The organism is Streptomyces sp. NPDC001700 (assembly GCF_053596435.1).
Map to the genome: position 1 here is coordinate 224250 of NZ_JBSFGE010000002.1, position 55995 is coordinate 280244.

The 55995-nt window shown below is 72.1% G+C and carries 53 protein-coding genes, 2 tRNA genes and 1 pseudogene (2 of these 56 running past the window's edge); 11 read left to right on the forward strand and 45 right to left on the reverse strand.

The features are described from left to right. The 4 genes from ACWC5C_RS04475 to ACWC5C_RS04490 form a co-directional block, all read right to left on the reverse strand. A protein-coding gene (locus ACWC5C_RS04475) for a M20 metallopeptidase family protein (protein ID WP_450873617.1) crosses the window boundary here: on the reverse strand, positions 1 to 155 show its start. Its footprint begins 1171 nt before the window's first position; only the first 155 of its 1326 coding nucleotides appear in the window; it begins with the start codon at positions 153 to 155; the stop codon falls past the left edge of the window. 85 nt (positions 156 to 240) lie between these two features. Then, a complete protein-coding gene (locus tag ACWC5C_RS04480; protein ID WP_450873619.1) occupies positions 241 to 756 on the reverse strand; it encodes a GNAT family N-acetyltransferase in 516 nt (171 codons plus the stop codon). Positions 757 to 815: 59 nt separating this feature from the next. After that, positions 816 to 1379: a Clp protease N-terminal domain-containing protein gene (locus ACWC5C_RS04485; protein WP_385436048.1), complete on the reverse strand. Its 564-nt coding sequence runs from the start codon at positions 1377 to 1379 to the stop codon at positions 816 to 818. After that, a complete protein-coding gene (locus ACWC5C_RS04490) occupies positions 1379 to 1588 on the reverse strand; it encodes a helix-turn-helix domain-containing protein (RefSeq protein ID WP_009718008.1) in 210 nt (69 codons plus the stop codon). The genes ACWC5C_RS04485 and ACWC5C_RS04490 overlap by 1 nt, the downstream gene beginning before the upstream one ends. Before the next feature lie 188 nt (positions 1589 to 1776). On the opposite strand from ACWC5C_RS04490, the gene ACWC5C_RS04495 reads away from it, so the two are divergent. After that, positions 1777 to 1968, forward strand: coding sequence for a YegP family protein (locus tag ACWC5C_RS04495; protein WP_385436050.1), 192 nt, complete (start codon positions 1777 to 1779; stop codon positions 1966 to 1968). An 83-nt stretch (positions 1969 to 2051) separates the two neighbouring features. Then, positions 2052 to 3158 (forward strand): hypothetical protein, encoded by a 1107-nt coding sequence (locus ACWC5C_RS04500; RefSeq protein WP_450873622.1) that lies wholly within the window; start codon positions 2052 to 2054, stop codon positions 3156 to 3158. A gap of 9 nt (positions 3159 to 3167) precedes the next feature. Here ACWC5C_RS04500 and ACWC5C_RS04505 read toward each other — a convergent pair whose 3' ends face one another. After that, on the reverse strand, positions 3168 to 3635 hold the full coding sequence (locus ACWC5C_RS04505) for a MarR family winged helix-turn-helix transcriptional regulator (RefSeq protein WP_450873623.1): 468 nt from the start codon (positions 3633 to 3635) through the stop codon (positions 3168 to 3170). An 86-nt stretch (positions 3636 to 3721) separates the two neighbouring features. Between ACWC5C_RS04505 and ACWC5C_RS04510 the strand changes: the two genes are divergently transcribed. Next, entirely contained in the window at positions 3722 to 4276 is a 555-nt protein-coding gene (locus tag ACWC5C_RS04510; protein ID WP_450873625.1) for a carboxymuconolactone decarboxylase family protein, read from the forward strand. On the opposite strand, the gene ACWC5C_RS04515 is transcribed toward ACWC5C_RS04510, so the two are convergent. Further along, positions 4273 to 4986: a TerB family tellurite resistance protein gene (locus tag ACWC5C_RS04515; RefSeq protein ID WP_450873627.1), complete on the reverse strand. Its 714-nt coding sequence runs from the start codon at positions 4984 to 4986 to the stop codon at positions 4273 to 4275. The two genes, ACWC5C_RS04510 and ACWC5C_RS04515, sit on opposite strands and share 4 nt — an antisense overlap. A gap of 166 nt (positions 4987 to 5152) precedes the next feature. Beyond that, positions 5153 to 6931: a 2-isopropylmalate synthase gene (gene leuA, locus ACWC5C_RS04520; RefSeq protein ID WP_450873629.1), complete on the reverse strand. Its 1779-nt coding sequence runs from the start codon at positions 6929 to 6931 to the stop codon at positions 5153 to 5155. A gap of 337 nt (positions 6932 to 7268) precedes the next feature. Between leuA and ACWC5C_RS04525 the strand changes: the two genes are divergently transcribed. Together ACWC5C_RS04525 and ACWC5C_RS04530 are read left to right on the forward strand one after the other, a co-directional pair. Further along, the gene (locus ACWC5C_RS04525; protein WP_450873631.1) at positions 7269 to 8351 is read left to right on the forward strand and encodes a M4 family metallopeptidase; all 1083 of its coding nucleotides are present in this window, start codon (positions 7269 to 7271) and stop codon (positions 8349 to 8351) included. A 27-nt stretch (positions 8352 to 8378) separates the two neighbouring features. After that, a complete protein-coding gene (locus ACWC5C_RS04530; RefSeq protein ID WP_385436055.1) occupies positions 8379 to 8645 on the forward strand; it encodes a protealysin inhibitor emfourin in 267 nt (88 codons plus the stop codon). A 5-nt stretch (positions 8646 to 8650) separates the two neighbouring features. Here ACWC5C_RS04530 and era read toward each other — a convergent pair whose 3' ends face one another. From era to hrcA, 14 genes are all read right to left on the reverse strand, one after another. After that, complete coding sequence (gene era / locus ACWC5C_RS04535; protein ID WP_450873633.1) at positions 8651 to 9607, reverse strand: GTPase Era; 957 nt, start codon at positions 9605 to 9607, stop codon at positions 8651 to 8653. Positions 9608 to 9686: 79 nt separating this feature from the next. Beyond that, positions 9687 to 10049 (reverse strand): cytidine deaminase, encoded by a 363-nt coding sequence (locus ACWC5C_RS04540; protein ID WP_385436057.1) that lies wholly within the window; start codon positions 10047 to 10049, stop codon positions 9687 to 9689. A 124-nt stretch (positions 10050 to 10173) separates the two neighbouring features. Continuing rightward, on the reverse strand, positions 10174 to 13140 hold the full coding sequence (locus ACWC5C_RS04545; RefSeq protein ID WP_450873635.1) for a beta strand repeat-containing protein: 2967 nt from the start codon (positions 13138 to 13140) through the stop codon (positions 10174 to 10176). 341 nt (positions 13141 to 13481) lie between these two features. After that, positions 13482 to 14789, reverse strand: a complete 1308-nt coding sequence (locus ACWC5C_RS04550) for a hemolysin family protein (protein WP_450873637.1) — start codon at positions 14787 to 14789, stop codon at positions 13482 to 13484. After that, the gene (gene ybeY / locus ACWC5C_RS04555; RefSeq protein WP_385436060.1) at positions 14786 to 15283 is read right to left on the reverse strand and encodes an rRNA maturation RNase YbeY; all 498 of its coding nucleotides are present in this window, start codon (positions 15281 to 15283) and stop codon (positions 14786 to 14788) included. Before ybeY ends, ACWC5C_RS04550 begins: the two co-directional genes overlap by 4 nt. Positions 15284 to 15321: 38 nt before the next feature. Continuing rightward, the gene (locus ACWC5C_RS04560) at positions 15322 to 16326 is read right to left on the reverse strand and encodes a PhoH family protein (RefSeq protein ID WP_385436061.1); all 1005 of its coding nucleotides are present in this window, start codon (positions 16324 to 16326) and stop codon (positions 15322 to 15324) included. Between the two features lie 108 nt (positions 16327 to 16434). Next, positions 16435 to 17547: a PfkB family carbohydrate kinase gene (locus ACWC5C_RS04565; RefSeq protein ID WP_450873638.1), complete on the reverse strand. Its 1113-nt coding sequence runs from the start codon at positions 17545 to 17547 to the stop codon at positions 16435 to 16437. Between the two features lie 95 nt (positions 17548 to 17642). Beyond that, positions 17643 to 18563 (reverse strand): ribonuclease Z, encoded by a 921-nt coding sequence (locus ACWC5C_RS04570; protein WP_450873639.1) that lies wholly within the window; start codon positions 18561 to 18563, stop codon positions 17643 to 17645. Positions 18564 to 18568: 5 nt separating this feature from the next. After that, a complete protein-coding gene (locus tag ACWC5C_RS04575) occupies positions 18569 to 18928 on the reverse strand; it encodes a histidine triad nucleotide-binding protein (RefSeq protein WP_450873996.1) in 360 nt (119 codons plus the stop codon). 135 nt (positions 18929 to 19063) lie between these two features. After that, positions 19064 to 19612 (reverse strand): hypothetical protein, encoded by a 549-nt coding sequence (locus ACWC5C_RS04580; protein WP_450873641.1) that lies wholly within the window; start codon positions 19610 to 19612, stop codon positions 19064 to 19066. 68 nt (positions 19613 to 19680) lie between these two features. Beyond that, entirely contained in the window at positions 19681 to 20424 is a 744-nt protein-coding gene (locus tag ACWC5C_RS04585; RefSeq protein WP_450873642.1) for a 16S rRNA (uracil(1498)-N(3))-methyltransferase, read from the reverse strand. Next, a complete protein-coding gene (locus ACWC5C_RS04590) occupies positions 20421 to 21509 on the reverse strand; it encodes a nitronate monooxygenase (RefSeq protein WP_450873644.1) in 1089 nt (362 codons plus the stop codon). Before ACWC5C_RS04590 ends, ACWC5C_RS04585 begins: the two co-directional genes overlap by 4 nt. 177 nt (positions 21510 to 21686) lie before the next feature. Next, complete coding sequence (gene dnaJ / locus ACWC5C_RS04595) at positions 21687 to 22820, reverse strand: molecular chaperone DnaJ (protein WP_450873646.1); 1134 nt, start codon at positions 22818 to 22820, stop codon at positions 21687 to 21689. After that, positions 22821 to 23834: a heat-inducible transcriptional repressor HrcA gene (gene hrcA, locus ACWC5C_RS04600; protein ID WP_450873648.1), complete on the reverse strand. Its 1014-nt coding sequence runs from the start codon at positions 23832 to 23834 to the stop codon at positions 22821 to 22823. A 177-nt stretch (positions 23835 to 24011) separates the two neighbouring features. On the opposite strand from hrcA, the gene ACWC5C_RS04605 reads away from it, so the two are divergent. Beyond that, a complete protein-coding gene (locus tag ACWC5C_RS04605) occupies positions 24012 to 24761 on the forward strand; it encodes an MBL fold metallo-hydrolase (protein WP_450873650.1) in 750 nt (249 codons plus the stop codon). 46 nt (positions 24762 to 24807) lie between these two features. After that, complete coding sequence (locus tag ACWC5C_RS04610) at positions 24808 to 25638, forward strand: DUF3097 domain-containing protein (protein ID WP_450873652.1); 831 nt, start codon at positions 24808 to 24810, stop codon at positions 25636 to 25638. On the opposite strand, the gene hemW is transcribed toward ACWC5C_RS04610, so the two are convergent. The 4 genes from hemW to lepA all read right to left on the reverse strand — a co-directional run bounded on the left by hemW (position 25635) and on the right by lepA (position 33020). Then, entirely contained in the window at positions 25635 to 26867 is a 1233-nt protein-coding gene (hemW, locus tag ACWC5C_RS04615; RefSeq protein ID WP_450873653.1) for a radical SAM family heme chaperone HemW, read from the reverse strand. The two genes, ACWC5C_RS04610 and hemW, sit on opposite strands and share 4 nt — an antisense overlap. An 87-nt stretch (positions 26868 to 26954) precedes the next feature. Further along, the gene (locus tag ACWC5C_RS04620) at positions 26955 to 28904 is read right to left on the reverse strand and encodes a SpoIIE family protein phosphatase (protein WP_450873655.1); all 1950 of its coding nucleotides are present in this window, start codon (positions 28902 to 28904) and stop codon (positions 26955 to 26957) included. A gap of 144 nt (positions 28905 to 29048) precedes the next feature. After that, entirely contained in the window at positions 29049 to 30938 is a 1890-nt protein-coding gene (locus tag ACWC5C_RS04625; protein ID WP_450873657.1) for an AMP-dependent synthetase/ligase, read from the reverse strand. Between the two features lie 198 nt (positions 30939 to 31136). Then, the gene (lepA, locus tag ACWC5C_RS04630; RefSeq protein WP_450873659.1) at positions 31137 to 33020 is read right to left on the reverse strand and encodes a translation elongation factor 4; all 1884 of its coding nucleotides are present in this window, start codon (positions 33018 to 33020) and stop codon (positions 31137 to 31139) included. A gap of 194 nt (positions 33021 to 33214) precedes the next feature. Here lepA and rpsT point away from each other — a divergent pair, with 194 nt between their 5' ends. Next, positions 33215 to 33481: a 30S ribosomal protein S20 gene (rpsT, locus tag ACWC5C_RS04635; RefSeq protein WP_385436075.1), complete on the forward strand. Its 267-nt coding sequence runs from the start codon at positions 33215 to 33217 to the stop codon at positions 33479 to 33481. A 247-nt stretch (positions 33482 to 33728) separates the two neighbouring features. Beyond that, entirely contained in the window at positions 33729 to 34640 is a 912-nt protein-coding gene (locus tag ACWC5C_RS04640) for a hypothetical protein (protein WP_450873661.1), read from the forward strand. 21 nt (positions 34641 to 34661) lie between these two features. Here the strand turns inward: ACWC5C_RS04640 and holA are convergent, their stop codons facing one another. Next, complete coding sequence (gene holA / locus ACWC5C_RS04645; RefSeq protein WP_450873663.1) at positions 34662 to 35651, reverse strand: DNA polymerase III subunit delta; 990 nt, start codon at positions 35649 to 35651, stop codon at positions 34662 to 34664. Between the two features lie 85 nt (positions 35652 to 35736). Between holA and ACWC5C_RS04650 the strand changes: the two genes are divergently transcribed. After that, positions 35737 to 35982 carry a hypothetical protein gene (locus tag ACWC5C_RS04650; protein WP_385436129.1) on the forward strand — a complete coding sequence of 82 codons (246 nt, stop codon included), beginning with the start codon at positions 35737 to 35739 and terminating at the stop codon, positions 35980 to 35982. Between the two features lie 61 nt (positions 35983 to 36043). Here the strand turns inward: ACWC5C_RS04650 and ACWC5C_RS04655 are convergent, their stop codons facing one another. From ACWC5C_RS04655 to ACWC5C_RS04730, 16 genes and pseudogenes are all read right to left on the reverse strand, one after another. After that, a complete protein-coding gene (locus ACWC5C_RS04655; protein ID WP_450873998.1) occupies positions 36044 to 36712 on the reverse strand; it encodes an O-methyltransferase in 669 nt (222 codons plus the stop codon). Between the two features lie 332 nt (positions 36713 to 37044). Next, positions 37045 to 39309 (reverse strand): annotated as a pseudogene (locus tag ACWC5C_RS04660) (ComEC/Rec2 family competence protein); the annotation flags it as partial. After that, on the reverse strand, positions 39306 to 40124 hold the full coding sequence (locus ACWC5C_RS04665; RefSeq protein ID WP_450873665.1) for a helix-hairpin-helix domain-containing protein: 819 nt from the start codon (positions 40122 to 40124) through the stop codon (positions 39306 to 39308). The pseudogene ACWC5C_RS04660 and the gene ACWC5C_RS04665, both read right to left, overlap by 4 nt. A 1201-nt stretch (positions 40125 to 41325) precedes the next feature. Then, the gene (locus tag ACWC5C_RS04670) at positions 41326 to 42171 is read right to left on the reverse strand and encodes a DegV family protein (protein ID WP_450873667.1); all 846 of its coding nucleotides are present in this window, start codon (positions 42169 to 42171) and stop codon (positions 41326 to 41328) included. An 81-nt stretch (positions 42172 to 42252) separates the two neighbouring features. Next, entirely contained in the window at positions 42253 to 42957 is a 705-nt protein-coding gene (locus ACWC5C_RS04675; protein ID WP_450873669.1) for a hypothetical protein, read from the reverse strand. A 127-nt stretch (positions 42958 to 43084) separates the two neighbouring features. Beyond that, a complete protein-coding gene (gene leuS / locus ACWC5C_RS04680; RefSeq protein WP_450873671.1) occupies positions 43085 to 45961 on the reverse strand; it encodes a leucine--tRNA ligase in 2877 nt (958 codons plus the stop codon). Positions 45962 to 46240: 279 nt separating this feature from the next. Continuing rightward, positions 46241 to 46313: transfer RNA gene (locus ACWC5C_RS04685), tRNA-Ala, on the reverse strand. 118 nt (positions 46314 to 46431) lie between these two features. Then, a complete protein-coding gene (locus ACWC5C_RS04690; RefSeq protein ID WP_009717962.1) occupies positions 46432 to 46665 on the reverse strand; it encodes a hypothetical protein in 234 nt (77 codons plus the stop codon). A 5-nt stretch (positions 46666 to 46670) separates the two neighbouring features. Continuing rightward, on the reverse strand, positions 46671 to 46829 hold the full coding sequence (locus tag ACWC5C_RS04695; RefSeq protein WP_385436083.1) for a hypothetical protein: 159 nt from the start codon (positions 46827 to 46829) through the stop codon (positions 46671 to 46673). Between the two features lie 340 nt (positions 46830 to 47169). Further along, positions 47170 to 47242, reverse strand: a tRNA-Ala gene (locus ACWC5C_RS04700). A gap of 108 nt (positions 47243 to 47350) precedes the next feature. Next, positions 47351 to 48004 (reverse strand): histidine phosphatase family protein, encoded by a 654-nt coding sequence (locus tag ACWC5C_RS04705; protein WP_450874000.1) that lies wholly within the window; start codon positions 48002 to 48004, stop codon positions 47351 to 47353. Then, entirely contained in the window at positions 48001 to 48441 is a 441-nt protein-coding gene (gene rsfS / locus ACWC5C_RS04710) for a ribosome silencing factor (protein WP_385436084.1), read from the reverse strand. Before rsfS ends, ACWC5C_RS04705 begins: the two co-directional genes overlap by 4 nt. A 139-nt stretch (positions 48442 to 48580) precedes the next feature. Next, a complete protein-coding gene (locus tag ACWC5C_RS04715) occupies positions 48581 to 50413 on the reverse strand; it encodes an LCP family protein (protein ID WP_450873674.1) in 1833 nt (610 codons plus the stop codon). Between the two features lie 10 nt (positions 50414 to 50423). Beyond that, positions 50424 to 51035, reverse strand: a complete 612-nt coding sequence (gene nadD, locus ACWC5C_RS04720; RefSeq protein WP_009717958.1) for a nicotinate-nucleotide adenylyltransferase — start codon at positions 51033 to 51035, stop codon at positions 50424 to 50426. Positions 51036 to 51094: 59 nt separating this feature from the next. Further along, positions 51095 to 51262 carry a hypothetical protein gene (locus ACWC5C_RS04725; RefSeq protein WP_450873676.1) on the reverse strand — a complete coding sequence of 56 codons (168 nt, stop codon included), beginning with the start codon at positions 51260 to 51262 and terminating at the stop codon, positions 51095 to 51097. A 101-nt stretch (positions 51263 to 51363) separates the two neighbouring features. Next, on the reverse strand, positions 51364 to 51513 hold the full coding sequence (locus ACWC5C_RS04730; RefSeq protein WP_385436134.1) for a hypothetical protein: 150 nt from the start codon (positions 51511 to 51513) through the stop codon (positions 51364 to 51366). A 103-nt stretch (positions 51514 to 51616) separates the two neighbouring features. Here ACWC5C_RS04730 and ACWC5C_RS04735 point away from each other — a divergent pair, with 103 nt between their 5' ends. Next, positions 51617 to 52816: a M48 family metallopeptidase gene (locus ACWC5C_RS04735; protein WP_450873678.1), complete on the forward strand. Its 1200-nt coding sequence runs from the start codon at positions 51617 to 51619 to the stop codon at positions 52814 to 52816. Between the two features lie 12 nt (positions 52817 to 52828). Here the strand turns inward: ACWC5C_RS04735 and ACWC5C_RS04740 are convergent, their stop codons facing one another. From ACWC5C_RS04740 to ACWC5C_RS04750, 3 genes are all read right to left on the reverse strand, one after another. Next, positions 52829 to 53899: an SCO2583 family membrane protein gene (locus ACWC5C_RS04740; RefSeq protein WP_450873680.1), complete on the reverse strand. Its 1071-nt coding sequence runs from the start codon at positions 53897 to 53899 to the stop codon at positions 52829 to 52831. A gap of 133 nt (positions 53900 to 54032) precedes the next feature. Continuing rightward, on the reverse strand, positions 54033 to 54659 hold the full coding sequence (locus ACWC5C_RS04745; protein ID WP_450873682.1) for an SCO2584 family spore wall biosynthesis protein: 627 nt from the start codon (positions 54657 to 54659) through the stop codon (positions 54033 to 54035). A 105-nt stretch (positions 54660 to 54764) separates the two neighbouring features. Next, positions 54765 to 55995 carry the 3' portion of a glutamate-5-semialdehyde dehydrogenase gene (locus ACWC5C_RS04750; protein WP_450873684.1) on the reverse strand. Its footprint extends 74 nt past the window's final position, so the window shows 1231 of its 1305 coding nt (coding positions 75–1305); the start codon falls outside the window, past its right edge — the gene reads right to left on this strand; it ends in the stop codon at positions 54765 to 54767.

A 55995-nucleotide genomic window follows, 5' to 3' on the forward strand; every position in this document is an offset into this window, starting at 1 on the left:
GCCGCTCCCCGTGCCCCTCCGACCGCGACCGCGCTCCCCGCGCTCCCCCACGCCACCCCCGCACCGGCGGCCGCCGCCCCGGCGAGCAGCGTACGGCGGGCGGGAGCGCGCCCCTGGAGAGATCTGGCCGTTCGTTCCTCGTGGTGTGTTGTCATGCCGCAACGATCGCCGCACGCACACGCCGTGGCCCATCCGGCGGGCCACCGCCCCGGGGTGGGGGCAGCCGGTGGGGCAGCCCCCTCAGACGCGGTCGAACGGCTCGGCGTAGGCGAACGGGCCCTTGAGGGTGGGTTGATACGCGGTCAGGGGCCGGACCTGGAAGTAGTCGCCCCAGGCCGGGTCGGGGGCCGTGATGCCGTACGCGGACGCGGGGCGGAAGCCGAAGCGGCCGTAGTACGCGGGGCTGCCGAGGAGCGCGACCAGGGATTCGCCGAACGCGTCCGCCGCGCCCAGGATCGCGTGCATCAGCGCCAGTCCCACGCCCCGGCGCTGGTGGGCGGGGTGGACGCTGAGGGGGCCGAGCCCGAGGGCGAGGTCGGGGCCGACATGGCCCCGGGTGCACACCACATGGCCGATCACATCACCTCGGTCACCGGCCGCGACGAACGACAGGGCGGGCAACCAGGCGTCGCAGGTCCGGAGTTCACCGAGGAGGGTGACCTCGACCGGGACCGCGGCCTCCGACTTGCCGAACGCTGCCGCCGTGACGTCGCGCACACCGGCGATGTCGGAGGGGGTTTCTCGTCGGATCAGCATCGGCACAGGATGCGCGGCGGATCATGCTCGGGGCAACCCATTTGTGCCGTACGGAGCCACTACGCGGAGCGCGCGCGGGTGGCGAGGGCCTGTTCGGCCCGGACGTACGTCACGTCGTGATCGGCGAGGACGTTCGCGGCGACGCCGGGGCGGGCGAGGAGGGCGAGCAGGAGGTGTTCGTCGCCGATGGTCTTGTCGCCCCGGCCGATCGCGATCCGCAGCGACCGCTCCAGGACCGACTTGGCCTCGGGCTCGAAGCGGGCCCGGGAGCGACGGCGGCGGCGCGGGGTGGCCAGGGCTCCGGCGCCGTGCGCCTCCTCCACGCGGGAGACGATCGCGTCCACGTCGATGCCGAGCCCGGCCAGCGCCTCCGCGTCCGCGTTGGAGATGCCGCCACGGCGGCGGACGTCGGCCAGGGCGCGTTCGATCGAGGCGCGCCGGGCGGTGGCGCCCAGGGTGGTCAGGACGTGGGCGGCGGGGGTGTTCGTACGGCCGCCGTCCGCGCGGTCCAGGAGCGCGAGCAGCAGCTCGGGCTCGCCGACGGTCGCGTCGCCCGCCTCGTCCGCCTGCCGGACGGCTCCGCGGACGACCTCGCGGGCACTGGTGGTGAACCTCTCGAACATCAACGCCTCCCGTGCTTCTTGTGAACGGCCTGACGGCTGACGCCCAGTTCGGCCGCGATCTCCTGCCACGACCAGCCCTTGGCGCGGGCGCTGCGCACCTGTACGGCCTCCAGCTGCTCCAGCAGGCGGCGCAGCGCGGCGACGGCGCGCAGTCCGACGCGGGGGTCCCGGTCGCCGGCGCGCTCGGCGAGATCCGTTGCTTCGGTCATGCCGTCAATCTACGTTGACGCACCCCGAGCGTCAACCCTGATTGACATCCACCCGCCCGCGCTCATGGGCTCGACGCGCCCGAGCCTTGCCGGGAGATGTTCGGAGCGTCCCTGAGCTGATGCGAGGGCGCGGGGCCCGATTTACGGTGGTTCGAGGGGGCCGCGACGACCCGTGGAGGTGGCACCACATGGCGGGCAAGTTCGAGATCTACGAGGACAAGCGCGGCAAGCACCGCTTCCGCCTGAAAGCGGGCAACGGCGAGATCATCGCGGTCGGCGAATCGTACGACTCCAAGACCGCGGCCCAGAAAGGCGTGGAGTCGGTCAAGAAGAACGCGCCCACGGCCGAGGTCAAGGAGATCCCGACCGAGAAGTCGTAGGACGGGGACCGGGGGTCCAGGAACCACGGTAGCCGCGCCGTACGGCCGACGGTGTCCGTACGGCGCTCGCTACCCTCCCGTTCGTGACCACACCTCCGATATCCCGGACCCTGGCCGCCGCCCGCACGCGGCTGCGCCGGGCCCGCGCCAGAGCCGTCCGCCTCTGGACGCACCCCCGGCTGCGGTGGCCCAAGCGCGTCGTGGCCGCCCTCGCGGGGTGCCTGGTGCTGTCCCTGCTGGCCGCCGGGATCGCCCTGCGGCTCCAGTACGCGGGCGACCCCGAGCCCGGCACCCAGACCCGGGGCCGGGACGCGGTATGGCTCGGCCACGCCTGGGTGGACGGCCGCAACGGCGACGCCGAACTGGCCACCCTGGCCCGGCGCGTACGCGGCACCGGCATCCGCGACCTGTACGTCCACGCGGGCCCGCTGGAGCACGACGGCACCCTGAACGCGAAGCGCTACCCGCGCGCCGGGTGGCTCCTGAAGGCCGTCCACCGCGAGCTGCCCGGCGTACGCGTACAGGCCTGGCTCGGCGACGTCCTGGCCACCGAGGGCCCCACCGGGCTCCGGCTCACCGACCCGCGCAGCCGCGCCCACGTGGTGCGCTCCGCCCGCCAGGTGCTGGACGCGGGCTTCGACGGCATCCACTTCGACCTGGAGCCGCTGCACTCCGGCGACCGCGACTACCTCACCCTCCTCGACGGCCTGCACGCCCTCACCCGCGACCGCCGCGTCCCGCTCTCGGTCGCCGCCCACCAGATCGACCCGCTGCCCGCACTGCACTCGGTGGCGGGCTTTCTCTTCAACCACCCCAAGTGGTGGTCACAGGCGTTCTTCGGCCAGGTGGCGCGGCGGGTCGACCAGATCGCGGTCATGTCGTACGACACGTCGATGCCCCTGGAGAGCCTGTACGGCGGCTACGTGGCCCAGCAGACCCAACTCGCCCTGGAGGCCACCCCACCGGGCACGGACCTCCTGATGGGCCTGCCCGGCTACCACACCAACAACTGGGGCCGCCACGCCTGGGCCGAGACCGTCCCCGCCGCCATCCGCGGCACCCGCCTCGGCCTCGGCCGCAAGGACCGCGACCGGAAACGCTTCGGAGTGGCCCTCTACGTGGACTTCGCCGCGACGGACGCGGACTGGGCGGCCTACCGCGAGGATTGGGGCGCGCCAGATCCAGGCTGAGCCGCGCCCTCACACCCCGAACCACCCCGGCACATCGAGGGGAAAGCCGCCCCCGGGCACCACGGCTTGCAGATCCGCCTCCAGGGCCCGCAGCCGGTCCGCCCCGAGGGCGGCCGCCCACTGGGCGCGCAGCTCCTCGAAAATGGCCGCCGAACGCGCCAGCGCGTCGAGCCCGTGCGGGGTGAGCCGGACGACCTTACGGCGGGCATCGGCGGGATCGTCGGCCCGCACCGCGTACCCCAGGGCCACCAGCCGGTCGACGGTCTTGCCCGCGGCCTGCTTGGAGACGCCGAGGCGACGGCCGAGCTCACTGGCGGTGCTGCCGCCCCGCCCGATGGCCTGCAGGGCGAAGCCGTACGCCGGACGGACATCCGGATGCCCCTGCCGGGCCAGCTCGGCGTGGAGCTGGTCGATGAGGGCACGGAAGCCCGAGAAGAGCAGCAGGGGCAGTTCGAAGCCGGGGGTCTCGTCAGCCATGGCGACCACACCTCTTGCCCAGATAGACAACCTGGTTTACTTTTTCGACAACCACATTGTCGATAGTAGACCTGGGGGGATTCACCATGCCTGTCGACCAGTTCACCGATCACACACCGGAATCCGCACCACCCGCCGCGCGGCGGGCCATGGAGGCGACGGTTCAGCGGCTCGGCTACCTTCCGGCGCCCGTGGGGCGGCTGGCCGAGTCGCCGGAGCTGCTGGACGGATTCCTCAGGCTCAGCGGGCTGTTCGAGGCGGCCACGCTGGACCCGCTGGCCCGCGAGGTGGTCATCATGACCATCGCGACCCGCACCGGGTGCCATGTGTGCGTCGCCATGCACACCGGAAAGCTCACCGCGCTGAGCGCCGACGGCGAACTCATCGCCGCACTGAGGGAGCAGCGCGCGCTGCCCGATGAACAGCTGAACGCCATCAGGGAGTTCACGCTCGCCGTCATGGACGACGCCGGGGCCGTGCCGGACGAGACACTCGACACCTTCCTCGGGCAGGGGTTCACCCGGCGCAACGCGCTGGAGGTCGTGCTCGGCGTCGGCGCGTACACCCTGTCCACGTACGCCAACCGCATGACCCGGGCACCCCTGGACGCGCCCCTCGCGCCGTTCGCCTGGAGCGCCTAGAACGCGGCTCGTGTGGCGGCCAGGAGGCGGGCTGTGTCGTCGGGGCAGATCATGAGGGCTCGGCCGACCGTTTCGAGGACCGCGCGTTCGGCCGGGCGGTAGGGGCCGTCGGCGACGGCGATACGGGCGCCCTGGAGGAGGATCGCCTCGCGGCCGGTGGGGGCGAGGTGGGGGGCCAGGGGTTCCAGGGCCTCGTGCAGTTCGATGGCGAGCGCCGTACCGCACGGGTCGAGGCCGTCGCGCTCGCCGGTGGCGGCGCCGGGGAGGCGGCCGGTGTCGGCGGCGAGCGCCTCGATGAGCGCGAGGAGCTGGCCTTCGTCGCAGTCGGCGAACCCGGCGGCGCGCACCGCGCCGACCGCGACCTGCCGCACCGCCGTGGCCTCGGTGCCGCCCGCGGCGAGGACCGCGAGGGCGACCGTGTGCACGGCGTCGCGCAGCATCGCGGAGAAGCGCGTGGTGGTGGGGTGATCCAGGGCCTCGGTGCCGAACTGGGTCGCGCAGGCGGCGCATTCGACGACTGGCGCGACCGGCCCGCGGGGCAGCAGCGGCAGGCCGAGCACCACGATGCGTCGGCGGCCGGTGCGGCGGCGATAGTTGCGGTCGCCCCCGCAGTCGGGGCAGAAGAACTCACCATCGCCGACGGTCCGCCACAGAGTTCGGACGCCTACCACACACAGGTCCCGGTCACGGCGGGCTCGCGCGTGCACCACGTCACACCTCCATAACGCTTCGGCCACGTTGCCGCGTTGACGTGATGCTAGCCACATCCATGATGTGCCGTCAGTACCCCGAACGGAGACAACAGGCCAAACCCGAGGCCCCGCCCACCTCACGCGGTGAACGGGGCCCCTTGTGGGTGACAAGCCCGGCGGGCGTTTACCGCCGTGCGCGGTTGACCGCCGAGACGACGGCCTTCAGGGAGGCGCGCACGATGTTGGCGTCGACGCCGACGCCCCACAGCACCTTCCCGTCGATCGCGCATTCGATGTACGCGGCGGCCTGTGCGGCCGCGCCCTCGCTCAGGGTGTGCTCGGAGTAGTCCAGCAGCCGTACGTCGATGTCGATGGCGCCCAGGGCGTCGAAGAAGGCCGCCAGCGGGCCGTTGCCGGAGCCGGTCAGGACGGTCTCGGTGCCGTCCACGACGGCCTCGACGGTGAGCGCGTCGGTGCCCTCGCTGCTGGTGGACGTCTGGGCGGTGCGCAGCGCGATCCGGCCCCACTGGTTGTCGTCCGTCGGCAGGTACTCGTCCTGGAAGGTCGCCCAGATCTGGGCCGGGGTGACCTCGCCGCCGTCGGCGTCGGTCTTGGCCTGAATCGTCTTGGAGAACTCGATCTGCATGCGGCGCGGCAGATCCAGGTTGTGGTCGTTCCGCAGGACATAGGCGATACCGCCCTTGCCGGACTGCGAGTTGACCCGGATGACGGCCTCGTAGGAGCGGCCGACGTCCTTGGGGTCGATCGGCAGGTACGGGACGGCCCACTCGATGTCGTCGACCGTCTTGCCCTGCTCGGCCGCACCGGCCTCCATCGCCTCGAACCCCTTCTTGATGGCGTCCTGGTGGGAGCCGGAGAAGGCGGTGTAGACCAGATCGCCCGCGTAGGGGTGGCGCGGGTGGATCTGCATCTGGTTGCAGTACTCGGCGGTGCGGCGGATCTCGTCGATCTGCGAGAAGTCGATCTTCGGGTCGACACCCTGGGAGAACAGGTTCATGCCCAGCGTCACCAGGTCGACGTTGCCGGTGCGCTCGCCCTGCCCGAACAGACAGCCCTCGATACGGTCCGCCCCGGCCATGATCGCCAGCTCGGCGGCGGCGACGGCCGTGCCGCGGTCGTTGTGCGGGTGGACCGACAGGCAGATGTGCTCGCGGCGGGACAGGTTCCGCGACATCCACTCGAACCGGTCCGCGTGGGTCGAGGGCGTCGAGCGCTCGACCGTCGCGGGCAGGTTGAGGATGATCTCGCGGCCGGCCTCGGGCTGCCAGACGTCCATGACGCCCTCGCAGACCTCCAGCGCGAAGTCCAGCTCGGTGTCGGTGAAGATCTCGGGGCTGTACTGGTAGCCGAAGACCGTGTCGTCGCCCAGGATCTTGTCGGCGTACTCGACGACCAGCCGGGTGCCGTCCACCGCGATCTGCTTGACCTGCTCACGGGTGCCGCGGAAGACGACGCGGCGGAAGGTGGGCGCGGTGGCGTTGTACAGGTGCACGGTGGCCTTGTGCGCGCCGCGCAGCGACTCGACGGTGCGCTCGATCAGCTCTTCGCGGGCCTGGGTGAGGACGGAGATCGTCACGTCCTCGGGGATCGCGTCCTCCTCGATGATCGACCGTACGAAGTCGAAGTCGGTCGAGCCGGAGGACGGGAAGCCGACCTCGATCTCCTTGTATCCCATGCGGACCAGCAGGTCGAACATCTCGCGCTTGCGCACCGGGGACATCGGGTCGATCAGCGCCTGGTTGCCGTCCCGCAGGTCGGTGGACAGCCAGCGCGGCGCGGCGGTGATCCGGTTGTTCGGCCAGGTGCGGTCGGGGATGTCGACCGCCTCGTACGGGCCGTACTTGTGGATCGGCATGCCCGAGGGCTTCTGGGTGACGGTCGCGGCGGTGATGGGGGTGGGGCGGCCTACGGCGCGCTGACCGGGATTGTCGGACGTGCTCATGATGCGTGGGCTCCTCTTGGATCCGCTCGTGGTGTCCGCTGGGACTCCGCTGGGACGAAAGTCCATGGGGCGGCCGACGGGGCGTAATCACCGCAACACCGAACTCCGCGGGGAGGGGGTCGGCCTACGACTACAGGCCCTCGCCGCGGCAGCTAAGAAGAAGCAGCCCGAAACGCATGATGCCGAGCAGCCTAACGGAAGAGGTGCGCCGCACGAGACCCCGTATCACTATGCGGACCACGGCATCTCGCGCGGAGGAATAAGCATGAACCACTCGATTTCATCAATCATGACCGCAAGGCGTGACAAGCGGTAGACGCGGTGCGACATTGCCTGGATGGATGTCAACGCGAACTCCCGCCGCCGTGGTGTCTTCTGCACGATCGTGCCGCCGCATGTCCTCGACAAGGTCTCCCAGCACGAGGACTCCGCGCTCGCCGATCCCGCCCGCCGCACCCTGGAGCGGGACGCCCTGGAGCGCACCCGCCGCCGGATCACCACCGTCCGCGGGATCGCCGCCCCCACCCTGGAGGGCGCGCCCTCCGACCGGCCGAAGCGGACGATCTACGACTCCCAGCACCAGTCCGCGCTGCCGGGCAAGAAGGTGCGCGGCGAGGGCGACACGGCGACCTCGGACGAGTCCGTGACCCGGGCGTACAACGGGCTGGGCGCGACCTTCGAGCTGTTCCTCAAGGTCTACGGCCGCCACTCGATCGACGACGCGGGCCTGGCGCTGGACGCCAGCGTCCACTACAGCCAGGACTACAACAACGCCTTCTGGAACGGCGAGCAGATGGTCTTCGGCGACGGTGACAACGAGATCTTCCTCGACTTCACCATCCCCATCGACGTCATGGCCCACGAACTGACCCACGGCGTCACCCAGTACACCGCCAACCTGGAGTACTTCGGCCAGTCCGGGGCGCTCAACGAGTCGATGTCCGATGTCTTCGGCTCGCTCGTCAAGCAGCACGCGCTGGGCCAGAGCGCCGACGAGGCCGACTGGCTGATCGGGGCCGGGCTGCTGGCGGAGCGGGTCACCGGCGTGGCCCTGCGCTCCCTGAAGGCCCCCGGCACGGCGTACGACGACGACGTCCTCGGCAAGGACCCGCAGCCCGGCACGATGGACGACTACGTGCGCACCTCGCGGGACAACGGCGGCGTCCACATCAACTCCGGCATCCCCAACCACGCCTTCTACCTGGCCGCCACGGCGATCGGCGGCAACGCGTGGGAGAAGGCCGGGCGGATCTGGTACGACGTGCTGACCGGTGGCGAGCTGTCCTCGGAGGCGCAGTTCGACGACTTCGCCCGGCTCACGGTCGCCGCGGCGCAGGCCCGCTACGGCGAGGGCGAGGAGCGGGACGCGGTGCGGGGCGCCTGGGAGGGCGTGGGGATCACCGATCTGGACGCGCGGTAAGGCTCACCCTCGGGTACTGATGGACCTATGCGTATCTCCGTGACCCGCTCCGGCGGATTCGCCGGAATCGAGCGCCGGGCCGATCTGGACACCTCCGGACGGCCCGACGCCACCCATCTGGCCGCCCTGGCCCACCAGGCCGTCGAATCCGGCGCCCCGGCGGCCACCCGCGGCGTCCCGGACGGCTTCCACTACGAGATCACGGTGGAAGGCCGCACGGTCCACGCCGCGGACCCGCACCTCAGCGACGCCCAGCGCGAGCTGGTGCGGACGGTGCTCAAGGAGGGCACGTAAGGGGCTCAGAAGCCAAGCCGACGGAGTTGCTTGGGGTCGCGCTGCCAGTCCTTGGCGACCTTGACATGCAGGTCAAGATAAACCGGCGTACCGAGCAGCGCTTCGATGTGCTTGCGGGACTTGGAGCCGACGTCCTTCAGGCGGCGGCCCTTCGGGCCGATGACGATGCCCTTCTGGCTGGGGCGCTCGATGTAGAGGTTCGCGTGGATGTCCAGCAGCGGCTTGTCCGCCGGGCGGTCCTCGCGCGGCAGCATCTCCTCCACGACCACCGCGATGGAGTGCGGCAGCTCGTCCCGTACGCCCTCCAGCGCCGCCTCGCGGATCAGCTCGGCGACCATCACCTGCTCCGGCTCGTCGGTGAGGTCGCCCTCGGGGTAGAGGGTCGGGCCCTCGGGGAGCAGCGGGACGAGCAGATCGGCCAACAGGCCGACTTGCTGGTCGCCCACGGCCGAGACCGGGACGATCTCGGCCCACTCGATGCCCAGTTCCTTGCCGAGCCGGTCGATGGCCAGGAGCTGCTGGGCGAGTTGCTCGGATTCGACCAGGTCGGTCTTGGTGACGATCGCGACCTTGGGCGTCTTCTTGATCCCGGCCAGCTCACCCGCGATGAAGCGGTCACCGGGGCCCAGCTTCTGGTCGGCGGGCAGGCAGAAGCCGATGACGTCGACCTCGGCCCAGGTGGTCCGTACGACGTCGTTCAGCCGCTCGCCGAGCAGGGTGCGCGGCTTGTGCAGACCGGGGGTGTCGACCAGCACCAGCTGTGCGTCGGGGCGGTGCACGATGCCGCGCACGGTGTGCCGAGTGGTCTGCGGGCGGTTTGAGGTGATCGCGACCTTCGTCCCCACCAGCGCGTTGGTCAGGGTCGACTTGCCCGCGTTCGGGCGACCGACGAAGCAGGCGAAACCCGAGCGGTGCGGGGTCTCCCGCTGCTCGGTCGGGGACGAGGGGATACCGGCAGTCATGGCCACCATTCTCCCCGATGCCCCGGCCCGCTCCTACCAGCCGCCCATCACCCGCCCCCGCACCCCCTTCCCGGCCGCGTCAGACGGGCAGCGTGGCGCGCAGAGTGCCGTCCGTGGCCGCCAGCAGGATCGGGGTCCCGGCGCCCCCCAGGTCCCGTACGGCCGCGCGGTCCTCGTCGGTGGCGGTCTCGGCGTCGGTCACCACGGCCACGGCCTCCAGCGACTTCGCGCCGCTGGCGACGGCCATCGCGACGGCGGTGCGCACCGCGCTGAGCTGGAGCGAGTCGAGGGCGACGGTACCGGCGACATACGTACGCCCCGTCTCGTCCCGTACGGCGGCGCCCTCCGCGACGCCGTTGCGGGCCCGCGCGGAGCGGGCCAGCGTGATGATCTTGCGGTCTTCGGGGTCCAGCTGCGCTGCTTCGCTCATACGGATGAGCATAGGACGGGCCGCTGACAGGCCGCTGACCGGGCGTGACACCGGTTGCGGGCAGGGGCCCGCCGGTACGCGTGGGCCCGCGCCGGGCCGCAGTGGCAACGGCCCGGCGCGGGCGGTACGGAAGCCGCTACGGGAGCAGCGGCAGCGGCTGGAACGTCAGCGTGGCCGACGCCGTGGCCGGGCTGAGGCCCGGGGCACCCGCGAAGGTGGCGGTGTAGGTGGCGGCGGTCAGTACGGTGGCCGGGACGGTGACGTTGGTCAGCGTCGCCGTGCCGGACGCGTTGGTGACCGCGCTGCCCAGGGCGATCGGGCCCACCGCGGAGTTGGCCGTGAAGACGATCGTCTGGCCGGGGACGGGGTTGTTGGACTGGTCCTTGAGGGTGGCGCTGAGGGTCGGGATGATGAGCTGGCCGTTGAGCCGCAGCCGGATGACGGCCGGGGTAGCGGTCATCGTGGTGCTCGCCGAGCCGGCGACGGTCTGGGTGAGCGACGCGGTCGACGGGCCGTAGCAGGTGTCGCCGCTGTAGGTGGCGGTGACCGTGTGGGAGCCGGTGGTGAGCGCGTTGGTGCTCACGGTGGTCTGTCCGGCCGCGTTGAGCGTTCCGGTCAGGGTCGGACCGCCGCTGATCACGAACGTGACGGTGCCGGTCGGGGTGCCGGTCGAGGGGGCCACCGGGGCCACGGTGGCGGTGAAGGTCACCGTCTGGCCGGGGGCGGAGGGGTTGGGGGCGGAGGTGAGCGTGGTGGTGGTGCTGGCCGTGTTCACCGTGGCGGTGGCGGTGCCCGTCGATCCCGCGACGCCCGTGCTGCCGCCGTAGGTGGCCGTGACGGTGTGCGAGCCGACGCCCAGCGCACTGGTGGTGACGCAGGCCTGACCGCTGGCATTGAGCGTTCCGGTCAGGGTCGGACCGCCGCTGATCACAAAGGTGACCGTGCCGGTCGGGGTGCAGGTGCCCGGAGCCGTGGCCGTCACCTGGGCGCAGATCGTCACCGGCTGGCCGCAGACGGACGGGGTCGGCGAGACCGTCACCGCCGTGGTGGAGCTGGCCTGGTTGACGGTGACCGAGCCGCTGCCCGTGGAGGGAGCGACGCCGCCGCCTCCCCCGAAGGTCGCCGTCACGGTGTGGGTGCCGTTCGGGATGGCGGTGGTGGAGACACAGGCCTGACCGGTGGCGTCCACCGTGGCCGTGAGCGTCGGGCCGCCGCCGGAGACCGTGAAGGTCACCGTGCCGGTCGGGACGCAGGTGCCGGGCGGCACCGTGGTCACCTGGGCGCACAGCAGGACGGTCTCGCCGCAGACCGACGGGTCGGGCGTGGCGCTGACCGTGGTGGTGGACGAGGCCGGGTTCACCGTGAGCGAGGTGGTGCCCGTCGAGCCCCCGACGCCGGAGTCGCCCGCGTAGGTGCCGGTGATCGTGGACGTGCCGACCGGTACCGCCGTGGTGGTCACACACGCCTGGCCGGTGGCGTCCAGCGTCGCCGTGAGCGTCGGACCGCCCGAGATCACGAACGTCACCGTGCCGGTCGGGACGCAGGTGCTGGGCGGGTCCACCGTCACCTGGGCGCAGATGGTGACCGTCTCACCGCAGACGGACGGGCTCGGCGTCGCCGCGACCGTCAGCGTGGACGTGCCCTGGCTGACCGTGACCGTCCCGGTGCCCGTGGAGCCCGCGACGCCGGTGTCACCGGAGTAGGTGGCGGTCACGGCATGGGTGCCGACGGGGATGGCGCTGGTGGTCACGCACGCCTGCCCGGTGCCGTCCACCGTGGCCGTGAGCGTCGGACCGCCGGTGACCACGAAGGTCACCGTGCCGGTCGGGGGGCAGGTGCCGGGCGGCACGGTCGTCACCTGGGCGCACAACAGGACCGACTCGCCGCAGGCGCCGGGGTCGGGGGAGGTGACGGTGGTGGTCGAGGCCGCCTGATTCACCGTCACGCTCGCGGTGGCCGTGGAGCCCGCGACCCCGGCGTTGCCCGCGTAGGTGGCGGTCACGGTCTGGGTGCCCACGGGGATGGCGGTGGTGGTCACGCACGCCTCGCCCGTGGCGTCGAGGGTCGCCGTCAGCGTCGGACCGCCGGTGATCACGAACGTCACGTCACCGGTGGCCACGCAGGTGCTGGGCGCTCCCACCGACACCTGCGCGCAGATGGTCACCGCCTCGCCGCAGACGGACGGGCTCGGCGTCACCGACAGGGAGACCGCGGACGTGGCCTGGTTGACGGTGGCCGTCGTGGTGCCCGAGGAGCCCGCGACGCCGGTGTCACCGGAGTAGGTGGCGGTCACCGTGCTGGTGCCGCCGGGCAGTTCGTCGCTGGTCACACAGGCCTGGCCGGTCGCGTCGAGGGGCGCGGTGAGCGTCGGGCCTCCGGTGACGGTGAAGGTCACCGTCCCGGTGGGCGTACAGGTCCCCGGCGCGTCCACGGTCACCGTCGCGCACAGCGTCACCGACTGGCCGCACACGGACGGGTCGGGGTCGGCGGTGACGACGGTGGTCGAGGACGCCTGGGCGATCGTGAGCGGGACCAGGGGCGAGTTGGACGCGGAGAACTCGGTGTCGCCGCCGTAGAAGGCCGCCGCCAGATGAACGCCGATGTCCAGGTCGGTGACCGTGACGGAGGCCTGCCCGGTGGCGTCGAGGGGTGCGGTGAGGGCCGGTCCGTCGGCGCTGATGATGAACGTCACCGTGCCGGTCGGGACCCCCGCGGCGGGCGGGGCGGCCACCACGGACGCGGTCAGGGTCACCGCTTCGCCGCAGACGGCGGGGTTGGGCGAGACGGTCAGGGAGGTGGTCGTCGCCCCCTGGTTGACCTGCTGGATGCTGGTGCCCGTCGAGGGTTCCAGGTTGGCGTCGCCGCTGTAGGTGGCCGTCACCGTGTGGGAGCCCACCGCGAGGGTGCTGTCGGTGAAGACGGCCTGCCCGCTGGCGTCGACCGGGACGGTCACCGGCGCACCGGCGTCCAGGGTGAAGGTGACCGTACCGGTCGGGGTGAACGCGCCCGGCGGAACGGAGGCGACGGTCGCGGTATAGGTGACGGTCTGACCGGGGACGGACGGGTTCGGGGTGGAGGTGACCGTGGTGGTCGAGGAAGCCATGGGAGCGGCCCCTTCCCGGGGTGCGGTGTGGGGAGGGGTGGACCGCCCGGGTCTCCGCGCGGAGTGCCGCGGAGACCCTGTTCGCCCTGCGTGGGGGTGCCCATACGGCCGACCTGCCTACGTCAGAACGACAGGCCGACTGTCCCCCGCCAGGGGGATGGGCGGCCCACCGGTCGGTATCTGCAAGTAAGCCGTTGCCTACGCCAGATGGGCCAGACCGCAGAGGGTGAATGCATCCGTATGGCGCAGCGCGACCCCGCGCGTCCGTGCGCCTCCCCGCGCGGGCGTGATACGGGGCGCCCCCGCGCCCCCCATCACTTCCCACTCGTCCCGGCGGGGCCTTACGACTCGGCCGCCGCCGTCTCCCGTACCGGCTCCACCAGCACCGTCACGATGCGGTTGCGCCGCCCCGCCGGGGATTCGGCGGTCAGCCGCAGCGCCTTCAGGGCCGGGTCGGTGCCGCCCTCGGGGACGTCGACCTCGGCCGTGGCGCCCGCGATCGGCACCCGGCCCAGCGACTTGGCGAGCAGCCCGCCCACCGTCTCGACGTCCTCGTCCTCCAGGGCCGTGCCGTACAGCTCGCCCAGGTCGCCGAGGCCGAGCCGGGCGGTGACCCGGTGGGTGCCGTCGCCGAGGTCCTCGACGGGCGGCAGTTCGCGGTCGTACTCGTCGGTGATCTCGCCGACGATCTCCTCAAGGATGTCCTCGATGGTGACGATCCCGGCCGTGCCGCCGTACTCGTCGATGACCACGGCGACGTGGTTGCGCTCCTGCTGCATCTCGCGCAGCAGGTCGCCCGCGTTCTTGGTGTCAGGGACGAACGCGGCGGGCCGCATCGCGGTGGAGACCAGCTCGGACTCGGACTCGCGGTTGATGTGCGTCTTGCGGACCAGGTCCTTGAGGTAGACGATCCCGACGATGTCGTCCTCGTTCTCGCCGGTGACCGGGATCCTGGAGAAGCCGGAGCGCAGCGCGAGGGTGAGGGCCTGCCGGATGGTCTTGAAGCGCTCGATGGCCACCAGATCGGTGCGCGGCACCATCACCTCGCGCACCAGGGTGTCGCCCAGTTCGAAGACGGAGTGCACCATGCGCCGCTCGTCGTCCTCGATCAGCGACTCCTGCTCGGCGAGGTCGACCAGCGCGCGCAGCTCGGCCTCGGAGGCGAACGGGCCCTTCCGGAAGCCCTTTCCGGGGGTGAGCGCGTTACCGAGGAGGATCAGCAGCGGCGGGATCGGGCCCATGATCCGGGCGAGCGGGAGCAGCACATAGGCGGCGACCGTCGCGGTGTTGAGCGGATGCTGGGCGCCGATGGTGCGCGGCGAGACGCCGACGGCCACGTACGACACGAGGACCATCACGCCGATCGCGACGGTCAGCGCCTTCCAGGTCTCCGGGAACGCGTGCAGACAGCCGTACGTGACGACAGCCCCGGCCGCCACCTCGCACGCGACGCGCACCAGCAGCGCCACGTTGAGATAGCGGGTGGGGTCCTCGGCGACCAGCATCAGCTTGGCGCTGCCCCGCCGCCCGTTCCGCACCGCTTCCTCGGCGCGGAACCGGGTGGTGCGGGCGAGGCCCGCCTCGGCGCAGGCCGCCAGCCAGGCGACCACCACCAGGAGGACGGCCGCCGTGAGGAGCTGCCCGTTCATCGCGTGGTGGGGGCCGGGGAGGGCCCGGTCAGTCCGTACTCGGCCCGCCAGCCGTCGATGATCGCCGCCTGGAGGCCGAACATCTCGGCGCGCTCGTCCGCCTCCTCGTGGTCGTAGCCGAGGAGGTGGAGGACGCCGTGGACGGTGAGCAGCTGCAGCTCCTCGTCCATGGAGTGCCCGGTCGGAGCCTCCTCGCCCTGCTTCTTGGCCACGTCGGGGCAGAGCACGATGTCGCCGAGGAGGCCCTGCGGGGGCTCCTCGTCGTCCTTGACGGGCGGCCGCAGCTCGTCCATCGGGAAGGACATGACATCGGTCGGCCCCGGCAGGTCCATCCACTGGATGTGGAGCTGCTCCATGGCGTCGGCGTCGACGACGATCAGCGACAGCTCGGAGAGCGGGTGGATACGCATCCGGGCCAGCGCGTAGCGGGCGACGTCCAGGATCGCTCGCTCGTCGATGTCCGTGCCGGATTCGTTGTTGACGTCGATCGCCATGGGGTGGTTCGTCTTTTCTCGGGTCTGTTCGGGGACGGTCACTTGCCGTTGCGCTCGTCGTACTGCTCGTACGCGTCGACGATACGGCCGACGAGCTTGTGCCGGACGACGTCCTTACTGGTGAGCATGGAGAAGTGGACGTCGTCCACGCCGTCCAGGATCTCCCGCACCTGGCGCAGACCGCTCTTGGTCCCGCCCGGGAGGTCGACCTGGGTGATGTCACCCGTGATCACGATCTTGGATTCGAAGCCGAGCCGGGTGAGGAACATCTTCATCTGCTCGGGGTTCGTGTTCTGCGCCTCGTCGAGGATGATGAACGCGTCGTTGAGCGTCCGGCCGCGCATGTACGCCAGCGGGGCGACCTCGATCGTGCCCGCGGCCATCAGGCGCGGGATGGAGTCGGGGTCGAGCATGTCGTGCAGCGCGTCGTACAGGGGCCGCAGATACGGGTCGATCTTCTCGTAGAGCGTGCCGGGCAGGAAGCCGAGCCGCTCCCCCGCCTCGACCGCGGGCCGGGTCAGGATGATCCGGTTGACCTGCTTGGACTGCAGGGCCTGGACCGCCTTGGCCATCGCGAGATAGGTCTTGCCGGTACCGGCCGGGCCGATGCCGAAGACGACGGTGTGCTTGTCTATCGCGTCGACATAGCGCTTCTGGTTGAGCGTCTTGGGGCGGATGGTGCGGCCGCGGTTGGACAGGATGTTCTGAGTGAGCACCTCGGCGGGCGTCTCGGCCGCCTCGCCCTCGCCGTTCTCCGCTGCGCGCAGCATGGAGATGGAGCGCTCCACCGCGTCCTCCGTCATCGGTTGACCGGTGCGGAGCACCAGCATCATCTCATCGAACAGACGCTGGACCAGGGCTACTTCCTCAGGGTCCCCGGTCGCGCTGACTTCATTGCCCCGGACATGGATATCGGTCTTCGGGAACGCCTTTTCGATCACGCGGAGCAACGAATCCCCGGACCCCAGGACCATGACCATCGGGTGCTTGGTCGGGACCGTGAACTGTGCGTGCGCCTGCGGTGCTGTGGTTGGTTGCGTCATGGGCTCGGCTCTGCGGCCTGCTCCTACCTCCTGCGTCAAGGGTTCTCGCTCCTCGACAACCTTGAGATACCAGGGTACGACGGGGCACCGACAACACCCGAGCGCTTTTCACCCCCGGCGGAAACCGATGGTGGGAACGGCCCGGCGCAGCAGCCCTGGGCGGGCGGCGGTCGGCAGCAGACGGTCGAGGAAGGCGTACCGGCGCAGCGCGCTCGGGGACTGGTCGTCGTACGAGCGGGCGTGCTGCCACCAGGCGCCGATCTCGCACCAGCCGGGAGCGGACAGCGAGCCGCCGAACTCCTGGACCGACAGCGCGGCCGTCAGCCCGGCGAACGCGAGCCGGTCGGCGAGCGGCCAGTCGGCGAGCGTGCCGGTGACGAAGCCCGCGACGAACACATCGCCCGCGCCGGTCGGATCCAGGGCCTCCACGGCGATCGCGGGCACCTCGGCGGTCTCACCGGTGCGGCCGTCCACCGCGTACGCCCCCTCCGAACCCAGGGTGACCACGGCGAGCGGCACCCGGTCGGCGAGCGCGCGGGCGGCGGCCCGCGGGCATTCGGTGCGGGTGTAGCTCATCGCCTCGGCCGCGTTGGGCAGGAACGCCTCGCAGTGCTCCAGATCGGCGAGGTCCGCCGGGTCCCAGCGGCCGGTGTCGTCCCAGCCGACGTCCGCGAAGATCCGGCTGCCGCGCCGCGCGGCCTCGGCGACCCACTCCTCCCGGCGGCCGGGGACCAGGGAGGCGATGGCGGCCCGGGCCGGGGGCGGGCTGCTGGGCGCGGCCTCCTCGGGCGGCGGCGCCTCGTGGCCGTGGCTGACCATCGTGCGCTCGCCCTCGTACGCCATGGAGACGGTCACCGGGGAGTGCCAGCCGGGAATGGTGCGGGAGAGCGCCAGATCGATGCCCTCACCGCGCTCCAGCGCGTCCCGGCAGTAGTCGCCGTAGTGGTCGTCGCCGAAGGCGGCGGCGAGCGAGGTACGCAGCCCCAGCCGGGCCAGCGCGGTGGCCATGTTGGCGACGCCGCCGGGGCTGGACCCCATGCCGCGGGCCCAGGACTCGGTGCCGCGGACAGGCGCGGAGTCCAGGCCGGTGAAGATGATGTCGAGGAAGACGGTGCCGGTGAGATAGACGTCACAGCCCGTGTCGCCGGGGCCCCGGACGGCCGCGAGCGGATCGAGCAGGGGGCGGCTCGCCGAGGGCTGGTCACCGTCGTGTGTCGTCACCGTGTGCTCCCAGGTCGGGCCGTTCTGTTCTGTCGCTGCGGGCGGGGCGGATGCGGCCAGTGTGCCCGATCGCGGCGGAGCGCGACCGGAGAGCGCTAGCGGCGCTTCGGTACGGCGACGCTCATCAGGTCCTTGGCGACGGTCAGCTCCCCGTCGAAGCCCGCCGCCCGCGCTTGGCGCTCGAACTCGGCCGGGTCGCCGTACCGCTGCGAGAAGTGCGTCAGTACCAGGTGGCGTACGCCCGCCCCGGCCGCGATCCGGGCCGCCTGCCCGGCCGTCAGATGGCCGTGCTCGGTGGCGAGGGGCTCGTCCTCGTCCAGGAACGTCGACTCGATCACCAGCAGATCGCAGCCCTCCGCCAGCGCGTGCGCGCCCTCGCACAGCCGGGTGTCCATGATGAAGGCGAACCGCTGGCCGCGCCGGACCTCGCTGACCTCCTCCAGCGTGACCGTGCGCCCGTCCCGCTCGATGGCGCCCTCGCGCTGGAGACGGCCGATCTCGGGCCCGCGCACCCCGTGCGCCGCGAGCCGCTCCGGCAGCATCCGGCGGCCGTCCGGCTCGACGAGGCGGTAGCCGTACGACTCGACCGGGTGCGAGAGCCGGGCCGCCTCCAGGGTGTACGCGGGGGTACGGGCGATCACCCCGCCCGCGCCGCCGACCGGCTGCTCGGCCAGCTGGACCGTCTCGCGGTAGGCCGTGGCGTACCGCAGCCGGTCGAAGAAGCGCTGTCCGCTCGCCGGGTAGTGCGCGGTCACCGGGTGCGGGACCCGGTCGAGGTTGATCCGCTGGATGACGCCGGACAGCCCCAGCGAGTGGTCCCCGTGGAAGTGGGTGATACAGATCCGGTTGATGTCATGGGCGGCGACCCCGGCCCGCAGCATCTGCCGCTGCGTGCCCTCGCCGGGGTCGAACAGCACGCCCTCGCCGTCCCAGCGCAGCAGATAGCCGTTGTGGTTGCGGTGCCGGGTGGGCACCTGGCTGGCGGTGCCGAGGACGACCACTTCACGTGCGGACAACGGGACTACCCGGGGGGCCAGTTGAGGCCTCGGCCGCCGAGGACGTGGGCGTGCGCGTGGAAGACGGTCTGCCCGGCCCCGGAGCCCGTGTTGAACACCACCCGGTAGCCCGTGCCGTCGATCTTCTCGTCGGCGGCGACCGTGGCCGTCTCGCCCAGCACATCGGCGGCGATCCGCGGCTCGGCGGCCGCCAGGGACGCGGCGTCCGGGTAGTGCGCCTTGGGGATCACCAGGACATGCGTCGGCGCCTGGGGGTTGATGTCGCGGAAGGCGACGGTGGTGTCCGTCTCACGGACGACGGTCGCCGGGACCTCCCCCGAGACAATCTTGCAGAACAGGCAGTCGGCCTGCGGTTCTCCCGCCACCGGTGGCTCCTTACGGATCGTCGGCTGGATCATCAGCACTTCTGGATCATCAAGGCTTCCGCACGGGATGCTACCGGGCCTCCCGCAGGGCGGTGCGCTCGAACCAGATGGTGATCAAGGAACGTCCACGGGAGCCTATTTCCCGGGCGCGGTGGTCCCGCGATCCCACGGGTGGGTGGTGGCCTCGTCCCAGGGGTGGGTGCGGGTCGGCGTGGGGCTCACCGTGCTGTCGCGGCCGTCGGTGTCGCTGCCGCCTTCGCACTCGCCGATCACATTGGCCTGGAAGACCTGCTGACGCTCCACCGTGCCGGTCAGATCGCCGCGCACACAGTGGTTCTCGCGCACATAGGTGACCTTGCCTCTGATCCCGATGGCCTTGCCGTCCTCGGTCCTGCCCCGGCAGTCCACCGAGGCGTCCGTGGTGCCCGAATCACCGGCGCTCGATGCCGAGGCCCCGGCCGTGGGGCCGCGCTTCAGATCCGCGTTACAGGTCAGCCAGCGCACCCCGATGCCGCCCCGCTCCAGGGCGGAGGTGCCGACCTTGTCCGTGGTGATCGAGACGGCGACCGCGGTGACCGCGCCGTCCCTCGGCTCACAGCCCGTCACCGCGATGGCCGCGACGACCGTGGCCACGGCGGCCAGCAGCGGCCGCCCGTGCCGTACATGATGGCTTAATACCCCCATAGAGGACAGGTTCCCATCACCCACGGCGAACCGGAAGACCTTCGTCGGCCACCCGGGCGCCCTCGGCGTCAGCTCCAGCGGCCGGTGCGCCCCAACAGCAGTGCCGCGGCGGCCGTTCCGGCCGTGGAGGTGCGCAGCACGCTCGGGCCCAGCCGGTACGGCCCGGCACCCGCCGCGGCGAAGGCCGCCAACTCCTCCGGCGAGACGCCCCCTTCGGGGCCCACGACGAGCACGATATGCCCCTCGTGGGGCAGTTGGGCCGTCGCCAGGGGCTCGCTGCCCTCCTCGTGGAGCACGGCCGCGAGGTCGGCTTCGGCGAGAAGCCGAGCAACCTCCTTGGTCGTCATCGCGTCCGCGACCTCCGGGAAGGTCAGACGGCGGGACTGCTTGCCCGCCTCGCGCGCGGTCGACCGCCACTTGCCGAGCGCCTTCTGCCCGCGCTCGCCCTTCCATTGGGTGATGCAGCGGGCGGCCGCCCACGGGACGATCGCGTCGACGCCCGTCTCGGTCATGGTCTCCACGGCCACCTCGCCGCGGTCGCCCTTGGGCAGCGCCTGCACGACGGTGATCCGCGGGCTCGGCGCCGCCTCCCGGCGTACGCCGTCGACCTCGACCAGCAGCCGGTCCTTGCCCTCGACGGCCGCCACGGTGCCCGATACGCCCGTACCGGCGCCGTCCGTGAGGACGACGGCCTCGCCGACCCGCAGCCGCTTCACCGAGACCGCGTGGCGCCCCTCGGGGCCCTCCAGCGCGATACGGGCCCCTGTGGCCGCTCCCGCGAGGTCGTCGGCCACGAACACCGGGGCGCTCACGACACCACGCCTCGCGGGGCCTGGAGCCCGTAGCCGGACCGCGCCGCGTCCAGTTCGACCACCAGGGTCTCCACCAGCCGCGCGGCGGGCAGTTCGCGCGCCAGCCGGTGCCCCTGCCCGGCCCACAGCGCCATGCCCTGCGGGTCGCCCTCCTTGGCCGCCGCCTTGCGCAGCCCGGAGGTGAGGTGGTGCAGCTGGGGGTAGGCGGCCGGGGCGTACGGGCCGTGGTCGCGGATGAACCGGTTGACCAGCCCGCGTGCCGGGCGGCCGGAGAACGCCCGGGTCAGCTCGGTCCGGCCGAAGAGCGGATCGGTCATGGCCGACTTGTGCAGGGCGTTCGCGCCCGACTCGGGGCAGACCAGGAACGCGGTGCCCAGCTGTCCCGCCGACGCGCCAGCGGCCAGCACCGCGGCGATCTGCGAGCCGCGCATCAGCCCGCCCGCCGCGATGATCGGGATCTGCACGGTCTCGCGCACCAGCGCGACCAGCGACAGCAGCCCGAGCACGGCCCCGGGGGCGTCGTCCGCCGGGTCGTTACGGAAGCCGCCCTGGTGGCCACCGGCCTCCACGCCCTGGACGCAGACGGCATCGGCACCCGCCCACTGGGCGGTCTCCGCCTCGACCGGCGAGGTCACGGTGACGATGGTCCGGGTGCCCACCCGGGCGAACGCGTCCAGCACGGCGCGGGTGGGACAGCCGAAGGTGAACGAGACCACCGGAACGGGGTCGTTCAGCAGGATCGCCAGCTTGGCGTCGTACGCGTCGTCCGAGCTGGCCTCGGGGTCCCCGAGGGCGGCCTGGTAGCGGGACGCCTCACCCGCCAGGCGGTCGGCGTAGACCGCCACGGAGGTCGGGTCGCCGGGCGGCTGCGGCATGAACAGGTTGACGCCGAAGGGGCGGCCGGTCAGCCCGCGCAGCTGCTTGATCTCCTCGTACATCGCCTCCGGCGTCTTGTAACCGGCGGCGAGGAAACCGAGGCCCCCGGCCTCGATGACAGCGGCGGCAAGCTGCGGGCAGGAGGCCCCGCCCGCCATCGGAGCCTGCACGATCGGGTACCGAGCGAGATCGGTCAGCGCGGAGGACATGGCCACATCGTGCCATGTCCCCCGCGACGATCCGTCACCGGATCAGCGTCCGCCGAAGGCGTTCCGGCCGGGCGCCTAGCGTCCGTTGGCCGCATCCCCCGGGGGCCCCCGGCCGGGCGCCTAGCGTCCGTTGGCCGCATCCCCCGGGGGCCAACCCCCGGACCCCCGGCCGGGCGCCTAGCGTCCGTTGAACGCGTCCTTGAGGCGCGAGAACAGCCCCTGCTGGCCCGGCTTGAACTCGCCGGTCGGCCGCTCCTCGCCGCGCAGCTTGGACAGCCGCCGCAGCAGCTCCTCCTGCTCGGGGTCGAGCTTGGTCGGGGTCATCACCTCGACGTGCACGATCAGATCGCCCCGGCCGCCGCCGCGCAGATGCGTGATGCCGCGCTGGTGCAGCGGGACCGACTGGCCGGACTGGGTGCCGGGCCGGATGTCGATCTCCTCCAGGCCGTCCAGCGTCTCCAGTGGCACCTTGGTACCGAGGCACGCCGCCGTCATCGGGATCGTCACCGTGCAGTGCATATCGTCACCGCGCCGCTGGAAGACCGGGTGCGGGACCTCGTGGATCTCCACGTACAGGTCGCCCGCCGGGCCGCCGCCCGGGCCGACCTCGCCCTCGCCCGCGAGCTGGATGCGGGTGCCGTTGTCCACACCGGCCGGGATCTTCACAGTCAGCGTGCGCCGCGAGCGGATCCGCCCGTCGCCCGCGCACTCCGGGCACGGGGTCGGCACCACGGTGCCGAAGCCCTGGCACTGCGGGCACGGCCGCGAGGTCATGACCTGGCCGAGGAAGGACCGCGTCACCTGCGAGACCTCACCGCGGCCGCGGCACATGTCACACGTCTGCGCCGAGGTGCCCGGCGCCGCGCCCTCACCGCTGCAGGTCGTGCACACCACGGCGGTGTCGACCTGGATGTCCTTGGTGGTGCCGAACGCGGCCTCGCTCAGCTCCACGTCGAGGCGGATCATGGCGTCCTGGCCGCGCCGGGTGCGGGACCGCGGGCCGCGCTGCGAGGCGGTGCCGAAGAACGCGTCCATGATGTCGGAGAAGTTGCCGAAGCCCGCGCCGAACCCACCGGCGCCACCGCCCGCGGCCGACCCCGACGGGTCCCCGCCCAGGTCGTAGACCTGCTTCTTCTGCGGGTCCGACAGCACCTCGTAAGCGGCGTTGATCTCCTTGAACCGCTCCTGGGTCTTCGGATCCGGATTGACGTCCGGGTGCAGCTCGCGTGCGAGCCGGCGGAATGCCTTCTTGATCTCGTCCTGCGAGGCATCGCGCTGCACGCCCAGGACTGCGTAGTAGTCCGTCGCCACTTACGACTCCGCCAGGATCTGTCCGACGTAACGTGCCACTGCGCGTACCGCTCCCATCGTTCCGGGGTAGTCCATGCGGGTCGGTCCGACCACGCCGAGTTTGGCGACGGCTTCGTCGCCCGAACCGTAGCCGACCGCGACGACCGAGGTGGAATTCAGCCCCTCGTGAGCATTCTCATGCCCAATACGCACGGTCATACCCGAGTCTTGCTCGCCGAGCAGCTTGAGGAGGACGACCTGCTCCTCAAGTGCCTCCAGCACGGGCCGGATCGTCAGGGGGAAATCATGCACGAAGCGCGTGAGGTTCGCGGTGCCGCCGATCATCAGCCGCTCTTCGGTCTCCTCGACAAGCGTTTCGAGCAATGTCGCCAGCACGGTCGAGACCGTCCCCCGGTCCTCCTGCTCGAAGGACTCCGGAAGATCCTGCACCAATTGCGGCACATCCGCGAACCGCCGCCCCACGACCCGGCTGTTGAGCCGGGCCCGCAGATCCGCCAGCGAGTCGTCGCTGATCGGAGCCGGGCAGTCCACCACGCGCTGCTCGACCCGGCCGGTGTCGGTGATCAGCACCAGCATCACCCGGGCCGTGGCCAGCGGCAGCAGCTCCACGTGCCGCACCGTCGAACGGGTCAGCGACGGATACTGCACCACCGCGACCTGCCGGGTCAGCTGCGCCAGCAGCCGGACGGTGCGCCCCACCACGTCGTCGAGGTCGACGGCGCTGTCCAGGAAGTTCTGGATGGCCCGCCGCTCCGGGGCGGACAGCGGCTTCACTCCGGCCAGCCGGTCCACGAAGAGCCGGTAGCCCTTGTCCGTGGGGATGCGCCCGGCGCTGGTGTGCGGCTGGGCGATGAAGCCCTCGTCCTCCAGCGCGGCCATGTCGTTGCGCACCGTGGCCGGGGAGACCCCCAGCCGGTGGCGCTCGGTGAGCGCCTTGGAGCCGACCGGCTCCTCGGTGCCCACATAGTCCTGGACAATGGCACGCAGCACTTCGAGTCTGCGTTCGCTGAGCACCCCGCGCACCTCCAGTCCAGCCGTGTCATCAGGTCGTCCCTCTGGCACTCAACGGTCACGAGTGCCAGAACCCCTCAGCCAGTGTACGGCGGGGTGCGGTGGGCACGGCAAGAGCCGCCCCCCCGCCGGCGCCCCGGCCACCCGTCACGCTATCGCTGTTGGAGCTAGCGTCTCGGTATGGAGACGTGTTGGGAAGAGGCCGGGTGGGAACAGCTCGGTCCCGATGTCGCCCGCCGCAGGCTGCCCGACTGGGACTGCACGATCGGCGTGATCACCGGCCGGACGGACGTCCTCGTGGTGGACACCGGCTCGACGCTGCGCGAGGGCGCGGCGCTGCGGGCCGAGATCACCCGGCTGACCGGCCGCCGTCCGACCCGGATCGCGCTCACCCATCCGCACTTCGACCATGTCCTGGGCACGGCCGCGTTCGCGGGCTGCGAAGTGTACGGAGCCACCGGCGTGGACGGTCTGCTGCGCCGCGACCGGGAGGCGCTGCGCGAGGACGCCATACGGCACGGTGTGCCCCCGGGGGCCGCCGCCGAGGCCGCCGATCACCTCGTACCGCCGCATCACGTGGTCTCCGGGGAGATCACCCTCGACCTGGGCGGCCGGTCTGTGCTTCTGGCGAACGTGGGCCCCGGGCACACCGCCCATGACCTGGCCGTTCTGGTTCCGGGCGGCGTGCCGGGGCAGCCGGAGGTGGTGTTCTGCGGCGATCTGGTCGAGGAGTCGGGCCCGCCGCAGGCCGGACCCGACGCGATCCCCGCCCACTGGCCCGCCGCCCTCGACCGGCTGCTCGCCCTCGGCGGCGAGGACGCGCGGTACGTCCCCGGCCACGGGTCGGTCGTGGACGCGGCCTTCGTACGGGCCCAACGCGACGAACTGGCCGCACGCTTCGGCGTGTCCCGCCCAGGCGCCTCCCCTTAACGCGCCTCGGCGTGTCCCGTTAACCCGCCGCGCTATCGTCATCCGGATGCGCAGCCGACACTACGACTCGGATCTCACCCCGCCCTGGAAGCGGCAGCAGCCCGCCCCCGAGGTCCCCGCGGACCCGGACCTCGTGGTCGAGGAGGTCACCACGGGGTTCTGCGGTGCCGTGATCCGCTGCGAGAAGACCGCGCAGGGGCCGACGGTCACTCTTGAGGACCGCTTCGGCAAGCACCGCGTCTTCCCCATGGAGCCGCGCGGCTTCCTCCTGGAGGGCCGCGTCGTCACCCTCGTACGCCCGCGCGCGACGGCCCCGAGCGCCCCGCAGCGCACCGCCTCCGGCTCGGTCGCCGTCCCGGGCGCCCGTGCGCGGGTCGCCCGCGCCGGGCGCATCTATGTGGAGGGCCGCCACGACGCGGAGCTGGTGGAGCGGGTCTGGGGCGACGATCTGCGCATCGAGGGCGTGGTCGTGGAGTACCTGGCGGGCGTCGACGACCTGCCCGCCATCGTGCGCGACTTCTCCCCCGGCCCGGACGCCCGGCTCGGTGTCCTGGTGGACCATCTGGTGGCCGGGTCCAAGGAGTCCCGGATCGCCGAGCAGATCACCGACGAGAGCGTGCTGGTCGTCGGGCACCCCTTCATCGACGTGTGGGAGGCCGTGAAGCCGTCCTCGCTGGGCATTGCGGCCTGGCCGACGGTGCCGCGCGGCCAGGACTGGAAGACGGGCGTCTGCCGGGCGCTGGGCTGGCCGGAGAACACGGGCGCGGCGTGGCAGCGGATCCTGTCCGCGGTCCACTCCTACAAGGACCTGCGGCCGGAGCTGCTGGGGCGGGTCGAGGAGCTGATCGATTTCGTGACGGCGCCCGAGGCCGGTTAGTCGACCACGTCCCGCACCACCGCGTCGGCCAGCAGACGGCCCCTGAGCGTGAGCACGGCCCGGCCCTGCCGGTAGGGCTCCGGCTCCAGCAGCCCGTCCTCCAGCGCCCGCGCCGCGGCCGCCGCACCGGCCGGGCGCAGCAGCTCCAGCGGGCATCCCTCGGACAGCCGCAGCTCCAGCAGGATGCGCTCGACCCGGCGCTCCTCGTCGGACAGCAGCTCCCGCCCGGCGCCCGGTGAGCGGCCCTCGCTGAGCGCCTGGGCGTACGCGCCGGGGTGCTTGACGTTCCACCAGCGCACGCCGCCGACGTGGCTGTGGGCGCCGGGGCCCGCGCCCCACCAGTCGGCGCCGCGCCAGTACAGCTCGTTGTGGCGGCAGCGGCCCTGGGGCGAGGTGGCCCAGTTGGAGACCTCGTACCAGTCGAATCCGGCCGCCGACAGCATCTCCTCGGCGATCAGATACCGGTCCGCGTGGGCGTCGTCGTCGGTCATCGGCACCTCGCCGCGCCGGATGCGCCGCGCCAGCTGGGTGCCCTCCTCGACGATCAGCGCGTACGCCGATACGTGGTCCGGGCCCGCGCCGAGCGCCGCCTCCAGGGTGGCCCGCCAGTCGTCGTCGCTCTCGCCGGGGGTGCCGTAGATCAGGTCCAGGTTCACATGGTCGAACCCGGCCGCCCGCGCCTCCGCGACGCAGGCCTCGGGGCGCCCGGGGGTGTGGGTGCGGTCCAGCACCTTCAGGACGTGCTGCCGGGCGCTCTGCATCCCGAACGACACCCGGTTGAACCCGGCCTCCCGCAGCGCCTCCAGATACCGCGGATCGACCGACTCCGGATTGGCCTCGGTGGTGATCTCGGCTCCGTCCGCGAGCCCGAACTCGTCGCGGATGGCGCCGAGCATCCGCCCGAGGTCCGCCGCCGCGAGCAGAGTGGGCGTGCCGCCGCCGACGAATACGGTCTCGACCGGGCGCGGGTCGTCCCCCAGCACCTTCCGCGCGAGCCGCACCTCCTCCGCGACCTGCTCGGCGTAGTTGTCCCGGGAGGCGAGCACGCCGCCGGAACCGCGCAGCTCGGCGGCGGTGTACGTGTTGAAGTCGCAGTACCCGCAGCGGGTGGCGCAGTAGGGCACGTGGAGATAGAACCCCAGCGGCCGCCCCGCCGCCGCGGCCAGCGCGCCGGGGGGCAGCGCGCCGTCCTGGGGCATGGGGTCGCCGTCGGGCAGTACGGAAGGCATACGCCCCATTGTCCGCCATGGCGCGGGCGCGCCCCGCCCACGGCCGCTCCGCTCCCCCGCCGGGCTCCTACAGCGCTCTGCTGACGGCTACAGCGCTCTGAGGACCAGCATCGCCAGGTCGTCGTCCGGCGGCTCCACCGCGAACTCGTCCACCGCCCGCCGCACCCGCTCCGCGACCTCCCGCGCGCTCATCCCGGCGCAGCCCGCGAGCACCGCCGCGAGGCCGTCCTCGTCGTCGAACTGGCGGCTGCCGGAGCGGTGCTCCGTCACCCCGTCGGTCACGCACAGCAGGGTCTCGCCGGGCGCCAGATCGAACGTTTCACTCTCGTACGCGGCGTCCTCGACCACGCCGAGGAGTATCTGCGGCACGGCGACCGTTCGTACCGTTCCATCGGGCTGGAGGACCAGCGGCAGCGGATGGCCCGCGCTCGCCAGCGTGCACCGCACGCCGCCGCCCTCGTCGCCCGGTCCCAGCGGCACCAGCTCCCCGTAGAGGAGCGAGAGGAACCGCGCCGGGCCGCCGCCCGGGGGCAGGCCCGCGCCGCCCGGGTCGGCGCCGCCCGCGGCCTCGACGGCCTCGCCGACGGCCTCCTCGCCCAGCAGTTGGTTGAGGCGGTCGAGGACCTCGCCCACCTCGTAGCCCTCGCGGCCCAGCAGCCGCAGCCAGGGCCGGACCAGTCCGGTCACCACGGCCGCTTCAGGACCGTTTCCGCAGACGTCGCCGAGGACGAAGCACCAGCGCCCGTCACCGGCCGGGAAGACGTCGTAGAAGTCGCCTCCGGCCGAGATGTCGCCGGTCGGCTCGTACACGACGGCCGACTCGACGCCGGGGATGCGGGCGATCCCGGAGGGCAGCAGCCCGCGCTGGAGCACCCGGCTGATGGTGGCCTGGCGGGTGTAGCGCCGGGCGGAGGCGAGGGAGAGCGCGACGCGACGCGCGAAGTCCTCGATCAGGCCGACGACTTCGTCGGGCATGCGCACCAGCCCGGCCCGGCCGATCAGCAGCGTGCCCAGCGCGCGCCCGCCCGCGATCAGCCGGCAGGCCAGGGCCGCGCCGCCGGGCCCGTACGCCGCGGGGTCGGCGGGCCAGGGCCAGTCCAGGGCGCCGCCGCGCGCGGTGGCGGGCAGCTGGGGCGGTTCCTTCTCCAGCACCTGCCGCAGCCCCTCCATGCGGCTCTCGCTGGCGTGCCAGACCCGGGCCAGCCGCGGCGGTCCGCTGCCGGAGTCGAGCCAGACCGCGCACCAGTCGGCGAGCCGCGGCACCAGCAGCTGTCCGGCCAGCGAGGTGACCAGCTCCTCGTCGAACTGCCCGGCGAGCAGGTCGGACGCCTCGGCGAGGAAGGACAGCGCGCCGTGCCGGGTCCATTCCGGATCGGCGCGGCGGGCGGGCACCCGGCGCGGCACGGGGGCGACGATCCCGGTGCCGCGCGAGGCCCACGAGGGCGCGAGGTCCCCGGCCGCGGGCTCCTCGGGCACCGCCGGTTCGGCGGCGGGCGTGACCGACACCTGGAACCACACGGTCTTGCTGGCGCGGCGGTACGTCGTCCCCCACGCCTCGGCGATCTCGGCGACGAGCCGCAGCCCGTGGCCGCCCGCGCACTCCGCGCCGTCCACGCCGTCCGGCGGGTCGCCGCGCAGCACCCGGGTGGGGTGGTGGTCGGTCACCTCGACGACGAGGGAGGGCGGATCGCCCTCGTGGCTGGACACATCGAGCGCGCAGCACACCTCGACGGCCGTGCCCGCGTGCACCACGGCGTTGGTGACCAGCTCGCTCACCAGCAGGACGGCCTCGTCCGCGGTCCGTTCGGTGATCCGGTCGGCGGCCGGTACGTCGAGCGCGACCCACTCGGCGAGCGCGGCGCGCACGAACCGGCGTGCGGCGGACGCCGCGAGCGGGCTGCCGGGCAGGCTCGCGCGGGCCGAGGCGCTGGTTCGTACAGGACCGATTCCCCCGACCGGCAGAGCCACCCCGCCTGCGGATGCAGACGGGGTGGAAGATGACGTCCCCACTGTGCGGCTCCTGAGAAGCTCCGTCATATGCGCCGTAACCCGGCACGGACAGAGTGACAGACGGACCGCAGTTATATGCACCGAGTCACGCAAGTTAACTGTGTTGAGGGGAAAAATCGTGCGTAGGACGAGCCTGTTCCGGTAATGGCCCTTCCGGTGAAGGCCCTGCCGTCAGGCCTCGCGGGTACCGGCGTACATGTCCTCGATCAGGGCCTTGTACTCACGCTCCACCACGGGTCGCTTCATCTTCAGACTCGGCGTCAGCTCGCCGTGCTCCACGTCCAGATCACGCGGCAGCAGCCGGAACTTCTTGATCGTCTGCCAGCGTTGCAGCCCCTCGTTGAGCCGCTGCACATAGCCGTCGATCAACTCCCGCACCGCCTCGGTGTCCACGACCTCGGCGTAGGACTTCCCCGCCAGGCCGTGCTCCCGCGCCCAGCCCATGAGGGTCGGTTCATCGAGGGCGATCAGCGCGGTGCAGTAGTTGCGGTCCGCGCCGTGCACCAGGATGTTGGAGACGAACGGGCACACCGCCTTGAACTGGCCCTCGACCTCCGCCGGGGCGACGTACTTCCCGCCCGAGGTCTTGATCAGGTCCTTCTTGCGGTCGGTGATCCGCAGATAGCCATCGGGCGACATCTCCCCGATGTCGCCGGTGTGGAACCAGCCGTCGGACTCCAGCACCTTCTCGGTCAGGTCGGGCAGCCCGTGGTAGCCCTGCATGATGCCGGGGCCGCGCAGCAGCACCTCGCCGTCGTCGGCGATCCGCACCTCCGTGCCGGGGAACGCCTTGCCGACCGTACCGGTGCGGTAGTCCGGCGGGTTGAGGAAGCTGGCGGCGCTGGACTCGGTGAGCCCGTACCCCTCCAGGATGTTGATCCCGGCGCCCGCGAAGAAGTAGCCGATCTCGGGGGCCAGCGCGGCCGAACCGGACACGGCGGCGCGCAGCCGCCCGCCGAACGCCTCGCGCAGCTTGGTGTAGACGAGCTTGTCGGCGGCGGCGTGCTGGGCCTTGAGGGCGAAGGGAACGGACGCGGTGCCGGTGCGGCGGAAGTTGTCCTGGGAGGTCTTCGCGTAGTCGCGGGCGATCCCGGCCGCCCACTGGAAGATCTTGTACTTGGCGCCGCCGCCCTCGCGGGCCTTCTGCGCGACCCCGTTGTAGACCTTCTCGAAGATCCGTGGCACGCCGCACATATAGGTGGGCCGGACGACCGGCAGATTCTCGATGATCTTGTCGACCCGGCCGTCCACGGCCGTCGTGTGTCCGACGTAGATCTGCCCCGCCGTCAGCACCTTGCCGAAGACATGCGCGAGGGGCAGCCACAGGTACTGCATGTCGTCCGGGTAGAGCAGCCCCTCCTGGGTGCCGATGGCGATGGCCATGTAGGACCAGGAGTCATGCGCCAGCCGTACGCCCTTGGGGCGGCCAGTGGTACCGGAGGTGTAGATGAGCGTCGCCAGCTGATCGGCGCGCAGCGCGTCCGTCCGCTCCCGTACGGCGTCGGGGTGCTGGGCCAGATGCGCCGCGCCGCGCTTCTCCAGCTCGGCGAGGGAGAGCACCCAGCCCTCCGGGTCGCCCCCCGAGGGGGTCGCGTCCTCGGCCTCGATCACCACCACATGGGCGAGGTCGGGCAGTTCGTCGCGCTTCTCACGGACCTTGGCGAGCTGGGCGCCGTCCTCGGCGATCAGGACCCGGCTGCCGGAGTCGGCGAGGATGAAGGCGGTCTCCTCGGCGTTGGTGCTCGGGTAGACCGTGGTGGTCGCCGCGCCCGCGCACAGCACACCGAGGTCGCCGAGGATCCATTCGACGCGCGTCGAGGAGGCGAGCGCCACCCGCTCCTCGGGGCTGACGCCGAGGGTGATCAGCCCGGCGGCGATGGCGAAGACCCGGTCCGCGCTTTCGCGCCAGGTCAGCGGGCGCCACTCGTCCGGGCCCCGGCCGGAGGCGGGCGGCACCGGATAGCGGTACGCCTCCTTGTCCGGTGTCGCCTCGACGCGCTGGAGGAAATGCGTCGCCAGGGACGGCGGCCGGTTCTCGAGCAGATTCTGGGTGTCGGTCACGGCATCCTCCGGGGCCCGCCTCAGTGCTTGGTGACTCGCGAGTAACCTTCGCGTGGCGATCAGCGTAAGGGCCGGAACCGTACTGCGTAAGGGGTTCCGGGCCTCGTAATTCGAATGAGGAAGACTTCCCCGTCCATCGAGCGTCACACGACAACGGGCCCGGCGCCTCCTTAAGCGCCGGGCCCGTTTCGACTACGACTACTTCTTCCCCTTGCTGTCGCCGCCGCCCGCGTCGTCGGAGGACAGCACCGCGATGAAGGCCTCCTGCGGCACCTCCACGCTGCCGACCATCTTCATCCGCTTCTTGCCTTCCTTCTGCTTCTCCAGCAGCTTCCGCTTACGGGAGATGTCACCGCCGTAGCACTTGGCGAGGACGTCCTTGCGGATGGCGCGGACGGTCTCGCGGGCGATGACCCGGGAGCCGATGGCGGCCTGGATCGGCACCTCGAAGCTCTGCCGCGGGATCAGCTCGCGCAGCTTGGCGACCAGCCGGACGCCGTACGCGTACGCCTTGTCCTTGTGGGTGATCGCGGAGAAGGCGTCGACCTTGTCGCCGTGCAGCAGGATGTCGACCTTGACCAGGTCGGAGGCCTGCTCACCGGTGGGCTCGTAGTCGAGCGAGGCGTAACCGCGGGTCTTGGACTTCAGCTGGTCGAAGAAGTCGAAGACGACCTCGGCGAGCGGGAGCGTGTAGCGGATCTCGACCCGGTCCTCGGAGAGGTAGTCCATGCCGAGGAGCACGCCGCGGCGGTTCTGGCACAGCTCCATGATCGCGCCGATGAACTCGCTCGGGGCGAGGATCGTGCCCCGGACGACCGGCTCGTGCACCTTGTCGATCTTGCCTGCGGGGAACTCGCTGGGGTTGGTCACCGTGTGCTCGGCGCCGTCCTCCATGTCCACCCGGTAGACCACGTTGGGCGCGGTGGCGATCAGGTCGAGGTTGAACTCGCGCTCCAGGCGCTCGCGGATGACCTCCAGGTGCAGCAGCCCGAGGAAGCCGACCCGGAAGCCGAAGCCGAGGGCGGCGGAGGTCTCCGGCTCGTAGACCAGCGCGGCGTCGTTGAGCTGGAGCTTGTCCAGGGCCTCGCGCAGCACCGGATAGTCCGAGCCGTCCAGCGGGTACAGGCCCGAGAACACCATCGGCTTGGGGTCCTTGTAGCCGCCCAGCGGCTCCTCGGCGCCCTTGGTGAACTGGGTGATCGTGTCGCCGACCTTGGACTGGCGGACGTCCTTCACACCGGTGATCAGATAGCCCACCTCACCGACGGACAGGCCGTCGGAGGCGGTCATCTCGGGTGAGTTGGTGCCGATCTCCAGCAGCTCGTGGGCGGCGCCGGTGGACATCATCCTGATGCGCTCACGCTTGCTGAGCTTGCCGTCCACGACCTTCACGTACGTCACGACACCGCGGTACGCGTCATAGACAGAGTCGAAGATCATCGCGCGGGCGGGCGCGTCCTTGACCCCCACGGGCGGCGGGACCAGCCGCACCACCGTGTCCAGCAGCTCGTCCACGCCCTCGCCGGTCTTGGCGGAGACCTTGAGCACGTCGGAGGGGTCGCAGCCGATGAGGTGCGCCAGCTCGGCGGCGAACTTCTCGGGCTGGGCGGCCGGGAGGTCGATCTTGTTGAGGACCGGGATGATCGTGAGCTCGTGCTCCATTGCCAGATAGAGGTTGGCGAGGGTCTGGGCCTCGATGCCCTGGGCCGCGTCGACCAGCAGGACGCAGCCCTCACAGGCCGCCAGCGAACGCGAGACCTCGTAGGTGAAGTCCACGTGGCCAGGGGTGTCGATCATGTTGAGCACATGGGTGACCGGCTGCGGCTTGCTCTGCTCCTCGGTCAGCGCCCAGGGCAGCCGGACCGCCTGGGACTTGATCGTGATGCCGCGCTCGCGCTCGATGTCCATCCGGTCGAGGTACTGCGCGCGCATCTGTCGCTGCTCGACCACACCGGTCAGCTGAAGCATGCGGTCGGCAAGCGTCGACTTGCCGTGGTCGATATGCGCGATGATGCAGAAGTTACGGATCAGAGCCGGGTCGGTACGGCTCGGCTCCGGCACATTGGTAGGGGTCGCGGGCACGCAGCGTCCTGTGTCTAGGCGGGACTCGGTCTTCTCGGTTTCCCCATGGTCCCATGAACGGCGACCGCTTCCGGGTTTGGGAGGCCAGCAGCGCTGCTGGTAATCTGGCCGACTGTGTCTTACGCGACCCTCTCGCGCGGGACGCGAACGCACGACAGACAGCGAAACCATCGAACCTGCGAAGGCTCTTTCACGTGGCGAACATCAAGTCCCAGATCAAGCGGAACAAGACGAACGAGAAGGCGCGACTGCGCAACAAGGCCGTCAAGTCCGAGCTGAAGACCGCCATCCGCCGGACCCGCGAGGCCGTGGCCGCCGGTGACGCCGAGAAGGCCACCGCCGCCGCCCGCGCCGCCGCGCGCAAGCTGGACAAGGCCGTCAGCAAGGGCGTGCTCCACAAGAACAACGCCGCCAACAAGAAGTCGGCCATCGCGCAGCAGATCGCCGGCCTCAAGGGCTGACTCTTCCGGGCCACCCGCACGGGTGACCCACCGGGGCGACTCCTCGCCCCCACCCCACCGTGGGGAACATCCGAGCCCTCTACCTCGGATCACGGACAGCCTTCGTAGTACGCCACGCTACGTTCAATGCCCCCGGGCCCACTCCGGGGGCATTGCTGTGTCCGGCAGTGCTGTATCCGGCTGCGCTATGCCCGATGCCCCCTGCACAGCGGGGGGATTTTGGTGTTTCTACGGGTATGTTCACGTCATGTCGATACCGGGGGAGACACCCAATCCGTACGGGCCGCCGCCGCAGCCACCTCAGCCGCCGCTCCCGCCCCAGCAGACCCCTCAGCCGCAGGCCTCGCCGCCGCAGCCGCATGCTCCGGCGTACGCGCAGCCGACCATGCCCGGGATTCCCGGGCCGCCTCCGGGGCCCGTGGGCGGCGGATACGGGGCGTACGGAGCGCCCTCCCCGATGCCGCCCGGGCCCGGTGTCGGAGGCGGGGGCGGGGGCGGCGCCGGTGGCGGAAAGGGCTGGCTGTGGGCGCTCGGCGGGGCCGTCGTCGCCTCGGCGGTCTGGGCGGGCGTGCTGTTCGCGACCGGAGGGTTCGACGGTGAGCCGGACGCCGACCTCGCGGGCTACAGCTACACCAGCAATCTGTGCGCCTCGACGGACCTCGAGGCCATCGAGGACGCCGGATACGAGCAGAAGGACTCCACCAGCTCGTCGAATCCCCGGCACAGCTCCTCCCGGGCCCCGGCCCTGGACTCGATGAGCTGCAGCATCGACTTCGAGCCGACCGACGCGTCCACCAGCGACTACTCCTCGGAATGGCTGTCCACGACGGCCGGTCTGCACCGGAAGACCGACCCGGAGCCGGAGTTCGAGGCCCAGTACCGGCAGTACGAGGACCAGCGGACCTCCAGCTACACCTACAAGGTGAGCGAGGTGGACGGCCTCGGCGACGAGGCGTACGTCGTCACCCAGCAGAGCACCGGCAGCAGCGACACCGGGGCGTATGTGATCCTCGGCGTGCGGGAGGGCTGGATGACCTATCAGTCGACGTGGTCGGAGTACGTATCCAGCTCGTCGAGCGCCGACCCCATGACGACGGAGGAGGCCACCGAGATGCTCGAAAAGAGCGCCCGGGCGACCCTGGCGAAGCTGAAGGAGTAGCGCCTGCCGGGGCTGCCGGGGCTACGAACGGCCTGCGCGGGCGGCACGGGCGATGGCGACGACGGCCTTCTCCAGGGCGTATTCCGGATCGTCCCCGCCGCCCTTGACGCCCGCGTCGGCCTCGGCGACCGCGCGCAGCGCGACCGACACCCCGTCCGCCGACCAGCCGCGCATCTGCTGCCGCACCCGGTCGATCTTCCAGGGCGGCATGCCCAGCTCACGGGCGAGATCACCGGGTCGGGCACCGCGCGGGGCGGAGGCCAGCTTGCCGATGGCGCGGACGCCCTGGGCCAGGGCGCTGGTGATCAGCACCGGGGCGACGCCCGTGGCCATGGCCCAGCGCAGCGCCTCCAGCGCCTCGGCCGCCCGACCCTCGACGGCACGGTCGGCGACGGTGAAGCTGGACGCCTCGGCCCGGCCCGTGTAGTAGCGGCCGACGATGGCCTCGTCGATCGTGCCCTCGACATCGGCCGAGAGCTGGGACACCGCGCTGGCCAGCTCGCGCAGATCGCTCCCGATGGCGTCCACCAGCGCCTGGCAGGCCTCCGGTGTCGCGGACCGGCCGCCGGTACGGAACTCCGACCGGACGAACGCCAGCCGGTCGGCGGGCTTGGTCATCTTCGGGCACGCCACCTCGCGCGCCCCGGCCTTGCGGGCGGCGTCGAGCAGCCCCTTGCCCTTGGCACCACCGGCGTGCAGCAGCACCAGGGTGATCTCCTCGGCGGGGGCGCCGAGATAGCCCTTCACATCCTTGATCGTGTCGGCCGACAGGTCCTGTGCGTTGCGCACCACCACGACCTTGCGCTCCGCGAAGAGCGACGGGCTGGTCAGCTCGGCGAGGGTGCCGGGCTGCAGGGCGTCGGGCGTGAGGTCGCGCACATCGGTGTCGGGGTCGGCGGCGCGGGCTGCCGCCACCACCTGCTGCACGGCGCGGTCGAGCAGCAGATCCTCCTGGCCCACGGCAAGGGTCAGCGGGGCGAGGGGGTCGTCGGATGTCGTCTTCCTGGCCATCGCGGACAGCATCCCACGGACCGCCGACAGCCCGGACTTCCGTGCCGTTCGTATGCCCGACAATGTTCCGGTGATGGATGGAGGACTGAACGGCGTGCGCCATGTGCTGGTACTGCCCGAACGCGACGCGGCCGAGGAGGTGGCCGAGGCGCTGCCCGAACGCTTCGGCATCGCGGAGGAACCCCAGCTGGTGCGCGACGCCCTGGCTGGTGAGGACGACGCCGAGGACGCCCAGTGGCTGGTGGTCGTCGAGGACCCCGCCGCGCGGCTGGACCCGGCCGCGCTGGACGCCTTCGCCGAGGAGTACGAAGGCTGGCTGGAGACCGACTGACCGCCGTTCCCTGGCGCAGCCGCCGTCCTGAAGCAGCCGCCGTCCGCTGCCCGCCCGTTCGCTACCCGGTGACCAGCGCCAGCGCGAAGCCGTCGTACCCCTTCTCGCCGACTGTCTGCACCGCCGTCGCCGTCAGCCGGGGCTCCCGCGCGATCAGCTCCGTGAAGCGCCGTACCCCCTGGACGCGGGGGTCCGTGCTGGCGGGGTCCGCCACCTCCCCGTCCCGCACCACGTTGTCCCCGACGATGAGGCTGCCGGGCCGGGTGAGCCGCAGCGCCCAGGCGAGGTAGTCGGGGTTGCCGGGCTTGTCGGCGTCGATGAAGACCACGTCGAAGGGGCCGTGCCCCTCCTCGGCCAGCCGGGGCAGCGACTCCAGCGCCTGGCCGGTGCGGATCTCAACGACCTCGCCCAGCCCCGCCCGCTCCACATTGGCCCGCGCCACCTCGGCGCACCGGGGGTCGGCCTCCAGGGACACCAGCCGCCCGCCCTCGGGCAGCGCCCTGGCCAGCCAGATGGTGCTGTACCCGCCCAGGGTGCCGATCTCCAGGATCGTGCGCGCCCCCTGGATCCGGGCCAGCAGATGCAGCAGCTTTCCCTGGTTGGGCGCCACCTGGTGCGGCGGCAGCCCGGCGGCCGCGCTGTGCTCCAGGGCGGCGTCCAGGGCCGGATCCGACGGTGCCAGAAGGCCGTTGAAGTAGTCATCGACCTTGGTCCACTGTGCGAGCGACATGAACGAGCTTCCTTTCGGAACCGGTTGAGTCCGCCCCTGGAACCTACTGGCACCCGGCGCCCCCTGCTCCCGCCTCTCCCTCTACCCCCACCAGCCACTGCCCGCAGTCGCGGGCCGGTCACCGCGATCGGCCCGTCCCGGTCGGTCCGCAGCACGGCGGCACCCCTGGTTTCCAGGGCCGCGACAGTACGGGGCGATGGATGCCCATACGGGTTGTCCGCACCGCAGGAGATCAGGGCGATCCGTGGGCGCAGCCGGTGGATCAGCCGCGGGTCCTGGTAGGCCGAGCCATGGTGGGCGACCTTGAGCACATCCACCGGGGGCAGCGCCGGATGCGCCGTCAGCAGCGCCTGCTGGGCGGGGGGTTCCAGATCGCCGAGGAGCAGCAGGGTCAGGCCCGCCGTACGGACCAGCAGGGTCACACTCGCGTCGTTCGGCCCCTCCTGCGGCGGGGTAGCGGGTGGAACGGCGGCCGGGGAGGCGGGGCCCGGCCACAGGACCTCCCAGGACAGCGGGCCCGACCGGCGCCGCTCCCCCGGCACGGCCGTCACCACGGGCACCCGTGCCGCCACGGCCAGGCGCCGCACGTCCGCGGCCTGGCCGGGCGGTTCCGCCAGCCCGGTCGTCTCGATCGCCCCCACCGAGCGGCCGCGCAGCACCCCGGGCAGCCCGGCCACGTGGTCGGCGTGGAAGTGGGTGAGGACGAGGAGCGGGACGCGGACCACGCCCAGCGTCCGCAGACAGCGGTCGACGGCCCGTGGTTCGGGACCGGCGTCCACGACGACGGCCGTGCCGGGGCCCGCCGCCAGGACCAGGGCGTCCCCCTGGCCCACATCGCAGGCCACCATGCGCCAACCGGGCGGCGGCCACCCGGTGATGACCCGGGTCAGCGGCGCGGGCCGGACCACCGCGAGCAGCAGGAGCAGCGCGCAGACCGCCCCCAGCCACCGGTGCCGCAGCAGGTGGCGCCCCAGGAGGACGGCTACCAGGGTGACCGCCGCCAGCAGCAGCCCACCGGGCCAGCCGCCCGGCCAGCCCGCCTCCGCCCCGGGCAGCCCCGCGCCGGTCCTGGCCACCCCGGCGATCCACTCGGCAGGCCAGCCCGCGGGCCAGGCGATCCACCGGGCGACCGGAAGCGCGAACGGGGCCACCGCGAGCGCGGCGGAGCCGAGGATCATGGCAGGTCCCACCGCCAGCTCGGCGAAGAGATTGCAGGGGATCGCCACCAGGCTCACCCGCTCGGCCATCATCACCACCACCGGGGCGCACACCGCCTGCGCCGCGGCGGCGGCCGCCAGCATCTCGGCGGGCCGGGGCGGCACTCCACGGCGCCGCAGGGCGGCGCTCCACCCCGGTGCGAAGGTGAGCAGCGCGCCGGTGGCCAGGACGGACAGCAGGAACCCATAGCTCCGGGCGAGCCACGGGTCGTACAGCAGCAGCGCGAGGACCGCGGCGGCCAGGGCCGGGAGCAGGGAGCGGCGGCGTCCGGTGCCGATGGCAAGCAGCGTGATCAGGCCGCATGCCGCCGCCCGCAGCACGCTGGGGTCGGGTCTGCAGACGATCACGAAGCCGAGCGTGAGCGCGCCGCCGAGCAGGGCCGTCGTCCGGAGCCGTATGCCGAGCGCCGCGGCCAGCCCGCGCCGCTCGGCCCGCGCGGCGAGGTGGGGAGGGCCGGTCAGCAGCGCCAGCAGCAGCGTGAGGTTGCTCCCGGAGACGGCCAGCAGATGCGTCATGTCCGTGGCCCGGAACGCCTCGTCGAGATCCGGCGGTACCCGTGAGGTGTCTCCCACGACCAGCCCCGGCAGCAGTGCCCGCGCGTCCGGGGACAGCCCGTCGGTCGCCGTCCGCAGCCCGGCGCGCAACCGGCCCGCGAACCGCTGGACCGAGCTGGGCGCCCCGATGACGCGCGGCGGCCCGCCGCCACCGCGCACCACCGCCGCGACCCGGTCCCCCTCGTGCAGCGGTGGCGCCAGGCGGCCGTGCACCCGCAGCCGCGTGGACGGCAGCAGCCGCAGCCACGCCGCGCGCTGCCGGGCCTCCGGGCGGACCGTGACCAGGACCGGGGCCCGGGTGTCCGTCGTCGTGCCGTCGGGCCCGGTGATCCTGGTGGCCTCGGCCTCGACCACCACCGAGACGGGCGCCAACGCGGCGCCGCGCACCCGGGGGCGGCTGAGCCTCGGATCGCGCGTGACCGTCACCTCGGCCGTAGCCTCGGCGAACTCCCCGGCCAGCGCCGGGACCGGTCCGCGCCGCACATCCGCCGCGTGCAGCGCGGCGACCGCCCCCGCCGTGGCCCCGCACAGCAGGACCGCCGCCACGGCCCCCGCCGTCCGCCGCCGGGTCCGGCCCATGGCGGCCCGGCGCCGACGGGTCCCGTACAGCAGGACGGCTGCCGCCAGGAAGGCTCCCGCGCAGGCCACGGCCACCGTGCGGCCCGACGTGCCCAAGGCGATCGCCGCCGCGGCCCAGGCCGCCAGCGCGGGCGGCACCAGGCGGAGGTCCGCCGGGCCCTCCTGGCGGGGATCGGACGCCCCGCGCGGAGAGGCGGCCGCCGCGTGCACCGCGGCGCGGGTGCGGGTGGTTGGTAGGGACGTCATGGCTGAACCAGCGGGCGGAGATCCGCGAACCGGCGGTCGCCGATGCCGTTGACCTCGCGAAGCTCATCGATGGAGCGGAATCCGCCGTGCTGGGTGCGGTAGTCGAGGATGTGGCGGGCCAGGACCGGGCCGACCCCCGGCAGGGTGTCGAGCTGTTCCGCCGTCGCCGAGTTGAGGCTGATCACCCCGGCGGCCGGTGCGGCGGGTCCGGGCCCTGCACCTGGGCCGGGGGCCGGGCCGGTGGCGGCGGGGCCTGCCGGGGCCTGGTTCGCCGGGGCGCCGACCACGATCTGCTCACCGTCCACCAGGGGCCGGGCCCGGTTCAGTCCGCTCGTGTCCGCGCCCGGCCGCGCCCCGCCTGCCGCCTTGAGCGCATCGGCGACCCGTGCCCCGGACGGCAGTTGGCGCAGCCCCGGACGGCGGACCTTGCCCGTCACATCGACCACGACCGACCGTCCGCCGCCAGCCCCGTCCGTCGGTCCTGGGCTGGCGGCCGCCGCACGCGCGGGCTCGGGCTCGGGAGCCCGCACGGTCTGCGGGCGGCCGCTCCAGAAGTGGTAGACGGCGAAGGCCACCGCGACGACGAGGGCGACCGCGAGCGCGGCGACGGTCCGTAACTCCATGCCGCAGCGCAGCTGAAGCCATAGCGGAAGGCGTTCGCGCAGCGCCAGCCACATCCGTTCACGGCGGCGAAGCGGCGAGCCGGGCCCGCGGCCGGTCTTCTCCTCGGGGGCGTCCTCGCCCCCGCCGTCCGGCACGGCCCAACGCGGCACGCGCCGCCGGGCCTGGCCGCCGGACTCCCGTCCCGAGGGCACGCCCACGTCGTCGACCGAGCCGACACCCGCTCCCAACCCCCGGACGGACGCCCGCCTCGGCCTCGGCGCCACCCCCGACCCGGGTGCCGGATTCGGAGGGGCGACCGGGCTTGGAGACGGCGCCGGAACTGGCACGGTCCCCCGACTCGCAGCAGGCCCCGCGCCCTTGGCGGCCGCCCGCCTCGACGCAAACACCGCCCCCAGGTCAGACACCCCGCCCACGCCCAAGTCCGCCCGGCCAAACCCGGACGCCTGCCCCGAGGCGGTCACCGCACCCGAGACCGAGGCCGCCCCTGAGCCAGATGCCCGGCCCACCCCTGGCGCCTGGCCCGGAACGGACGCCGGAACCGGGGCGGACGGCAGAACCGGGGCCCTGGTCGAGGTCCAAGCGGACGCCGGAGCCGAAGCAGACCCTGGGCCCGGGGTGGGGACTGGGCTTGCGGCGGATGCCGGACTAGCAGCGGGCGCTGGGCGCGAGGCAGGAGCCGAAGCCGAGCCAGGAGCAGAAGCCCGACCCCCGGCAGGCACCGAACCTGGAGCAGGCGCCGGGCTGGCGGCAGGCGCCTGAGCCGAACCGGACACCGTGCCAGGAGTAGGGGCGCGACTCCACACGGGCACCGGGCCGCGAGCAGAGGCCGGACCCCGAGCGGGCGCCGCGCGTAGAGCGAGGGCCGGGCTGGCGGCGGGAGCCGAAGGCGCAGCGGGCGCCGGGCTGGCGGCGGGCGCCGGAGCCGAACCAGACACCGGGCCAGGAGCAGAAGCCGGACCCCAAGCAGGCACCGAGACCGGAGCGGGCGCCGGGCTGGCGGCGGGCGCCGGAGCCGAACCAGACACCGGGCCAGGAGCAGAGGCCCCACCCCGAGCAGGCAGCGGGCCAGGAGCAGAGGCCGGGGGCCGGGTGGGAGGCGGGGGTGGCTGTGTGGCGGGGGGTGTTGGGGGGTTAGGGCTTCGGATGGGTGGGGTGGGGAAGAGGGCCGCCGCGCGGGCGTGGCGGGGTGGTGGGGCCGGGCAGCGGGGGGCCGTGAGGCGGCGGTGGGGACGGGCCTCGCGGTGGCGGCCTCGGGCCGGACGGGCGGTAACTGTGTGTGATCGGGTCCTCATGCCACCCGACGGTAGGCACCCGCGCCCGATCCCGCTGAGCGGTCACGGATTCCGGGGATAACCCGGGGTTTGTGGAAAAGTCCGTCACCCGAGCAGGTGATCAGCGCGGTGAGACCACCGCGCCCAGCAGCCCCGGCCCGGTGTGCGCCCCGATCACCGCGCCCACCTCGCTCACGTACAGCTCCACGAGCCCCGGTACCCGCTCCCGCAGCCGCTCCGCGAGGGCGGTCGCGCGCTCGGGCGCCGCGAGGTGCTGGACGGCGATATCCACCGGGCTCCGGCCCGCCCGCTCCACCACGATCTCCTCGAGCCGGGCGATCGCCTTGGAGGCGGTGCGGACCTTCTCCCGCAGTTCGATCCGGCCCTCGTCGACCTGGAGCAGCGGTTTGACCGCGAGTGCGGAGCCGAGGAGGGCCTGCGCCGCGCCGATGCGGCCGCCACGGCGCAGATAGTCGAGGGTGTCGACGTAGAAGTAGGCGGCGGTGCCGTCGGCCCGCTTCTGGGCCGCCGCGACGGCCTCGTCCAGCGTGCCGCCGCCCTCCGCGGCCTCGGCCGCCGCCAGGGCGCAGAAGCCGAGCGCCATCGCGACCATGCCGCTGTCCACCACCCGCACCGGTACAGGCGCGTCCTGCGCGGCGAGCACCGCCGCATCGTAGGTGCCGGAGATCTCGGCGGACAGATGCAGCGAGACGATGCCGGTCGCGCCCTCCGCCGCGGCCGCGCGGTAGGCGTCCGCGAAGGTCCCCGGGCTGGGCCGGGACGTGGTCACCGGCTTGCGCTTCTGCAGGGCCTCCGCGAGTGACAGGGCCGAGATCTCGGTCCCTTCCTCCAGCGCCCGGTCTCCGAGCACCACCGTCAGCGGCACGGCGGTGATGCGATGCCGCTCCATCGCCTCCTGCGGCAGGTAAGCCGTTGAATCGGTCACGATCGCGACATGGCGGGACATGACTGGGAGATTATCCGGGGAGGCCCCGGGCCGACAGCGCGACCCCACCGACGATCACCGACCCTACCGGTAAGCCCGTGGTCAGGCGGTGTTCTCGGGGCGGGCGGACTTCTGCCAGGAGTACGGCTGCGGCCGCGGCGCGGTCCCCAGGGAGGGCGGGTCCTGCCGGGGCCGGGGCGCTTCCTGGCGCGGCGGGTCCTGCCGGGATGCGGGCTTCGCGGGCTCGCCCGCAGGCTCGGGCTCCGCCGCCGTCCAGTGCCGCAGCGCCCCCGCCTCCATCTCGATCTCGCGTCCCAGCGCGTCCAGCTCGTCGTGGGCGAACCGCTGGGCCCGCTCCCGCACCGCCCACCGCAGCGAGTCCGCGGAGTGCGTGATCCGCTCCGTACGCTCCCGCAGCTCCGGGAGCAGGGCGGCGAGGCGGGTCCGGTCGGGCTCCCGCTCCAGCCGCTTCAGGTCGTCGTCCAGCTCGCGGCCGTGTTCGCTGAGCCGCCGGAACAGGTCCAACGACTCCGCGACGGAGCGGTCTTGGCCCGCCACCGCCTGCAGCGCCTGCTCGGTGGCGGACATCGACGAACGCAGCGACAGCCGCAGCTCGGCCAGCTCACCGGCCGCGCCCGGGCGGGAGAACTGGCGGGCCCGGAGCCGGGTGTCCTCGACCGTGCGGCGGGCCTGGTCCACGGTGCGATCGAGTCCGCGCTTGGCCGTCCTGACCACCCGCACGGTGACATAGGCGCCGGTCACCATGAACATGATGAAAAGCAGCAACAGGATCCAGATGGCTTCCATGTGCGCTCCTTCGGGCGGCGGTCACCGCGGTGGCAGCTGTCCTCCCAGCGTAAACGGACCGGGCGGGCCGAGGGTTCCTGACGAACCCCCAGCCCGCCCTTACGGGTATCCCCCGAGCCCCGAGCGGTCAGGCCGGAACGATGTTCACCAGCTTCGGCGCCCGCACGATCACCTTGCGAATGCCCGCGCCGTCCAGCGCCGCGACCACCGCCGGGTCGCCCAGGGCCAGCGCCTCCAGCTCCTCGTCGGAGACCGACGGAGCGACCTCCAGCCGGGCCTTGACCTTGCCCTTGATCTGGACGACGCAGGTCACCGTCTCGTCCACGACGTACGCCGGGTCGGCGACCGGGAAGGGCTCGTGGACGACCGACGCCTCGTGGCCCAGCTTGCGCCACAGCTCCTCGGCGATGTGCGGGGCCAGCGGCGCGATCAGCAGCACCATCCGCTCGGCGACCGAGCGCGGCACCTCGCGCACCTTGGTGACGTGGTTGTTCAGCTCGGTGATCTTGGCGATGGCGGTGTTGAAGCGCAGCCCCACCATGTCCTGCCGGACCCCGTCGATCGCCTTGTGCAGGGCGCGCAGCGTGTCCTCGTCGGGCCCCGCGTCAACGACGGTGACCTCGCCGGAGGCCTCGTCCACGACGTTCCGCCACAGCCGCTGCAGCAGCCGGTACTGGCCGACGACCGCGCGGGTGTCCCACGGGCGCGAGACGTCCAGCGGGCCCATGGCCATCTCGTACAGGCGCAGCGTGTCCGCCCCGTACTCGGCGCAGATCTCGTCCGGGGTGACAGCGTTCTTCAGGGACTTGCCCATCTTGCCCAGCAGACGGGTGACCTTCTCGCCCTCGTACCAGTACGCCCCGTCCCGCTCCTCGACCTCGGCGGCCGGGACGGCGATGCCGCGGCTGTCCCGGTAGACGTAGGCCTGGATCATGCCCTGGTTGTACAGCTTGTGGAACGGCTCGGCCGACGAGACATGGCCCAGGTCGAACAGCACCTTGGACCAGAAGCGGGCGTACAGCAGGTGCAGCACCGCGTGCTCGGCGCCGCCGACGTACAGGTCGACACCGCCGTGCGGCTGGCCGTCGCGCGGGCCCATCCAGTAGCGCTCGGTGCCGGGGTCGACCAGCCGCTCGCCGTTGCGCGGGTCCAGGTAGCGCAGCTCGTACCAGCAAGAGCCCGCCCAGTTGGGCATGGTGTTGGTCTCGCGGCGGTACGGGCGCGTGCCCCGCCCGTCGCCCAGGTCCAGCTCCACGTGGACCCACTCCTCGTTCCGGGACAGCGGGGTCTCCGGGGAGGTGTCGGCGTCGTCCGGGTCGAAGGTGCGCGGCGAGTAGTCCTCGACCTCGGGCAGCTCCAGCGGCAGCATCGACTCGGGCAGCGGGTGGGCCACGCCGTCCTCGTCGTAGACGATCGGGAAGGGCTCGCCCCAGTAGCGCTGGCGGCTGAACAGCCAGTCGCGCAGCCGGAAGTTGACGGTGCCCTCACCGATCGAGCGGGCCTCCAGCCATTCGGTGATCCGGGCCTTGGCCTCGGTCACGCCCAGGCCGTCCAGCGAGACGCCGTCACCCGCCGAGTTGACGATCTTGGCGTCGTACGAGCCGAACGCGTCGTCCCAGGTCGACGGGTCGGTACCGCGATCATCAGAGGGCTCGACGACGCAGCGCATCGGCAGCTCGAAGGCGCGGGCGAAGGCGAAGTCGCGGCCGTCGTGCGCCGGGACGGCCATGATCGCGCCGGTGCCGTAGCCCATCAGCACGTAGTCGGCGATGAAGACCGGCACCCGGTCGCCGCTGACCGGGTTGACCGCGTACGCACCGGTGAAGACGCCGGTCTTGTCCTTGGCCTCGGCCTGCCGCTCGACGTCCGACTTGGCCGCGGCCTGCTTGCGGTACGCGTCCACAGCGGCGGCCGGGGTGGCGTGGCCGCCGGTCCACACGTCGTGGGTGCCCTCGGGCCAGGCGGCCGGGACGATGGAGTCGACCAGGTCGTGCTCGGGCGCCAGCACCATGTAGGTCGCGCCGAACAGGGTGTCCTGGCGGGTGGTGAAGACCGTGATCTTCGCGTCGGCGTGGTCCTTCACCGGGAAGTCCACCCGGGCGCCCTCGCTGCGGCCGATCCAGTTGCGCTGCTGCAGCTTGATGGCCTCGGGCCAGTCCAGCGCGTCCAGGTCGTCCAGCAGCCGGTCCGCGTAGGCGGTGATCCGCATGTTCCACTGGCGCAGCTTGGCCTTGAAGACCGGGAAGTTGCCGCGCTCGGAGCGGCCGTCCGCGGTGACTTCCTCGTTGGCCAGCACGGTGCCCAGCCCTGGGCACCAGTTGACGGGCGCGTCCGAGGCGTACGCCAGGCGGTAGCCGCCCAGGACGTCCGCCCGCTCGGCCTCGGTCAGCGCGTCCCAGGCGCGCCCGTCGGGGGTGGCGCGCTCACCGGAGGCGAACTGCTCCACCAGGGTGTCGATCGGGCGCGCGGTCTTCGCCTCCGGGTCGTACCAGGAATTGAAGATCTGCAGGAAGATCCACTGGGTCCACTTGTAGTAGTCCGGGTCGATCGTGGCGAAGGAGCGGCGCGGGTCGTGGCCCAGGCCCAGCTGTCGCAGCTGGCGCCGCATGTTGATGATGTTGGCGTCGGTGCTGGCCCGGGGGTGGGTGCCGGTCTGCACCGCGTACTGCTCGGCGGGCAGGCCGAAGGCGTCGAAGCCCAGGGTGTGCAGGACGTTGTGACCCGTCATGCGGTGGTAGCGGGCGTACACATCGGTGGCGATGTAGCCCAGCGGATGGCCCACGTGCAGCCCCGCACCCGAGGGGTACGGGAACATGTCCATGACGAACTTCTTCGGGCGGGCGACGACATCGGCGTCACCGGTCAGGTCGCCGCCCGGGTTGGGAGCGTTGTACGTGCCGTTCGCGTCCCAGAAGTCCTGCCAGCGGGCCTCGATGTCAGCGGCCAGCGCGGCCGTGTAGCGGTGCGGCGCGGCCACCTCGGCTGCGGCATTGGTCTCGCTCATGATCCTCAAAGCTCCATTGGTCGTCTCTGCCCGCGGTACAGGCCGATTCCCTCTTGTCCGGTGAAACAAAAAGGCCCCTCACACAGGAGGGGACGCCGCGCCGATGCCGACCGAAGATGATCGCGGTCGGGACTGATCAGCGCGGCCCGCTAAGCAGAAGGCGTACGGCACGCATGGGGTCAGGTTACCGCAGGGCACCGAGGACCCGCATCGAGGTTGTACGCGAGCGAGGAAACGCGAAACGGGCCGTCCGCTCCGGACGGCCCGCTCCTGGGATTGTGGAGCTAAGGAGAATTGAACTCCTGACCTCCTGCATGCCATGCAGGCGCTCTACCAACTGAGCTATAGCCCCAGGTCTTGCTGTTCCGCCCGGTTTCCCTGTCCGGTTCCCCTCGGCGGCATCGCCTACATTACACGGACGCCCCGGGCTTTAGCCAAATCGATTGCCGCGCGGGTCCTGACCAGTGCCCTCACGCCGTCGCGAACGAGTAGAAACGCTTCAGCGTGCAGTGCTCTTCGAGGAGCCGACCATAGATCGGCTCGCCCTCCAGCTCCCGATAGGTCTCGATCGGGTCGCCCTTGATGATCAGCGCCTGGGCGCACTCCGCGCACCAGTACTGGTAGTCGGAGTTGAGCGGCTCCATGTCCCGGACGATGGGTGTGCCGCCGCCACACCAGTCACATTTCCGGCTGTGTGCTCCCATGTCACTCAGCTCCAGCTGTGGCCGCAGGCCGTACACACGTAGGAAACACCGCCGTTGTCACCGAGTACCTGAGCCACATGGCCGGAGCCGCAGGCCGGGCATTCGATGCCCTCCCGAGCTGCCTCGGAAAGGTCCTCGAACGCGTCGAGGATGCTGGTCGGCATCCCACCCGTCCCTCCCCATCGGACTATCGGCCCTGCGCCCCCGCCGGCGGTCCGATTCTGCCACGGGGCGACGCCCAGGTCAGCGGAGATGCGAACAGACGCCTCACCAGACTCATCAGCGCCCCGCACACCGCCACTTCCGCCGAGCCTCGCGCGCTCGGGCGGTGTCGTCCAACCTACCCAGGAAGATCGCACCGAACCCAGCCACCCCGGCGACAGGCCGAGTTGAGCCGACGTCAACAGGGGGCGGCCACAGGCGAGACGGGCCACGCACACGCGCCGCGCGCACAAAAGCGGCGATCCCGCCTCCCGGTGAGGGAGACGGGATCGCCGCCATCTGTGGAGCTAAGGAGAATTGAACTCCTGACCTCCTGCATGCCATGCAGGCGCTCTACCAACTGAGCTATAGCCCCGCTGCTCTCCGCGCCGCTGCGCTTCGAACAAGAAGGAGCTTAGCCGGTGACCAGCCGGAAAAGGAAATCGAGCCGGGAGGGGGCCGCCGGCCGTCGCCTAGGCGTCGCCTAGGCGTCGTCACCGAGGACGGGCTCGGGGAGCGATCCGGCGTTGTGCTCCAGCAGCCGCCAGCCGCGCGCGCCCTCACCCAGCACCGACCAGCAGCAGTTCGAGAGGCCGCCGAGCGCCTCCCAGGTGTGCGCCTCCAGGCCGAGCAGCCGCCCGATGGTGGTGCGGATCGTGCCGCCGTGACTGACCACCACGAGGGTGCCGCCGTCAGGCAGCTTCTCGGTGGCCTCCAGCACGACCGGCGCCGCCCGGTCGGCGACCTCGGACTCCAGCTCGCCGCCGCCGCGCCGCACCGGCTCGCCGCGCTTCCACGCCGCGTACTGGTCGCCGAACCGCTCGATGATCTCCTCGTGCGTGAGCCCCTGCCACTCACCGGCATAGGTCTCCCGCAGCCCCGCGTAGTGGTCGACCGTGAGCCCGGTCACGGTCGCCAGCTCGGCGGCGGTCGCCACGACCCGCTTGAGGTCGGAGGCGACGATCGCGTCCGGCCGCAGCCCGGCCAGCAGCCGGGCCGCGCGGTGGGCCTGGGCGACGCCGGTGTCGGTCAGCTCGATGTCCAGCGAGCCCTGGAAACGGCGCTCGATGTTCCAGGCCGTCTGGCCGTGCCGCCACAGGACTATGCGGCGGCCGCGGCCGCTCATGGTGCCGTTCAGCTCAGCTCACCGCCCGCACCGCCGTCCGGGCCCTGCGCCTGCGCGTACTCCTCCGCCTTGCCGCGGGTGGCCTGGGCGTCGGCCGGAAGCTCCAGCTGCGGGCAGTCCTTCCACAGCCGCTCCAGGGCGTAGAAGACGCGCTCCTCGCTGTGCTGGACGTGCACCACGATGTCCACATAGTCCAGCAGCACCCAGCGGGCCTCGCGGTCGCCCTCGCGGCGCACCGGCTTGGCACCGAGGTCCTTGTTCAGCCGCTCCTCGATCTCGTCGACGATCGACTTGACCTGGCGGTCGTTGGGCGCCGAGGCCAGCAGGAAGGCGTCGGTGATCGAGAGCACGTCGCTGACGTCGTACGCGATGATGTCGTGCGCGAGCTTGTCGGCGGCTGCCTGGGCGGCGGCGTTGATGAGCTCGATGGAGCGGTCCGTGGCGGTCACAAGCGAGGCTTTCCGGTCGGTGGGGACCCTCAGGGTCTGGCCCCCCAAGGGTCTCACGCCCCACCGACACCGCTCGCGGCCATTACCCCGTGACCGCCGTGACCCTCGTGACTCTCCTGGCCCTCCGGTCGGCCGCGACTCAGCCCTGGGGGTCGTAGTCCGCGCCGAGGACCACCGTCACGTCCGCGTTGGCCGCGCCCTTGCCCTTGGTGACCGACGTCGCGGGCAGTCCGAGGGTCTTGGCGACCTCCTTGGCCTGCCCGGCCTGCTTGGCGTCCGCGTACGTCACCCGCGAGGTCTGCTGCGGAGAGCCGCCCTCGGTGGCCGCGACGACCGTGAAACCGCCGTTGACCAGCGCGACCCGGGCGGCGCCCGACGCGTCCTGGCCACCCCCCGCGCTGGTCACGCTCACCCGCGCCGCGGAGCCCGGGTCGGTGTTCTTGACCGTGCCGCCGAGGACGCTCTTGACGACCCGGTCGGTCGCCCGGGCGCTGAGCGTGCCGTCGCTCTGGACCGGCAGCATCATCGTGTCGTAGTCGCCGCCCTTGGCCTGTCCGGCGAGCCGCGCCAGCGAGGCGCCGAGCTGCTGCTCGGACAGCGACGGGTCGGGGATCTGGGCCAGCTGCTCGACGGTCTTGGTGGCGCCGCCCGTGTCGCTGGAGACCTTCTTCAGGGAGGCGTCCATGACCTGGCCGAACCGCGCGAGCTGCTTGGTCTGCGCCTCGCCCGGGGCCCGGTAGGTGGCGTACGCCACCGCCGCCTGGCCGCTCAGCACCTGCTCCTTGCCCCGCTTGACCAGCGGGTCCTCGCCCTTCCGGGCCGCCGGGACGGTGGTGTCGGTGTCCAGGGTGATGCTGCCGACCAGCTCGACGAGGTTCTCCAGATAGGGCGTGTCCAGCCGCCAGGTGCCCTGGATCTTCGAGCCCAGCAGGGTGGACAGGGAGTCCCGGGTGGCGTCCGAGCCCTCGTCGGTCACCGACTTGCCGAGCGTGGTGGAACCGCCGTCCTCGGTGGAGACGGACAGGTCGTTCGGCAGCAGGACGGTGGTGCCCTTCTTGGTGGTCTCGTTGTCCACCAGCAGCGCGGTGGACGTACGGCCGCCCTTCAGCTCCCGCAGATGGACGACGATCACGTCGCGCTTCTGCGGCCCCCCGGCCGCCGCCTGGGCGTCGCCGTCGGCGGAGAGACCGGGCAGCTCGCCCGCGTACCAGAGGTAGCCGACCCCGCCCACGGCGGCGAGGACCAGCACCGTGACGAGCGCGACGAACCGGTTGCGGCCCTTGCGGCGGCGCTCGTCACGCCGCTCGGAGCGGGTCTCGGCGAACTTCAGCCAGTCGATGACGTCTTCGGAGTCCTCGTCGGGCTCCTCCACGAAGGAGAACTGCTCGGTGCGGTACTCCGGACCCTCCGGATCCGTGCCGGGCTTGCCCGCGCCGCCGGGCTTCCGGGGGCCGTCCCGGTCCGGGGCCGAAGGGGCCGAGGGAGCCGAGGGGGCCGGGGCGGAGGCGCCGCGGGACGGCTCCTGCCCGGCCAGCTCGGCCAGCTCCTCGTACGGGTTCGGCTCGTCCTCCTCGGCCGGGGCGGCCGGTGCGGGCGGGGCGGGGGCAGCGGGTGCGGCAGGCGTGGCGTAGCCGTAGCCCTGCTGCCCGTACTGGTCCTGCTGCTGGACGTCCTGCGGATAGTGCTGCTGCTGTCCGTAGTACGGGTCGTACGGCTGCTGCGTCTGCGGATACTGCGTCTGCGCCTGCTGGGCCTGTTGCGCCTGCTGCGCCTGGCCGTACGGGTCGTAGCCGTATCCGTAGCCGTCCTGCTGCCCCTGCTGCTGCCCGTAGTACGACGACGGGTCGTAACCCTGCTGCGTCCCCGGAGGCTGGTACACCGGCTGCCCATAGGCGTCGTAGCCGTAGATCTGCGGCTCCTGGGCATACGGATCCCGCGCGTACGGGTCGTACGGGTCCTGTCCGTCGTTCACCGGTACCCCTTCAGCAGTCGTGCCGGTACAGCTCTCGCTTGTCGATGTACCGCACCACACCGTCCGGCACCAGGTACCAGACGGGTTCGCCGTGTGCGACACGCGCCCGGCAGTCCGACGACGAGATCGCCAGCGCCGGAACCTCGACCAGCGACACCCCACCCTCCGGCAGTCCCGGGTCGGCCAGTATGTGCCCGGGACGCGTCACGCCGATGAAGTGGGCGAGCGAGAACAGCACTTCGGCGTCGCGCCACGTGAGGATCTGGGCGAGCGCGTCCGCTCCGGTGATGAAGAACAGGTCCGCGTCACCGTTGAGCGCGCGCAGATCCCGGAGCGTGTCCGTGGTGTACGTCGCGCCGCCGCGATCGATGTCGATACGGCTGACCGAGAACTGCGGGTTCGACGCGGTCGCGATGACCGTCATCAGATAGCGGTCCTCGGCCGGGGAAACCTTTTTGTGGCTCTTCTGCCACGGCTGCCCGGTCGGTACGAACACGACCTCGTCCAGGTGGAACTGCGACGCCACCTCACTCGCCGCGACCAGGTGACCGTGGTGGATCGGGTCGAACGTCCCGCCCATCACACCGAGCCGCCGCTTGGCCGGCCCCTTCTCCTCTTCCATGCGTGCAGACCCTACTGGGCCCGGCTCGAAACCGGGGCCCGAAGAGGCAACGGCCCAGGTCAGCGGTCCCGGTTGAAGCGGGTGGTGATCCACAGCAGCAGGAACAGGATGACCAGAGCGGCACCGCCGGTCATGTAGGGGCTGATGCTCTCGTGGGTGTCCACGTGCTCACCGCCCCCGCTCGCCAGGGTGGTCAGGGCAGCATGTGCGGTGCTGAAAGCGCTCATCGCAGGCGATACCTATCCGGGTCTCGGCGTCACGTCACGTCCGCCACATCGTATGCGAGCCGGATTCCGGGGCTGCTCTCAGTGTGCCCTTCGGCCCGCCCTCAGTCCTGTTTGTACCCCCGCAGCAGGAACCACGCGACCAGGACGGATCCCACGACGCCTACGACGATGACCGTGCGCAGCAGCGCTCCCGGTCCCTGGTCCTTGGAAGTGGCGGCGAGCACGGTGGTGAGGCCAGTCATATCGGGCATGTCTCCACGCTAGCCCCCCGCCCGGCAGGGCCTAAGGTGGGGTCCACCAGGGGGGACGGACACGGCCGAGGCACTGCGGGAACAGTCCGCACGAGGGGGACGGATGAGCGACAGCCATACCCATGGGACCGGCGACGGGAGCGGCGCCGGAGAGGGACGCGAGCATGTGCCCAGCCGCGAGAGGCGGCGGTTCCCGGGCATTTCCTCACGCGCGTACGAACATCCGGCCGACCGCTCGGCGCTGATCGCGCTGCGCAAGCTGACCGGTTTCGACACCGTCTTCAAGGCGCTCAGCGGGCTGCTGCCCGAGCGCAGTCTGCGGCTGCTGTACCTGTCCGATTCGGTGCGGGTGAGCGACCGGCAGTTCGCCCACCTCCACGACATGCTGCGGGACGCCTGCTACATCCTGGACCTGGAGCAGGTCCCGGCGATGTACGTCGCGCAGGACCCGAAGCCGAACGCGATGTGCATCGGCATGGACGCGCCGATCATCGTGCTGACCACCGGGCTGGTGGAACTGCTCGACGCGGAGGAGATGCGGGCGGTCATCGGCCATGAGGTGGGCCACGCGCTGTCGGGGCACTCCGTCTACCGGACGATACTGCTGTTCCTGACGAACCTCGCCCTGAAGGTCGCCTGGATCCCGCTCGGCAATGTGGCGGTACTGGCCCTAGTGACGGCGCTGCGCGAGTGGTTCCGCAAGTCGGAGCTGTCGGCGGACCGGGCGGGGCTGCTGGTCGGGCAGGACCTGCGGGCCTCGATGCGCGGGCTGATGAAGCTCGCGGGCGGCCACCATCTGCACGAGATGAACGTGGACGCCTTCCTGGAGCAGGCCGAGGAGTACGAATCCAGCGGGGATCTGCGGGACTCCGTGCTCAAGATCCTGAACATGCTGCCGCGCAGCCACCCGTTCACCACCGTGCGCGCCGCCGAGCTGAAGAAGTGGGCCGCCAGCCGGGACTTCCAGCGGCTCATGGACGGCCACTACCCGCGCCGCGACGAGGACAAGGACACCTCGGTCAGCGACTCGTTCCGGGAGTCGGCGAGCCACTACGCGGAGTCGGTCCGCACCAGCAAGGACCCGCTGATCGCGTTCGTACGGGACGTGGCGGGCGGCGCCGGGGACCTGGGCGGCAAGCTGCGCGACCGGTTCACCGGCGGCGGCAGGCCGGGCGGGGACACCGCCGAGGACACGCCCCCACGGGACCCCCAGGACGGCGGGGAGGGCCAGGAGGGCTCCCCGGGCTCCTCAGGGCCCTCGGGGTCCTCGGGGTCCTCAGGGGACGAGCCGCCCCGGAGCTGACGCGCGGGGCCCCTACGGGGTGGGATGCGTCCCCGGGGAGAGCACGCCGCAGAGGGAGACCGGGGTGCGGCCCGGGGCGTACGGGTCGGTGCCGGTCGGGGCGTCGTTGCGGACGCTCTGCCCGGCCACCAGCGGCCGCAGATATCCGGAGGCGTTCGCGGCGCACCCCTGCGGGCCCGCCAGCACGGAGCTGTGCACCAGCTCCACCCGGTGGTCGCGCAGATCCCCGCGGTCGAAGCGGAACCGGGTCTCCCGGCGGACCGTGAACAGCGAGGCGTGGTCCGGGGCCCGCTCGTGGGCCCGCTGGATCGCGTAGACGAAGACGTGGTCGGCGCTGACCTCCAGGGTCGATGAGGTGCGCTCGACGACCGTCAGCGAGCCGCGCACCCGCACCGGCGCGTTGGCCAGCGTCACCTCGGCCGGGCTGAAGCGGGTCAGCCAGCCGGTGGCCGCGTGGCGGCCGTCGTCGACCGGATGCTCGAAGCTCTGGTCGAACTGGAGCTGCTGGGCGGGATCGAGTAGCAGCCGCACCGCCTGCACCGGGCCTCCGGTGAGCACACCCGGGTCGAGGGTGGACTTCACCACGTAGTCCTTGGCCGTGGTGAGCGCCGTCATCACCTGGCTCTCGGAGAAGCCCTGGGTGCGCCGCACGGCGGGCAGGGTGACCCCCTCGGCGCCGATCCGGAACTCGGCGGCCGGGCTCTCCCGGAACAGCTCCGCGGGCCGCCCGCCGGTCACCTCACCGCGCGGCGAGAGCGGCACCACGCTGCTGCGCAGCGGCTCGACGGCCTGCGGCTCGGGGGCCTGGTAGGGGTGGCGTACGCCCATGTAGACGGCCGCGGCGAAGGCGAAGGCGATCAGCAGGACGAGGACGACGGCCTGCCGCGACGCCCCGGCGCGGGCCCAGGCGCGACGGCTGCGCACCGCGCGGGAGTGGTCGTCCATGCGCTCCTGGGCGGAGAACTCCTGGAGCCGGGCAGCACGAACGAACGACTCGTCGAATACGACGGAGCGGTACTCGTCCTCACCACCTCCCGGGACGCCCTCGGGTGTCCCCTCGGGAGGGTCTCCACGCCCGGTCATACCTCAAGAGTAGGTCGCCGGGGGCAGCGGTAAACGCGGTGGTACTCCACAACTGCGCGCACAGTGCGGAGGAAACGCCGCATACGGCGCGACGTGCTACGCGGACGTGACACAGGTGTGACGGACGGCGCCGTCACGGGGAGCGCGGTACGACGGAGGCGGGCGCCTCCTGCTCGGCCGCCGTGGACGGCAGGCTGCCGGGCCGCCCCACGGGCGTGCCGTCGACCCCGCTGGTGGCGGGCGGCGGGGCCGGGTCCTGGCGGTTGCCCGAGGTGCCCCGGTAGACCGCCGTGAAGGCCAGCGCGACCACCCCGATACCCATCAGGACGGCCAGCAGCCAGGCCACCGGGCGGTGCCAGCGGGCATGGCCGCGATAGGGCCGCCCGGCGCTCCCGTAGCGCCCGTACGGGCCGTAGGCGCCGTCCAGCTCCCGGCCCGGGCCGAAGCGGCCGTCCGGGTCGGCGTAGTCGTCGTACGGGCCGTCCCCGAACTCGCCGTCGCCCTCCGGACCGTACGCGTCGTCGAACAGCTCGTCCTCGGGGGACACCCCGGCCCGGCTGCGCCGGGACGCCTCGGCCTCGGCGCGGGCCTGCGCGGCGGCCAGCATGCGTTCGATGGCGGTGGGTTCATGGATGACGGCGGACCGTACAAAGTCCTCGTCGAAGACCACGGTGGCGAACTCGTCGTTCGCCTCCCCGTGGCTGCGGTCGTCGGGCTCGTCGCCGTTCGGGAACGGCTTGCCCCCCACGTCGTCCGGCACCCATTCAGAGTAGACCGGACGGGTCAATTTGGGCAGGGCGAAATGGTATTCGGGGGAAGATCTCCCCGGTGACCTCCCGGTTCGCCCATCCCCCGAACGGGTGACTCAGCGAGTGTGTCCGTCGCCGGTGACGATGTACTTGGTCGACGTCAGCTCGGGCAGCCCCATCGGTCCCCGGGCGTGGAGCTTCTGGGTGGAGATGCCGATCTCGGCGCCGAAGCCGAACTGGCTGCCGTCCGTGAAGCGGGTGGACGCGTTCACGGCGACCGTCGTGGAATCCACCAATTGGGTGAAGCGGCGGGCGGCCGCCTGGGACGTCGTGACGATCGCCTCGGTGTGACCGGAGGACCACAGCCCGATGTGGGCCACCGCGGCCTCCAGGGAGTCCACGACCGCCGCGGCGATGTCGTACGACAGGTACTCGGTCTCCCAGTCCTCTATCGCCGCCGGGACGACCGTGGCCTTCGTCCCCTCGGCCTCGGCCAGCGCCAGCACCCGCTCATCGGCGTGCACCGTGACACCGGCCGCCGCCAGCGCCTCCAGGGCGCGCGGCAGGAACTCCGCGGCGATGTCCTGGTGCACCAGCAGCGTCTCCGCCGCGTTGCACACGCTGGGGCGCTGGGCCTTGGAGTTCACCAGGATGTCCACGGCCATGTCGAGGTCCGCCTGGGCGTCCACGTACACATGGCAGTTGCCGGTGCCGGTCTCGATGACCGGAACGGTCGACTCCTCGACCACCGTGCGGATCAGCGAGGCGCCGCCACGCGGAATCAGCACATCCACCAGACCGCGGGCGCGCATCAGCTCGCGCACCGACTCCCGGCTCTCCCCCGGCACCAACTGGATCACGTCCGCGGGCAGTCCGGCGCCGCCCACGGCGTCGCGCAACACCTTCACCAGCGCGCTGTTCGAGTGGTACGCCGACGAAGAGCCGCGCAGCAGGACGGCGTTGCCCGACTTCAGGCACAGCGCCGCGGCGTCCACGGTGACGTTCGGGCGGGCCTCGTAGATGATGCCGACGACGCCCAGCGGGACGCGCACCTGGCGCAGATCGATGCCGTTGGGCAGCGTCGAGCCGCGCACCACCTCGCCGACCGGATCGGGCAGCGCGACCACGTCGCGCACATCGGAGGCGATGGCCCGCACCCGCTCCGGGGTGAGGGTCAGCCGGTCGACGATCGCCTCGCTCGTGCCCGCCTCCCGGGCCCGCGCCACATCGGTGGCGTTGGCCTCGATGATCTCCTTGGTCCGCACCTCCAGCGCGTCGGCCATCGCCAGCAGCGCGTCGTCCTTGAGGGCGCGCGGTACCGGGGCGAGGTCGACGGCCGCGGCTCGC

Excerpts from the sequence above, each read along its gene's own strand:
- ACWC5C_RS04480 (WP_450873619.1), bottom strand. The coding sequence starts at position 756 with ATGCTGATCCGACGAGAAACCCCCTCCGACATCGCCGGTGTGCGCGAC.
- ACWC5C_RS04485 (WP_385436048.1), bottom strand. The coding sequence starts at position 1,379 with ATGTTCGAGAGGTTCACCACCAGTGCCCGCGAGGTCGTCCGCGGAGCC.
- ACWC5C_RS04490 (WP_009718008.1), bottom strand. The coding sequence starts at position 1,588 with ATGACCGAAGCAACGGATCTCGCCGAGCGCGCCGGCGACCGGGACCCC.
- ACWC5C_RS04495 (WP_385436050.1), top strand. The coding sequence starts at position 1,777 with ATGGCGGGCAAGTTCGAGATCTACGAGGACAAGCGCGGCAAGCACCGC.
- ACWC5C_RS04505 (WP_450873623.1), bottom strand. The coding sequence starts at position 3,635 with ATGGCTGACGAGACCCCCGGCTTCGAACTGCCCCTGCTGCTCTTCTCG.
- ACWC5C_RS04510 (WP_450873625.1), top strand. The coding sequence starts at position 3,722 with ATGCCTGTCGACCAGTTCACCGATCACACACCGGAATCCGCACCACCC.
- leuA (WP_450873629.1), bottom strand. The coding sequence starts at position 6,931 with ATGAGCACGTCCGACAATCCCGGTCAGCGCGCCGTAGGCCGCCCCACC.
- ACWC5C_RS04525 (WP_450873631.1), top strand. The coding sequence starts at position 7,269 with ATGGATGTCAACGCGAACTCCCGCCGCCGTGGTGTCTTCTGCACGATC.
- ACWC5C_RS04530 (WP_385436055.1), top strand. The coding sequence starts at position 8,379 with ATGCGTATCTCCGTGACCCGCTCCGGCGGATTCGCCGGAATCGAGCGC.
- era (WP_450873633.1), bottom strand. The coding sequence starts at position 9,607 with ATGACTGCCGGTATCCCCTCGTCCCCGACCGAGCAGCGGGAGACCCCG.
- ACWC5C_RS04540 (WP_385436057.1), bottom strand. The coding sequence starts at position 10,049 with ATGCTCATCCGTATGAGCGAAGCAGCGCAGCTGGACCCCGAAGACCGC.
- ACWC5C_RS04545 (WP_450873635.1), bottom strand. The coding sequence starts at position 13,140 with ATGGCTTCCTCGACCACCACGGTCACCTCCACCCCGAACCCGTCCGTC.
- ACWC5C_RS04550 (WP_450873637.1), bottom strand. The coding sequence starts at position 14,789 with ATGAACGGGCAGCTCCTCACGGCGGCCGTCCTCCTGGTGGTGGTCGCC.
- ybeY (WP_385436060.1), bottom strand. The coding sequence starts at position 15,283 with ATGGCGATCGACGTCAACAACGAATCCGGCACGGACATCGACGAGCGA.
- ACWC5C_RS04560 (WP_385436061.1), bottom strand. The coding sequence starts at position 16,326 with ATGACGCAACCAACCACAGCACCGCAGGCGCACGCACAGTTCACGGTC.
- ACWC5C_RS04580 (WP_450873641.1), bottom strand. The coding sequence starts at position 19,612 with ATGGGGGTATTAAGCCATCATGTACGGCACGGGCGGCCGCTGCTGGCC.
- ACWC5C_RS04590 (WP_450873644.1), bottom strand. The coding sequence starts at position 21,509 with ATGTCCTCCGCGCTGACCGATCTCGCTCGGTACCCGATCGTGCAGGCT.
- ACWC5C_RS04605 (WP_450873650.1), top strand. The coding sequence starts at position 24,012 with ATGGAGACGTGTTGGGAAGAGGCCGGGTGGGAACAGCTCGGTCCCGAT.
- ACWC5C_RS04610 (WP_450873652.1), top strand. The coding sequence starts at position 24,808 with ATGCGCAGCCGACACTACGACTCGGATCTCACCCCGCCCTGGAAGCGG.
- hemW (WP_450873653.1), bottom strand. The coding sequence starts at position 26,867 with ATGCCTTCCGTACTGCCCGACGGCGACCCCATGCCCCAGGACGGCGCG.
- ACWC5C_RS04620 (WP_450873655.1), bottom strand. The coding sequence starts at position 28,904 with ATGACGGAGCTTCTCAGGAGCCGCACAGTGGGGACGTCATCTTCCACC.
- ACWC5C_RS04640 (WP_450873661.1), top strand. The coding sequence starts at position 33,729 with ATGTCGATACCGGGGGAGACACCCAATCCGTACGGGCCGCCGCCGCAG.
- holA (WP_450873663.1), bottom strand. The coding sequence starts at position 35,651 with ATGGCCAGGAAGACGACATCCGACGACCCCCTCGCCCCGCTGACCCTT.
- ACWC5C_RS04655 (WP_450873998.1), bottom strand. The coding sequence starts at position 36,712 with ATGTCGCTCGCACAGTGGACCAAGGTCGATGACTACTTCAACGGCCTT.
- ACWC5C_RS04670 (WP_450873667.1), bottom strand. The coding sequence starts at position 42,171 with ATGTCCCGCCATGTCGCGATCGTGACCGATTCAACGGCTTACCTGCCG.
- ACWC5C_RS04675 (WP_450873669.1), bottom strand. The coding sequence starts at position 42,957 with ATGGAAGCCATCTGGATCCTGTTGCTGCTTTTCATCATGTTCATGGTG.
- leuS (WP_450873671.1), bottom strand. The coding sequence starts at position 45,961 with ATGAGCGAGACCAATGCCGCAGCCGAGGTGGCCGCGCCGCACCGCTAC.
- ACWC5C_RS04690 (WP_009717962.1), bottom strand. The coding sequence starts at position 46,665 with ATGGGAGCACACAGCCGGAAATGTGACTGGTGTGGCGGCGGCACACCC.
- ACWC5C_RS04695 (WP_385436083.1), bottom strand. The coding sequence starts at position 46,829 with ATGCCGACCAGCATCCTCGACGCGTTCGAGGACCTTTCCGAGGCAGCT.
- nadD (WP_009717958.1), bottom strand. The coding sequence starts at position 51,035 with ATGGAAGAGGAGAAGGGGCCGGCCAAGCGGCGGCTCGGTGTGATGGGC.
- ACWC5C_RS04725 (WP_450873676.1), bottom strand. The coding sequence starts at position 51,262 with ATGAGCGCTTTCAGCACCGCACATGCTGCCCTGACCACCCTGGCGAGC.
- ACWC5C_RS04730 (WP_385436134.1), bottom strand. The coding sequence starts at position 51,513 with ATGCCCGATATGACTGGCCTCACCACCGTGCTCGCCGCCACTTCCAAG.
- ACWC5C_RS04735 (WP_450873678.1), top strand. The coding sequence starts at position 51,617 with ATGAGCGACAGCCATACCCATGGGACCGGCGACGGGAGCGGCGCCGGA.
- ACWC5C_RS04740 (WP_450873680.1), bottom strand. The coding sequence starts at position 53,899 with ATGACCGGGCGTGGAGACCCTCCCGAGGGGACACCCGAGGGCGTCCCG.